This is a genomic window from Stenotrophomonas sp. Steno-Z2 (assembly GCF_056393235.1).
On sequence record NZ_JBWJOY010000012.1, the window covers coordinates 1 to 57,671 of the forward strand.

At 70.3% G+C, this 57,671-nt stretch carries 47 protein-coding genes (1 of these 47 running past the window's edge); 25 read left to right on the plus strand and 22 right to left on the minus strand.

Annotation, left to right across the window (positions count from 1 at the left end):
* Positions 1 to 66: 66 nt before the first annotated feature.
* On the minus strand, positions 67 to 1,308 hold the full coding sequence (gene serA / locus AC06FP_RS16200; protein WP_456116278.1) for a phosphoglycerate dehydrogenase: 1,242 nt from the start codon (positions 1,306 to 1,308) through the stop codon (positions 67 to 69).
* A gap of 196 nt (positions 1,309 to 1,504) precedes the next feature.
* Between serA and AC06FP_RS16205 the strand changes: the two genes are divergently transcribed.
* The 4 genes from AC06FP_RS16205 to AC06FP_RS16220 all read left to right on the plus strand — a co-directional run bounded on the left by AC06FP_RS16205 (position 1,505) and on the right by AC06FP_RS16220 (position 6,305).
* Positions 1,505 to 2,893 carry an FAD-binding oxidoreductase gene (locus AC06FP_RS16205; RefSeq protein WP_478076242.1) on the plus strand — a complete coding sequence of 463 codons (1,389 nt, stop codon included), beginning with the start codon at positions 1,505 to 1,507 and terminating at the stop codon, positions 2,891 to 2,893.
* A 72-nt stretch (positions 2,894 to 2,965) separates the two neighbouring features.
* Entirely contained in the window at positions 2,966 to 3,265 is a 300-nt protein-coding gene (locus AC06FP_RS16210; RefSeq protein WP_478076243.1) for a DUF2388 domain-containing protein, read from the plus strand.
* Positions 3,266 to 3,267: 2 nt separating this feature from the next.
* Positions 3,268 to 5,130 (plus strand): DUF7844 domain-containing protein, encoded by a 1,863-nt coding sequence (locus AC06FP_RS16215; protein WP_478076283.1) that lies wholly within the window; start codon positions 3,268 to 3,270, stop codon positions 5,128 to 5,130.
* A complete protein-coding gene (locus tag AC06FP_RS16220; protein WP_478076244.1) occupies positions 5,127 to 6,305 on the plus strand; it encodes a two-component system sensor histidine kinase NtrB in 1,179 nt (392 codons plus the stop codon). Before AC06FP_RS16215 ends, AC06FP_RS16220 begins: the two co-directional genes overlap by 4 nt.
* A 310-nt stretch (positions 6,306 to 6,615) precedes the next feature.
* Here the strand turns inward: AC06FP_RS16220 and yeiP are convergent, their stop codons facing one another.
* The 6 genes from yeiP to AC06FP_RS16250 form a co-directional block, all read right to left on the minus strand.
* Entirely contained in the window at positions 6,616 to 7,182 is a 567-nt protein-coding gene (gene yeiP / locus AC06FP_RS16225; RefSeq protein ID WP_456116274.1) for an elongation factor P-like protein YeiP, read from the minus strand.
* Between the two features lie 67 nt (positions 7,183 to 7,249).
* A complete protein-coding gene (locus AC06FP_RS16230; RefSeq protein ID WP_456116273.1) occupies positions 7,250 to 8,020 on the minus strand; it encodes an SDR family NAD(P)-dependent oxidoreductase in 771 nt (256 codons plus the stop codon).
* Positions 8,021 to 8,106: 86 nt separating this feature from the next.
* Positions 8,107 to 8,682, minus strand: coding sequence for a hypothetical protein (locus AC06FP_RS16235; RefSeq protein WP_478076245.1), 576 nt, complete (start codon positions 8,680 to 8,682; stop codon positions 8,107 to 8,109).
* A gap of 5 nt (positions 8,683 to 8,687) precedes the next feature.
* Positions 8,688 to 9,299 (minus strand): hypothetical protein, encoded by a 612-nt coding sequence (locus AC06FP_RS16240; RefSeq protein ID WP_478076246.1) that lies wholly within the window; start codon positions 9,297 to 9,299, stop codon positions 8,688 to 8,690.
* 157 nt (positions 9,300 to 9,456) lie between these two features.
* Complete coding sequence (locus tag AC06FP_RS16245) at positions 9,457 to 10,362, minus strand: hydroxymethylglutaryl-CoA lyase (RefSeq protein ID WP_478076247.1); 906 nt, start codon at positions 10,360 to 10,362, stop codon at positions 9,457 to 9,459.
* Positions 10,359 to 11,156: an enoyl-CoA hydratase-related protein gene (locus AC06FP_RS16250; RefSeq protein ID WP_478076248.1), complete on the minus strand. Its 798-nt coding sequence runs from the start codon at positions 11,154 to 11,156 to the stop codon at positions 10,359 to 10,361. Before AC06FP_RS16250 ends, AC06FP_RS16245 begins: the two co-directional genes overlap by 4 nt.
* A gap of 118 nt (positions 11,157 to 11,274) precedes the next feature.
* Here AC06FP_RS16250 and AC06FP_RS16255 point away from each other — a divergent pair, with 118 nt between their 5' ends.
* From AC06FP_RS16255 to recJ, 9 genes are all read left to right on the plus strand, one after another.
* Entirely contained in the window at positions 11,275 to 11,520 is a 246-nt protein-coding gene (locus AC06FP_RS16255) for a FeoA family protein (RefSeq protein WP_478076249.1), read from the plus strand.
* On the plus strand, positions 11,517 to 13,379 hold the full coding sequence (feoB, locus tag AC06FP_RS16260; RefSeq protein WP_478076250.1) for a ferrous iron transport protein B: 1,863 nt from the start codon (positions 11,517 to 11,519) through the stop codon (positions 13,377 to 13,379). The genes AC06FP_RS16255 and feoB overlap by 4 nt, the downstream gene beginning before the upstream one ends.
* On the plus strand, positions 13,379 to 13,633 hold the full coding sequence (locus AC06FP_RS16265) for a DUF6587 family protein (protein ID WP_478076251.1): 255 nt from the start codon (positions 13,379 to 13,381) through the stop codon (positions 13,631 to 13,633). Before feoB ends, AC06FP_RS16265 begins: the two co-directional genes overlap by 1 nt.
* Positions 13,634 to 13,762: 129 nt before the next feature.
* Positions 13,763 to 14,488, plus strand: a complete 726-nt coding sequence (dapB, locus tag AC06FP_RS16270; RefSeq protein ID WP_478076252.1) for a 4-hydroxy-tetrahydrodipicolinate reductase — start codon at positions 13,763 to 13,765, stop codon at positions 14,486 to 14,488.
* 205 nt (positions 14,489 to 14,693) lie between these two features.
* Positions 14,694 to 15,821 carry a glutamine-hydrolyzing carbamoyl-phosphate synthase small subunit gene (carA, locus tag AC06FP_RS16275; protein ID WP_478076253.1) on the plus strand — a complete coding sequence of 376 codons (1,128 nt, stop codon included), beginning with the start codon at positions 14,694 to 14,696 and terminating at the stop codon, positions 15,819 to 15,821.
* 108 nt (positions 15,822 to 15,929) lie between these two features.
* A complete protein-coding gene (gene carB / locus AC06FP_RS16280; protein WP_478076254.1) occupies positions 15,930 to 19,172 on the plus strand; it encodes a carbamoyl-phosphate synthase large subunit in 3,243 nt (1,080 codons plus the stop codon).
* Positions 19,173 to 19,180: 8 nt separating this feature from the next.
* Positions 19,181 to 19,645 (plus strand): transcription elongation factor GreA, encoded by a 465-nt coding sequence (gene greA, locus AC06FP_RS16285; RefSeq protein ID WP_478076284.1) that lies wholly within the window; start codon positions 19,181 to 19,183, stop codon positions 19,643 to 19,645.
* Positions 19,646 to 19,919: 274 nt separating this feature from the next.
* On the plus strand, positions 19,920 to 20,849 hold the full coding sequence (locus tag AC06FP_RS16290; RefSeq protein WP_478076255.1) for a phosphoglycerate mutase: 930 nt from the start codon (positions 19,920 to 19,922) through the stop codon (positions 20,847 to 20,849).
* Positions 20,842 to 22,569 (plus strand): single-stranded-DNA-specific exonuclease RecJ, encoded by a 1,728-nt coding sequence (gene recJ / locus AC06FP_RS16295; RefSeq protein WP_478076256.1) that lies wholly within the window; start codon positions 20,842 to 20,844, stop codon positions 22,567 to 22,569. Before AC06FP_RS16290 ends, recJ begins: the two co-directional genes overlap by 8 nt.
* A gap of 3 nt (positions 22,570 to 22,572) precedes the next feature.
* Here the strand turns inward: recJ and AC06FP_RS16300 are convergent, their stop codons facing one another.
* From AC06FP_RS16300 to AC06FP_RS16310, 3 genes are all read right to left on the minus strand, one after another.
* Positions 22,573 to 24,156: an EAL domain-containing protein gene (locus AC06FP_RS16300; protein ID WP_478076257.1), complete on the minus strand. Its 1,584-nt coding sequence runs from the start codon at positions 24,154 to 24,156 to the stop codon at positions 22,573 to 22,575.
* A 410-nt stretch (positions 24,157 to 24,566) separates the two neighbouring features.
* Positions 24,567 to 25,922 (minus strand): ABC transporter substrate-binding protein, encoded by a 1,356-nt coding sequence (locus AC06FP_RS16305; protein ID WP_456116258.1) that lies wholly within the window; start codon positions 25,920 to 25,922, stop codon positions 24,567 to 24,569.
* A gap of 116 nt (positions 25,923 to 26,038) precedes the next feature.
* Entirely contained in the window at positions 26,039 to 27,184 is a 1,146-nt protein-coding gene (locus AC06FP_RS16310; protein ID WP_478076258.1) for a PPC domain-containing protein, read from the minus strand.
* A 166-nt stretch (positions 27,185 to 27,350) separates the two neighbouring features.
* Between AC06FP_RS16310 and prfB the strand changes: the two genes are divergently transcribed.
* The 4 genes from prfB to AC06FP_RS16330 all read left to right on the plus strand — a co-directional run bounded on the left by prfB (position 27,351) and on the right by AC06FP_RS16330 (position 33,530).
* A protein-coding gene (prfB, locus tag AC06FP_RS16315; RefSeq protein ID WP_456116256.1) for a peptide chain release factor 2 occupies positions 27,351 to 28,476 on the plus strand; the annotation gives its coding sequence in 2 pieces (ribosomal slippage) (positions 27,351 to 27,425 and positions 27,427 to 28,476; 1,125 coding nt in all).
* A gap of 107 nt (positions 28,477 to 28,583) precedes the next feature.
* Positions 28,584 to 30,101 (plus strand): lysine--tRNA ligase, encoded by a 1,518-nt coding sequence (gene lysS / locus AC06FP_RS16320; RefSeq protein WP_478076259.1) that lies wholly within the window; start codon positions 28,584 to 28,586, stop codon positions 30,099 to 30,101.
* 194 nt (positions 30,102 to 30,295) lie between these two features.
* A complete protein-coding gene (rpfG, locus tag AC06FP_RS16325; protein WP_478076260.1) occupies positions 30,296 to 31,357 on the plus strand; it encodes a cyclic di-GMP phosphodiesterase response regulator RpfG in 1,062 nt (353 codons plus the stop codon).
* Between the two features lies 1 nt (position 31,358).
* Positions 31,359 to 33,530 (plus strand): response regulator, encoded by a 2,172-nt coding sequence (locus AC06FP_RS16330; protein WP_478076261.1) that lies wholly within the window; start codon positions 31,359 to 31,361, stop codon positions 33,528 to 33,530.
* Positions 33,531 to 33,554: 24 nt separating this feature from the next.
* On the opposite strand, the gene AC06FP_RS16335 is transcribed toward AC06FP_RS16330, so the two are convergent.
* Both AC06FP_RS16335 and AC06FP_RS16340 read right to left on the minus strand, forming a co-directional pair.
* Entirely contained in the window at positions 33,555 to 34,430 is an 876-nt protein-coding gene (locus AC06FP_RS16335; RefSeq protein WP_478076262.1) for a crotonase/enoyl-CoA hydratase family protein, read from the minus strand.
* 158 nt (positions 34,431 to 34,588) lie between these two features.
* The gene (locus AC06FP_RS16340; protein WP_478076263.1) at positions 34,589 to 36,271 is read right to left on the minus strand and encodes a long-chain fatty acid--CoA ligase; all 1,683 of its coding nucleotides are present in this window, start codon (positions 36,269 to 36,271) and stop codon (positions 34,589 to 34,591) included.
* Between the two features lie 106 nt (positions 36,272 to 36,377).
* Between AC06FP_RS16340 and AC06FP_RS16345 the strand changes: the two genes are divergently transcribed.
* On the plus strand, positions 36,378 to 36,821 hold the full coding sequence (locus tag AC06FP_RS16345; protein WP_478076264.1) for a Cif family virulence factor: 444 nt from the start codon (positions 36,378 to 36,380) through the stop codon (positions 36,819 to 36,821).
* Between the two features lie 391 nt (positions 36,822 to 37,212).
* Positions 37,213 to 37,911 carry a YiaD family glycine zipper/OmpA-like lipoprotein gene (locus tag AC06FP_RS16350; protein ID WP_456116249.1) on the plus strand — a complete coding sequence of 233 codons (699 nt, stop codon included), beginning with the start codon at positions 37,213 to 37,215 and terminating at the stop codon, positions 37,909 to 37,911.
* Positions 37,912 to 38,282: 371 nt separating this feature from the next.
* Here the strand turns inward: AC06FP_RS16350 and AC06FP_RS16355 are convergent, their stop codons facing one another.
* A complete protein-coding gene (locus AC06FP_RS16355) occupies positions 38,283 to 39,293 on the minus strand; it encodes a GGDEF domain-containing protein (RefSeq protein WP_478076265.1) in 1,011 nt (336 codons plus the stop codon).
* Between the two features lie 224 nt (positions 39,294 to 39,517).
* Here AC06FP_RS16355 and AC06FP_RS16360 point away from each other — a divergent pair, with 224 nt between their 5' ends.
* The 3 genes from AC06FP_RS16360 (at position 39,518) to AC06FP_RS16370 (ending at position 43,580) form a co-directional block, all read left to right on the plus strand.
* Complete coding sequence (locus AC06FP_RS16360; RefSeq protein WP_478076266.1) at positions 39,518 to 42,001, plus strand: S9 family peptidase; 2,484 nt, start codon at positions 39,518 to 39,520, stop codon at positions 41,999 to 42,001.
* 473 nt (positions 42,002 to 42,474) lie between these two features.
* Positions 42,475 to 42,744, plus strand: a complete 270-nt coding sequence (locus tag AC06FP_RS16365) for a hypothetical protein (RefSeq protein ID WP_456116246.1) — start codon at positions 42,475 to 42,477, stop codon at positions 42,742 to 42,744.
* A 149-nt stretch (positions 42,745 to 42,893) separates the two neighbouring features.
* On the plus strand, positions 42,894 to 43,580 hold the full coding sequence (locus tag AC06FP_RS16370) for a hypothetical protein (protein ID WP_478076285.1): 687 nt from the start codon (positions 42,894 to 42,896) through the stop codon (positions 43,578 to 43,580).
* An 83-nt stretch (positions 43,581 to 43,663) separates the two neighbouring features.
* On the opposite strand, the gene AC06FP_RS16375 is transcribed toward AC06FP_RS16370, so the two are convergent.
* Positions 43,664 to 44,170 carry a GNAT family N-acetyltransferase gene (locus AC06FP_RS16375; RefSeq protein WP_478076267.1) on the minus strand — a complete coding sequence of 169 codons (507 nt, stop codon included), beginning with the start codon at positions 44,168 to 44,170 and terminating at the stop codon, positions 43,664 to 43,666.
* A 176-nt stretch (positions 44,171 to 44,346) separates the two neighbouring features.
* On the opposite strand from AC06FP_RS16375, the gene AC06FP_RS16380 reads away from it, so the two are divergent.
* Entirely contained in the window at positions 44,347 to 44,766 is a 420-nt protein-coding gene (locus AC06FP_RS16380; RefSeq protein WP_478076268.1) for a DoxX family protein, read from the plus strand.
* 96 nt (positions 44,767 to 44,862) lie between these two features.
* On the opposite strand, the gene hutU is transcribed toward AC06FP_RS16380, so the two are convergent.
* From hutU to hutI, 4 genes are all read right to left on the minus strand, one after another.
* Complete coding sequence (hutU, locus tag AC06FP_RS16385; RefSeq protein WP_478076269.1) at positions 44,863 to 46,533, minus strand: urocanate hydratase; 1,671 nt, start codon at positions 46,531 to 46,533, stop codon at positions 44,863 to 44,865.
* Positions 46,530 to 47,432, minus strand: a complete 903-nt coding sequence (hutG, locus tag AC06FP_RS16390) for an N-formylglutamate deformylase (protein WP_456116242.1) — start codon at positions 47,430 to 47,432, stop codon at positions 46,530 to 46,532. The genes hutU and hutG overlap by 4 nt, the downstream gene beginning before the upstream one ends.
* Positions 47,433 to 47,599: 167 nt before the next feature.
* A complete protein-coding gene (hutH, locus tag AC06FP_RS16395; protein WP_478076270.1) occupies positions 47,600 to 49,141 on the minus strand; it encodes a histidine ammonia-lyase in 1,542 nt (513 codons plus the stop codon).
* Positions 49,142 to 49,259: 118 nt separating this feature from the next.
* A complete protein-coding gene (gene hutI / locus AC06FP_RS16400) occupies positions 49,260 to 50,465 on the minus strand; it encodes an imidazolonepropionase (RefSeq protein ID WP_478076271.1) in 1,206 nt (401 codons plus the stop codon).
* A 61-nt stretch (positions 50,466 to 50,526) separates the two neighbouring features.
* Between hutI and AC06FP_RS16405 the strand changes: the two genes are divergently transcribed.
* Entirely contained in the window at positions 50,527 to 51,897 is a 1,371-nt protein-coding gene (locus AC06FP_RS16405) for a formimidoylglutamate deiminase (RefSeq protein ID WP_478076272.1), read from the plus strand.
* Positions 51,898 to 51,916: 19 nt separating this feature from the next.
* Complete coding sequence (hutC, locus tag AC06FP_RS16410) at positions 51,917 to 52,645, plus strand: histidine utilization repressor (protein ID WP_456116238.1); 729 nt, start codon at positions 51,917 to 51,919, stop codon at positions 52,643 to 52,645.
* 84 nt (positions 52,646 to 52,729) lie between these two features.
* Here the strand turns inward: hutC and AC06FP_RS16415 are convergent, their stop codons facing one another.
* The 4 genes from AC06FP_RS16415 to AC06FP_RS16430 all read right to left on the minus strand — a co-directional run.
* Complete coding sequence (locus AC06FP_RS16415; RefSeq protein ID WP_478076273.1) at positions 52,730 to 53,803, minus strand: restriction endonuclease; 1,074 nt, start codon at positions 53,801 to 53,803, stop codon at positions 52,730 to 52,732.
* An 84-nt stretch (positions 53,804 to 53,887) separates the two neighbouring features.
* On the minus strand, positions 53,888 to 54,676 hold the full coding sequence (locus tag AC06FP_RS16420) for a YggS family pyridoxal phosphate-dependent enzyme (protein ID WP_478076274.1): 789 nt from the start codon (positions 54,674 to 54,676) through the stop codon (positions 53,888 to 53,890).
* 73 nt (positions 54,677 to 54,749) lie between these two features.
* The gene (locus AC06FP_RS16425) at positions 54,750 to 57,206 is read right to left on the minus strand and encodes a sensor domain-containing protein (RefSeq protein WP_478076275.1); all 2,457 of its coding nucleotides are present in this window, start codon (positions 57,204 to 57,206) and stop codon (positions 54,750 to 54,752) included.
* Positions 57,207 to 57,263: 57 nt separating this feature from the next.
* On the minus strand, positions 57,264 to 57,671 hold the 3' end of the coding sequence (locus tag AC06FP_RS16430; RefSeq protein WP_478076276.1) for a protein-glutamate methylesterase/protein-glutamine glutaminase. Its footprint extends 675 nt past the window's final position; 408 of the gene's 1,083 nt are visible here — the last part of the coding sequence; its start codon lies off the right edge, out of view — the gene reads right to left on this strand; its stop codon occupies positions 57,264 to 57,266.

The following is a 57,671-nucleotide window of genomic DNA, read 5'->3' on the forward strand; positions in this document are numbered from 1 at the left end:
TCCTACAAGGGCTGCCCCGCGGGCGTGGTTCGCCGCTCCTGCGAAAGCGACTTGGCCGCGAGCGCCTCAGTACAGGATGCGGGTGCGCAGCGTGCCTTCGATCGCGGCCAGTTCGCCGCGGATCGCATTGGCCTGTTCCTCGGTGGCGGTGATGTCCACCACCACGTAGCCCAGCTTGGGATTGGTGCGCAGGAACTGGCCGTCGATGTTGAGGTTGTGGCGCGAGAACACTTCGTTGAGCCGCGACAGCACGCCCGGCACGTTGCGGTGGATGTGCAGCAGGCGCAGGCTCTGTTCGTGTTCGGGCAGGGTCACTTCCGGGAAGTTGACCGCCGACAGGGTGCTGCCGTTGTCGCTGTAGCGCACCAGCTTGGCGGCCACCTCCACGCCGATGTTGTCCTGCGCTTCCAGCGTGCTGCCGCCGACGTGCGGGGTCAGGATCACGTTGTCGTGCGCGGTCAGCGGCGACTCGAAGCGGTCGCCGTTGCCCTTGGGCTCGACCGGGAACACGTCCACCGCGGCGCCGCCGATGTGCCCGGAGCGCAGCGCCGCGTCCAGCGCCTCGATCACCACCACGGTGCCGCGCGCGGCGTTGATCAGGTGCGCGCCGCGCTTCATCCTCGCCAGCTGCGGCGCGCCGATCATCCATTGCGTGGCCGCGGTTTCCGGCACGTGCAGGGTGACGATGTCGGCGCGGGCGAGCAGGTCGTCCAGGCTGGCGGCCGGCTGCGCGTTGCCCAGCGACAGCTTGGTCTCGATGTCGTGGAAGATCACCTGCATGCCCAGCGCTTCGGCCAGCACGCCCACCTGGGTGCCGATGTGGCCGTAGCCAACGATGCCCAGCGTCTTGCCGCGCACCTCGTGGCTGCCGTCAGCCGACTTGGACCAGCCGCCGCGGTGGCATTGCGCGTTCTTCTGCGGCACGCCGCGGGTGAGCATGATCGCCTCGGCGATGACCAGTTCGGCCACCGAGCGGGTATTGGAATAGGGCGCGTTGAACACCGGGATGCCGGCCAGCTCGGCCGCTTCCAGGTCCACCTGGTTGGTGCCGATGCAGAAGCAGCCGGCGGCGATCAGGCGCTTGCCGTGCGCCAGCACCTCGGCGGTGAGCTGGGTGCGCGAGCGCAGGCCGACGATGTGCGCCTCGGCGATGCGCGCCTTCAGTTCGTCTTCCGGCAGGGCCTTGGTGTGGTATTCGATCTGGGTGTAGCCAGCCGCCTTGAAGGTCTCCACCGCGGTCTGGCTGACCCCCTCCAGCAACAAAACACGGATGTCCTGCTTCGGGAACGAGGTTTTCTTGGGCGACATGGCGGTGGCGGCTGTGCGGGCGGAGGGAGTTGCCGACTATGCCAGAAGCGGCCGCCTTTTGTGCACTGCGACAGCCGGTAATGTGTTGATAAGCCGACGGTTTCAGTTGAATCCATCGCCATTGCATGCGGCCGCTGGACGTGCCGCGCCGTGGCTGGCAGGCTTGCCGGTTTCCCCTGCCGAGCACGCCGCCGCCATGACCGATCCGCGCCTGGACTCCCTGCTGCACTCCTGCCCGGGGCTGCGCCTGAAGACCGATCCGGCCGATCTGGAGCACTACGGGCGCGACTGGACCCGGCGCTGGACGCCGGCGCCGCTGGCCATCGCGCTGCCGGGCAGCGTCGAGGAGGTGCAGGCGGTGGTGCGCTGGGCCAACGAACACACCGTCGCGGTGGTGCCGTCCGGCGGCCGCACCGGCCTGTCCGGCGGCGCGGTGGCGGCCGACGGCGAACTGGTGCTGAGCCTGGAGCGGCTGAACAAGGCGCTGGACTTCAACGCCGTGGACCGCACCCTGACCGTGCAGGCCGGCATGCCGCTGGAGGCCGTGCACAACGCCGCGCGCGAGCACGGCCTGCTTTACCCGGTGGACTTCGCCGCGCGCGGCTCCTGTTCGATCGGCGGCAACATCGCCACCAACGCCGGCGGCATCCGCGTGATCCGCTATGGCAACACCCGCGAATGGGTCGCCGGGCTCAAGGTCGTGGCCGGCAACGGCGAACTGCTCGAGTTCAACAAGGGCCTGATCAAGAATTCCAGCGGCTACGACTTCCGCCAGCTGCTGATCGGCTCGGAAGGCACGCTCGGCATCGTGGTCGAGGCGACGCTGAAGCTGACCGACCCGCCGCCGGCGAGCAACGTGATGCTGCTGGCGCTGCCCTCGTTCGAGGTGCTGATGCGGGTGTTCGCCGCGTTCCGCGAGCGCCTGCAGCTGGAGGCGTTCGAATTCTTCACCGACCGCGCGGTGCACCATGTCACCGCGCACGGCGCGCCGTACCCGTTCGCGGAGACCTACCCGTACTACGTGGTGACCGAATACGCCGCCGCCGACGAGGCGGGCGAGGCCGCGGCGCTGGCCGCGTTCGAGCACTGCATGGAGCAGGGCTGGGTGCTGGACGGGGTGATCAGCGCCAGCGAGGCGCAGGCGCAGCAGCTGTGGCGCCTGCGCGAGGGCATCACCGAGTCGCTGGCGCGCTACCGGCCGTACAAGAACGACGTGTCGGTGCGCATCTCGGCGATGCCGGCGTTCCTGGACGAGGCGCAGGCGTTGATCGGCGGCGCCTACCCGCATTTCGACGTGGTCTGGTTCGGCCATATCGGCGACGGCAACCTGCACATCAACGTGCTCAAGCCCGACGACAGCTCCGACGCCGAATTCCTCGGCCAGTGCGAGCAGGTGACCAAGCTGCTGGCGCAGGTGCTGCAGCGCTTCCACGGCAGCATCTCGGCCGAGCACGGCATCGGCCTGGTCAAGAAACCCTACCTGTCCAGCACCCGCGACGCGGCGGAGATCGCGCTGATGCGCGGGGTCAAGCGGGCGTTCGACCCGTTGGGCTTGATGAACCCCGGCAAGCTGTTCGATCCCTGAGCGCGTCCCGGTGGGCCATCGGCGGCGACGGCCCGTTATGCTTGCCTCCCGTTCCATGATTCCCGCACGCCGATGATCCGTCCGATCCTGTTCCTTGCCCTGGCCGTCCTGCCGTTGTCGGCCCTGTCTTCCAGCTTTGCCGGCACCACGGCCGGATCGTCGGCCGGTGCGTCGTCGCACTCCAGCAGCAGCTCGTCCGGCGACGACAAGGTGGTGCTGGATGCGCGCGACGATGCAGCAGCCTTCGTCGCCAGCAACGGCACCATCCGCGGTGCCTGGCTGGAGGCGGCCCTGGTGCACCTGCGCGAGCGCGACGCCGTCGCGCGCGATGCCAGCGACATGGCGCTGGCGCGGAAGATCCTGGCGTTGTGATCCTGGCCTGCCGGCGACCGCGCCGGTGGTACCGGGCCTTGCTGCTGTGCGCGGCCATCGCCGCGCCGGCGCAGGCCGCACTGCGGATCGAGGTCGCCGCCGATGGCGTGTCCGCGCAGGAACTGCAGGCCAGCCGGCAGCTGATCGAACAGGTACTGGCGCGCCTGCCCGCGCCGCTGCGCGATGGCCACGAGCTGGCGCTGCGCCTGCGCTGGCGCGAGGACCTGCCGGCGCATGTCGCCGGCCGCGCGCGCGGCGAGGAGCTCGGACTGGACCGCCGGCTGCTCGCGGCCTTGTCCGGCGGCGGGGCCGACGCACCGGCGCCGGCCTGGCGGCAGGCGCAGGCCGCGCTGATCCACGAACTGGCGCACGCGCTGGACCGGTCCGCGGCGGGCGGCTGGTCGCGCGACGCGCGCTTCCTTGATCTGGCCGGATGGCAGGTGCGGCCGTTGCTGCCGGGCCGCGGCCGCAACCGCTTCGTGCTGCGCAGTCCGGACCGCTACGAGCTGCACAGCCCGGCCGAGTTCTTCGCGGTCAACCTGGAGCATTACCTGCTCGACGCCGACAATGCCTGCCGGCGGCCGGCGCTGCACCGCTGGTTCGCCGCCACGCTGGGGCCGCTGCCGGCGCCTGCGCCCGCGGCCTGCCCGACGGCGCTGCCGTTCGTGGAAGCCGGCGAGCAGGACGGCATGGGCGACCTGCTGGAACTGGACCCGGCGCGCGTCTACGAAGTCGATTACCTGCTGGCCGAGGGCAACGGCCAGCCGATGAGCCGCTGGGGCCACAGCATGCTGCGGCTGGTGGTCTGCGCGCCCGGGCGCGCGCCGGGGCCAGCCTGCCGGATGGACCTGCAGTACCACCAGGTGCTGTCCTTCCGCGCCTTCGTCGGCGACGTGCAGCTGTCCAACTGGCGCGGCCTGACCGGCTCGTATCCGTCGCGCCTGTTCGTGCTGCCGCTGGACCGGGTGGTGGAGGACTACACCCGGGTCGAGCTGCGCAGCCTGTCGTCCACGCCGCTGCGGCTGCGGCGCGAGGAGATCGCCGCGCTGCTGGAGCAGGCCGCGCGCGTGCACTGGTCCTACGACGGGCGCTATTACTTCGTCAGCAACAACTGCGCGGTGGAAACCTGGAAGCTGCTGCACGACGGCGTGCCGCGCCTGGCCGGGCAGCGGCTGTCCTCGATCACCCCGGTCGGCCTGCTGCGCCGGCTCGAGCGCGGCGGCGTCGCGGCACCGGTGCTGGCCGACGACCGCGCCGCGGCGATACGCGCCGGTTACTACTTCGAATCGGACGCGCCGCGTTACCGGCAGCTGTTCGATGTGGTGCGCGCGGGCCTGCAGCCGCCCGTGGCCGACGTGGAGCGCTGGCTGGACCTGCCGCCGGGCGAGCGTCGCCGCTGGCTGGACGCGGACGACGAACGCGTGCTCGCCGCGCTGCTGGTACTGGAACAGGCGGCCTGGCGGCGCGGCGAACTGCGCGTGCGCGACCTGCTCAAGCGCCGCCTGCTGGCGCGCGGCGGCGACGCGACGGCGCTGGAGCGCGTCCGCGGCCTGCTCGAACAGGCCGGCCTGCTGCTGGCGCCCGGTGCGCTGGCCGGCGGCGGCTACGGCCTGCCGTCGGAGCGCGAACGCGCCGGTCTCCGCCGCGACGTGGCCGGGCGCACGCAGGCCGCGGGCGAGCAATGGCGCTCGCTGCGCGGCGCGCTGCGCGACCTGCTGCCGCAGGCCGAGCGTGCGCGCCTGGATGGCGTGGAATCCAACCTGGAACACCTGCGCCAGCGGCTGCGCATGCGGTACGGTAGCGGCGCCGCCGCCATCGCCGATGCGCCGCTGCGGCCCGCGAACGCCACCGGAGACCGGGTTTGAACCAGCAGTCACGCCATCTGCCGCGCCATGACGACGACAGCCGCCTGATGCAAGGCATGATGCAGCTGCGCTCCTGCGCCATCCTGGAGCTGGACGATGACGGCCTGATCCGCAACGGCACCGCCGGCGTGGCCGCCATCTACGGCTATGCGCGCGAGGAACTGCGCGGGCGCAGTTTCGCCTGCCTGTTCAGTCGCGCCGACCAGGAGCGCGGCGTGCACCTGGCGCTGCTGGCGCGGGTGCGCGAACGGGGCATCGAGCAGTCCGCCTGCCCGCTGGTGCGCAGGGACGGCACCCGTTTCCGCGCGGCGCTGACCCTGGAGCGTGGCGTGTTCGAAGGCGGGGGGCCACGCATCCTGATGGTGGTGCGCGACATCACCGAGTTCTTCCAGGACCAGAAGCGCGTGCACGAGGCGCAGGAAAGCGCGATGCGCGCGCAGCGCCTGGATGCCCTGGGCAAGCTCACCCTGGAACTGGCGCACGACTTCAACAACCTGCTGTCGGTGATCGCCAGCAGCCTGGACATGCTGTCCGCGCGCCGTGCCGAGGACGAAGGCACGCGGCGGCTGCTGGACCTGGCGCACCTGGCGGTCGAGCGCGGCACGCGCCTGACCCGGCAGATGCTGGCGTTTGGCCGCGGGCAGGCGCTGGTGCCGCAGCTGAGCCAGGTCAACGACCTGCTGGCGGCCTCGCAGGCGCTCTACCGGCGGGTCTGCGGCGATGGCGTGCAGGTGACGCTGGACCTCGCCGATGACCTGCCGCCGGTCGCACTGGATGTCGGCCAGCTGGAAGCGGCGCTGCTGAACCTGCTGGGCAACAGCCGCGACGCGATGGGCGGCAGCGGCCGGGTGCTGCTGCAGACGCGGCTGGAGCAGCGCCCGCACGCCGCCGGCGCCGGCGACGCGGGCTACGTCCGCATCACCGTCGGCGACAGCGGGCCGGGCATCGGCCGGGACATCCGCGACACCGTGTTCGAGCCGTTCTTCACCACCAAGCCCGACGGCGAGGGCAGCGGACTGGGCCTGAGCCAGGTGCACGGCTTCGCCGCGCAGTCCGGCGGCAGGGCCGAGATCGGCACCTCGGTGCTGGGCGGTGCGGCGGTGTCGATGTACTTCCCGGTGGCGCAGGACCCGCCCGGCGCCCCGGCGCAGGCGGCGGGCGAGCGGAATCCGTAGCCCGGCCAGGCGGTTCGCCCGCAGCCGGCGTCGTGCCCTGCGCCGATGGTGCGCGCAGAGGCGGTCGCCCACGCCCAAGCCCTTGGGCGCGCCGTCGAAGCGGCGTGGGCGGAGGGGGCTGCGCTGGCCGTGGCACGCAGGCGCGCGTCCTGCGGTAGCCCCGGCACGATGCGGAGGGGCGGGAGGGGAAGGGCGGATCGACGGCGGCCGGGTTGCCGGCGCGCAGCGGCACTTCCGTCATGCCATCGCGCCGGTCCGCGCAGACGACGACGGCGCCGCGTGGGCGCCGTCGCCTGCCTTGTCCGCCGGATCAGTCGGCGCGGCCGCCGAACTCGCCGGTGCTGGTGTTGACCAGGATGCGCTCGCCGTTGGCGATGTATTCCGGAACCATGATCTCGATGCCGGTATTGAGCTTGGCCGGCTTCGGGCGCTTGGTGGCGGTGCCGCCCTTCAGTTCCGGCGGGGTTTCCACCACTTCCAGGGTCACGTGCTGCGGCAGCTGGATCGCCACCGGCTGCTCGTCGATCACCTGCACGTAGATGCCGGTCAGGCCCTCGGTGATGTAGCCGGCGTCGTCGCCGATCACGTCCGCGTCCAGCGTGTAGGGGGTGTAGTCCTCGTCGTCCATGAACACGAAGGCGTCGCCGTCCATGTACGAGAAGGTGGACTGGCGGCGCAGCAGCTCGACTTCCGGCAGGTTGTCGTCGGCGTCGAAGCTGGCGTCGAGCTTGTTGCCGCCCGGCACGCTGTACATGATGAAACGGAAGCGGACGTTGCCGCCGCGGCCCTGCGGCGAGCTGCGCTCGATGTCGCGGATCTGGTAGACGCCGTTGTTGTATTCGACGACGTTGCCTTTCTTGATATCGCTGGCTTTCATGCTTGGAAAGTCGGTTGGGGTAAGGGGGAAATCGAAGCGGGCGCCTTGTGGGCGCCCGCGGGGTGGATCACTTGGGCGCCAGGCGCACGGCGCCATCCAGGCGGATGGTTTCGCCGTTGAGGTAGGTGTTGCCGATGATGTGGCCGACCAGCGCGGCGAAGTCGTCCGGCTGGCCCAGGCGCGACGGGAACGGGATCGAGGCGGCCAGCGATTCCTGCACGTTGGCCGGCATGCCGTCCACCATCGGCGTCCAGAACACGCCCGGCGCGATGGTCATCACGCGGATGCCGAAGCGCGACAGCTCGCGCGCCATCGGCAGGGTCATGCCGACCACGCCGCCCTTGGAAGCGGAATAGGCGGCCTGGCCGATCTGGCCCTCGTAGGCGGCGACCGAAGCGGTGTTGATGATCACGCCGCGTTCGCCGTCGCTGCCGGCCTCGTTGTGCTGCATCAGGTCGGCGGCGGCCTTGGCCACGTTGAAGCTGCCGACCAGGTTGACCATCACCGTGGCCTGGAAATTGGACAGCGGCATCGGCGCCTCGCGGCCCAGTACGCGGCCGGCGCCGAGGATGCCGGCGCAGTTCATCACCACGTTCAGCCCACCCAGGAACTCGCGCGCGGCGGCCAGGTTGGCGGCCACGCCGGCCTCGTCGGTGACGTTGGTGGTGAAGTAACGGGCGTTGTCCGTACCCAGTTCGGCGACCGCGGCGGTGCCTTTTTCCTCGTTGAGGTCGAACAGGGCGACCTTGCCGCCATGGGCGACCAGGTACTTGGCCACGGCCAGGCCGAGGCCGGAGACGCCGCCGGTGACGACGGCGCGGACGGAGGACAGCTGCATCGGGACGATCCCTGCAATGGGTTGGCCGGTGATTCTAGCCGATGCAGATGCGACCGGCGGTGCCGGACGCATCACCCCGCCAAGGGTCATTCGGACGCAGTGGTTTTCGTTGCTGCGATGAATTCGGGGTCGGCCAGTAATTGCCCGATCAGTTTCTGGACGGTCGTTCCGTAGTTGTCGATGCCGGCCTGGATCGCTATCGCGCCGATGAACGACGACTTCCATTCGTGCCGGCTTTGCAGGGTCTTGTCATAGACAATTTGTCCCTGTCGCCTCAATACGAAACGTGCCCCAACTTCAGCTGAGCCGGTTTTGACTCCGGCAACATTGAGTGCATTGCGTACCAGTTGACCATCCATGCGCAGGTCATGCCCGGGTACATACCCGCCGGATATCTGCAGCTCGGCAATCAGCGCATCACGCAAATAGGTGGCGTATGTTCCATCCGAACCGCCCTGGAGGCTTGAACCGCGCATGCTCAACTTGCGGTTCTGGACACCTTCCGAGGCCGTGAATGCACCCACGTCCATGACGGGTCGGGCCTGCAGGATGAGCGAGCTGTTCTCCACGCTGGGTTGATATTTCGGAACCGGGGTGGAAACGCAGGCGGTGGCCATCAGGCCCATGGAAGATACGAGCAACGCTTTGAAGATCAATTTCATGGCCATCATTCCTTGGCGAAAGCGTTCTGTTTGTTCAGGTCCTTCAAAGCATTCCAGATCATCTGCTGGACGATCTGGTTCAGCGCATCACGTGCGGGCATCGCGGTGAGGCCCATTGGGGCGGAATGATTTCCGATCGTGGTATGCAGGGCGTGCTTGACGGTGGTCGACGTGGTCTTTCCCCCGTGCACGTATTCAACATTGCAGACATACCCATCCGTCACCTGCGAGCCGGCCAGGCCAAGCGTGAGACCGGTGCCGAAGCCCTTGGCGGCGGCGTTGTCGGTGATGACCACGTTGTCTATCGTGATTTTCAGCTGCCCTGCTGTCCGGTCGTCGGCGGCGGGAGCGATGCTTGAGAAAAGTCCCGACTCGGCGACAGCTGCAATTGCCTGCCCCCTCAGTTCGGCAGTGGCACTGGTGTTGGCATTGCCCTTGGTCCGGAACTCGAACAGTACATGCGCAGGCTGCGGAGAAGGCGGAGGCAGGAGCTCGCTTTTGCTGATCAGCGGCAAGGCCGGGTCGACATAGAATTTCATTGACAGGCAACCCGACAGAGTCAGGCACGCAGCGGCCATCAGGCCTGCGATGCGCAGGCCGCGAAAGAATGCAGTCATTATTTCCCCTGTTTCCGTCGGTTATCCGGCAGCCCCCGCTACCGTGCAGCGGAGCATACAGGCGGCTGCGCGCTGGTCGCAATGGAAATATTTTCGCCGGGAGCCGGGGCGTGATGTTCCGGCTCTGCATGGTTCTCGACGGTCGGGGGAATTCCGGTTATGCCGGATTCTCCGGGCGGTCCATCGCCTTGCCGGCCTTGCTGCCGTTGTCGCGGCCCAGCACGCCGGCCAGCCAGCGCCCGGTGTCGGCCAGGGCCGGCAGGTCGATGCCGGTGTCCATGCCCATGCCGTGCAGCATGTAGACCACGTCCTCGCTGGCGACGTTGCCGCTGGCGCCGCGCGCGTAGGGGCACCCGCCGGTGCCGGCCACGGCCGAATCGACCACGCGCACGCCGTCCTCCAGGCAGGCGGCGATATTGGCCAGCGCCTGGCCGTAGGTGTCGTGGAAGTGCACGGCGAGCGCGGCCATCGGCACTTCGGCGGCCACCGCGCGCAGCATCGCGCGCGCCTTGCGCGGCGTGCCGACGCCGATGGTGTCGCCCAGCGAAATCTCGTGGCAGCCCATGGCATGCAGCGCGCGCGCCACGCGCACCACGTCGGCCAGAGGCACCTCGCCCTGGTAGGGGCAGCCGAGCACGGTGGACACGTAGCCGCGCACCGGGATGCCGTCGGCCTTCGCCCGTGCCAGCACCGGCGCGAAGCGCTGCAGCGATTCGTCGATGCCGGCGTTGGTATTGGTGCGGTTGAACTGCTCGGAGGCGGCGGTGAACACGGCCACCTCCCGCGCCCCGGCCGCCAGCGCGCGTTCGTAGCCCTGTTCGTTGGGCACCAGCACCGGGTAGGCGATGCCGGGGCGGCGCTGGATGCCGGCCATGACCTCGGCGGCGTCGGCCAGCTGCGGCACCCACTTCGGGCTGACGAAGCTGGTGGCCTCGATGGTGCGCAGGCCGGTGGCCGACAGCCGGTCGATCAGCGCGATCTTGTCGGCGGTGGCGACCTGCCGTTTCTCGTTCTGCAGGCCGTCGCGCGGGCCGACCTCGACGATGCGGACGAAATCGCTCATCGCCGCTCCCCGGCGGCCCAGCGCGGCGGGCGCTTGTCGAGGAAGGCGGACAGCCCCTCGCGGCCTTCGTCGGAGGCGCGCAGCGCGGCGATCAGGCCGGCATTGGCGCGGTCCAGCGCGTCGCGGTCGCCGCCTGCTGCATGGACTTCGCGCACCAGCACCTTGGCCGAAGCCGCGGCGACCGGGCCGGCCCTGCCGATCAGGTCCAGCTGCGCCTGTACCGCGGCGTCGAGCGCGTCGGCGGCGACCACCTGGTGCACCAGGCCGATGCGCAGCGCGGTGGCGGCATCGAAGTGCTCGCCGGTGGCGAACCAGCGCCGCGCCTGGCGCGGGCCGATGGCGGCGATGACATAGGGCGAGATCACCGCCGGCAGCAGGCCCAGGCGGCTCTCGGTCAGGCCGAAGCGCGCGCCCTCGGCGGCGATGGCGATGTCGCAGCAGGCCACCAGGCCGACGCCGCCGCCGAAGCTGGCGCCGTGCACGCGGGCGATGGTCGGCTTGGGCAGTTCGTCCAGGGTGCGCATCAGCCGCGCCAGCGCCAGCGCATCCTGGCGGTTTTCCTCCTGCGAGGCGCCGGCCATGGCGCGCATCCACTGCAGGTCGGCGCCGGCCGAGAACGAGGGGCCGCTGCCGGCCAGCACCACGGCGCGCACCGCCGGGTCGGCGCCGACGGTTTCCAGCGCGGCGGTGAGGGTGGCGATCAGCCCGGCGTCGAAGGCGTTATGCAGCTCGGGACGGTTCAGGTGGAGTGTCGCCACGGCCTTGTCGTGGCGAACGAGCAGTGCATCGCTCATCGGATTCCATGCGTGCTTGGGTGCCCGAATCATAGCGGAGCGCCCGGGGCAGCAAGACCCGGCGCGGTGGTGCTAGAATGATAACCATTCTTATCAACTCATCCAGAGGCGCCGTTCAGTGACGTTGTCAGATTTGCCGCTGCATGCACCCGCGCAGGTGGAGGCGGTGCAGGACCTGCATGCCAATGATGCGATCGCCCGGCGCTTGCGGGAGCTGGGCTTCGTCAACGGCGAGGACGTAAGCGTGGTCGCGCGCGGCCCGCTGGGCGGCGAACCGCTGCTGGTGCAGGTCGGCTTCACCCGCTTCGCGCTCCGGCGCAGCGAGGCCGCCCGCATCCGCATCATCCGGGAGGTGGCGGCATGAGCGCGGCGGCGGGCGTGTCGCGGCTGGCCCTGGTGGGCAACCCGAACTGCGGCAAGACCGCGCTGTTCAACCAGCTCACCGGCAGCCGGCAGAAGGTGGCCAACTACGCCGGCGTCACCGTCGAGCGCAAGGAAGGGCGCATGCGCGGGCCGTCCGGGCGCGAGTACGCGGTGCTGGACCTGCCCGGCGCCTACAGCCTGCAGCCGGCCAGCCTGGACGAGGCCATCACCCGCGACCTGTGCCGCGGCTTCTACCCCGGCGAAGCCGCGCCCGACGCGCTGGTGTGCGTGATCGACGCCACCAACCTGCGCCTGCACCTGCGCTTCGCGCTGGAAGTGCGCGAGCTGGGAAAACCGATGATCGTGGCGCTGAACATGGTCGACGCCGCGCGCCGCCGCGGCATCGAGATCGACGTGGCGGCGCTGGAGCAGGCGCTGGGCGTGCCGGTGGTGGAAACCGTCGCGGTGCGCCGCAACGGCGCCAGCGACCTGGTCGCGCGCATCGACGCGATGATGCCGCAGCTGGCGTCGATGGCGCCGCCGCAGGTCGTGCCGGCCGCCGACCATCACGCCCAGGTCCGCGACATCCTGGCCACCGCGGTGCGCATGCCCACGCGTACGGCGAAGATTGATGACGCGCTGGACCGCTGGCTGCTGCACCCGGTGTTCGGGCTGCTGACCCTGGCGGTGGTGATGTTCCTGATCTTCCAGGCGGTCTATGCCTGGGCCACGCCGCTGATGGACGGCATCGAGGCCGGCTTCGGCTGGCTGGGCGAGGCGATCGGCGCGACCCTGCCGGAAGGGCCGCTGAGCAGCCTGCTGGTGGACGGCATCATCGCCGGCGTCGGCGGCGTGGTGGTGTTCCTGCCGCAGATCCTGATCCTGTTCTTCTTCATCCTCGCGCTGGAGGAGTCCGGCTACCTGCCGCGCGCGGCCTTCCTGCTGGACCGGTTGATGGCCGCGGCCGGCCTGTCCGGGCGCTCGTTCATCCCGCTGCTGTCCAGCTTCGCCTGCGCGGTGCCGGGCATCATGTCCACGCGCAGCATCCAGGACCCGCGCGACCGGCTGGCGACGATCCTGGTCGCGCCGCTGATGACCTGCTCGGCGCGGCTGCCGGTGTACGCGCTGCTGATCGGCGCGTTCATCCCGCAGAAGACGGTATGGGGCGTGTTCAACCAGCAGGGGCTGGTGCTGTTCGGCCTGTATGCCGCCGGCATCCTGAGCGCGCTGGCGATGTCGTGGACGATGAAGAAGTTCCGCCGCGACAAGGGCGAGCACCCGCTGCTGCTGGAGCTGCCGTCCTACCGCCTGCCGCACCCGCGCGACCTGGCGGTCGGCCTGTACGAGCGCGGCATGATCTTCCTCAAGCGCGTTGGCGGGATCATCCTGGCGCTGACCATCCTGCTGTGGTTCCTGCTGTCGTTCCCGGCCGCGCCGGCCGACGCTACCCTGCCGGCCATCGACTACAGCTTCGCCGGCCGCATCGGCCATGCGATGGCGGTGTTCTTCGCGCCGCTGGGCTTCAACTGGCAGATCTGCATCGCGCTGATCCCCGGCCTGGCCGCGCGCGAAGTGGCGGTGTCCTCGCTGGCCACGGTGTATGCGCTGTCGGCGGCCGACGACGATGCCGCGGCGCAGGCGCTGACCCCGCTGATCAGCGACGGCTGGTCGCTGGCCACCGCGCTGTCGCTGCTGGTCTGGTACATCTACGCGCCGATGTGCATTTCCACGCTGGCCACGATCAAGCGCGAGACCAACTCGTGGAAGCAGATGGCGTTCGCCACGGTCTACCTGTTCGCGGCGGCCTGGCTGGCCTCGCTGGTCACCTACCAGGTCGCCGTGGCGCTGGGGGCGGGCTGATGGACCGGGGCCTGCTGCTGCAGTACGCGATCATCGCCATGGCCGTGCTGGCCAGCGCGTGGGTGGTGCTGAAGAAGCAGTTCCCCGGCACCGTGCGGCGGCTGCGCGGGGCGCTGGCGCTGTGGCTGGCCAAGCCGCAGCGCTCGCCGCGCCTGCAGGCGCTGGGACGCCGGCTGGCGCCGCCCGCCGCCGGCGGCGCTGGCGCCTGCGGTGGCTGCGATGGCTGCGGGCCGACGCCGCCCAAACAGCATTGAACCTTTCCTGGCGGCGCGGGATGCGGCAGGGCGGTGACCGGCAATGCGCGGGCTCACTTGCGTCGTTCCGGCGCACGCCGGCACCCCGTCGCTTGTCTCCCTGCATCACAAGGCGGTAGTTTGCCTGCCATGACGACTCCCACACGTTTGCTGATCCACGGTGCTTCTGGTCGCATGGGCCAGGCCCTGCTGCGGCTGGCGGCGGAAGATGTTTCGCTGCAGGTGGTCGCCGCGGTGGTGCGCAGGGCGCCGGCGCAGCGCGTGATCGACGGCGTGCCGCACTTCGCCGCCAGCGAGCTGTCCGGCGCGCCGGACTTCGACGTCGCCATCGATTTCAGCCTGCCCGAGGGCTTCGACCCGGTGCTGGCGCTGTGCGTGGCGCGCGGCGCGGCGTTCGTCTCCGGCACCACCGGCATCGACGCGGCGCAGCAGGCGGCGCTGGCCGCCGCGGCGCAGCGGATTGCGCTGACCTGGGCGAGCAATTTCAGCCTCGGCGTGGCGGTGCTGGCCGACCTGGTGGAGCGGGCCGCGGCCAGCCTGCCGGGCTGGGACTGCGACATCGTCGAGTCGCACCACGTGCACAAGAAGGACGCGCCGTCCGGCACCGCGCTGACCCTGGGCGAGTCGGCCCGCCACGGCGGGGCCGAGCCGCATTACGCCAGCCTGCGCGCCGGCGACATCATCGGCGAGCACCTGGTCCAGTTCACCGGCCTGGGCGAGCGGGTGGAGCTGGTCCACCGCGCCACCAACCGCGACATCTTCGCCCGCGGCGCCCTGCACGTGGCGCGCCAGCTGCACGGCCGGGCGCCGGGGCGTTATTCCGTACGCGACCTGGTGGCTGCCGGCGCCGGCTGAACAGGCGCCGGCCGGAGGGCAGGGCGGCCGGGCGGCGGCCCACGCGGCGCTGGCGCCGATGGCGCCCATGCCATTACAATTCCCGCTCGCCGAATCACGTCAGCCGGACCGGTTTACACCGCCGTCCGCGCTTTTTTGCAACCGGTTTTTGCCGTGAGCGCAGGCGTGGCTTCGGAGCCCCCTCGGTAGCCAAAGTGAGATTCCCGTGACCCAAGCCGCAATCCTCGTGCTCGAAGACGGCACCGTATTCGAGGGCGAATCCGTAGGCGCGCCCGGCCTGTCCGTGGGTGAGGTGGTGTTCAACACCGCCATGACCGGTTACCAGGAAATGCTGACCGATCCGTCCTACGCCAGGCAGATGATCACCCTGACGTATCCGCACATCGGCAACACCGGCACCAACGAGCAGGACAACGAGGCAGCGCAGGTCTGGGCCGCCGGCCTGATCGTGCGCGACGTGCCGCGCCGCCCGAGCAGCTGGCGCAACCAGTTGCCGCTCCAGGACTGGCTGGTCCAGCGCGGCGTGGTCGCCATCGCCGGCATCGACACCCGCAAGCTGACCCGCATCCTGCGCGAGCGCGGCGCCCAGAACGGCGCGCTGATGGCCGGCCTGGACATCGACGTGGACAAGGCGCTGGAAGCGGCGCGCAAGTTCCCCGGCCTGAAGGGCATGGACCTGGCCAAGGTGGTCAGCACCGACAAGCCTTACGCCTGGCGCGAAGGCCAGCTGGACCTGGACAGGAACGAATTCGTCCAGGCCGAGCCGAAGTTCAAGGTCGTCGCCTACGACTTCGGGGTGAAGACCAACATCCTGCGCATGCTCGCCGAGCGCGGCTGCGACCTCACCGTGGTGCCGGCGCAGACCCCGGCCGCCGAGGTGCTGGCGATGAACCCCGACGGCGTGTTCCTGTCCAACGGCCCGGGCGACCCGGAGCCCTGCGACTACGCCATCGCCGCGATCAAGGAATTCGTGGACCGCAAGCTCCCGACCTTCGGCATCTGCCTGGGCCACCAGCTGCTGGGCCTGGCCTCGGGCGCGCGCACCATGAAGATGGGCCACGGCCACCACGGCGCCAACCACCCGGTGCAGGACATCGACAGCGGCCGGGTGATGATCACCTCGCAGAACCACGGCTTCGCCATCGACGAAAGCACGCTGCCGGCCAACCTGCGCGTGACCCAGCGCTCGCTGTTCGACCAGACCATCCAGGGCGTGGAGCGCACCGACGCGCCGGCATTCTCCTTCCAGGGCCACCCGGAAGCCTCGCCCGGCCCGCACGACGTGGCGCCGCTGTTCGACCGGTTCATCGCGATGATGGACCAGGCCAGGTAATCCACCGCCGGACCGGCCTCCCGTTCCGGCACGGCCGCGACGGATGCGGCCCTCCAGCGCACGTTTTCACTCACTGCGGCCCGCCGCAGCCCCCATGCGAGTACTGAAATGCCAAAGCGCACCGATCTAAAAACCATCCTGATCATCGGCGCCGGCCCGATCGTCATCGGCCAGGCCTGCGAGTTCGACTACTCCGGCGCGCAGGCGTGCAAGGCGCTGCGCGACGAGGGGTACCGCGTGGTGCTGGTCAACTCCAACCCGGCCACGATCATGACCGATCCGGAGATGGCCGACGCGGTCTACATCGAGCCGATCAACTGGCAGACGGTCGAGAAGATCATCGACAAGGAGCGCCCGGACGCGCTGCTGCCGACCATGGGCGGGCAGACCGCGCTGAACTGCGCGCTGGACCTGGCCGACCATGGCGTGCTGGAGAAGTACGGGGTCGAGCTGATCGGCGCCAAGCGCGAAGCCATCCGCATGGCCGAGGACCGCGAGCTGTTCCGCGTGGCGATGCAGGAAATCGGCCTGGAATGCCCGAAGGCCGCCGTCGCCCATACGCTGGAAGAGGCGCTGGAGATCCAGACCCGGGTCGGCTACCCGACCATCATCCGCCCGTCCTTCACCCTGGGCGGCAGCGGCGGCGGCATCGCCTACAACCGCGAGGAACTGGTCGAGATCGTCAACCGCGGCCTGGAGCTGTCGCCGACCACCGAAGTGCTGGTCGAGGAATCGGTGCTGGGCTGGAAGGAGTTCGAGATGGAAGTGGTCCGCGACACGGCGGACAACTGCATCATCGTCTGCTCGATCGAGAACCTGGACCCGATGGGCGTGCACACCGGTGACAGCATCACCGTGGCCCCGGCGCAGACCCTGACCGACAAGGAATACCAGCGCCTGCGCGATGCCTCCATCGCCGTGCTGCGCAAGATCGGCGTGGACACCGGCGGCTCCAACGTGCAGTTCGGCATCAGCCCGACCACCGGCCGCGTGGTGGTGATCGAAATGAACCCGCGCGTGTCGCGTTCCTCGGCGCTGGCCTCCAAGGCCACCGGCTTCCCGATCGCCAAGGTCGCGGCCAAGCTGGCCGTGGGCTACACCCTGGACGAACTGAAGAACGAGATCACCGGTGGCCTGACCCCGGCCTCGTTCGAGCCGTCGATCGACTACGTCGTCACCAAGATCCCGCGCTTCGCCTTCGAGAAGTTCCCGGCCGCCGACGCGCGCCTGACCACGCAGATGAAGTCGGTGGGCGAGGTGATGGCCATGGGCCGCACCTTCAAGGAATCGCTGCAGAAGGCGCTGCGCGGCCTGGAGACCGGCAAGATCGGCCTGGACCCGACCGGCCTGGACCTGGGCAGCGAGGACGACATCGCCACGCTCAAGCGCGAACTGAAGGCGCCGGGCCCGGAGCGCCTGTTCTACGTGGGCGATGCGTTCCGCGCCGGCATGAGCGTGGACGACGTCTACGGCCTGTCCTGGATCGACCCGTGGTTCCTGGACCAGATCGAGGACATCATCGCCGACGAGAAGCAGGTGCACGCCGAGGGCATCGACGCGCTGGACGGCAGGCGCCTGCGCGCGCTCAAGCGCGCGGGCTTCTCCGATGCGCGCCTGGCGCAGCTGACCGGCACCAACGAAGCGGCGATCCGCGCGCTGCGCCGCGCGCACAAGGTGCGCCCGGTGTACAAGCGCGTGGACTCCTGCGCCGCCGAGTTCGCCACCAGCACCGCCTACCTGTACTCGACCTACGAGGACGAGTGCGAGGCCAACCCGAGCAGCCGCGACAAGATCATGATCCTCGGCGGCGGCCCCAACCGCATCGGCCAGGGCATCGAGTTCGACTACTGCTGCGTGCATGCCGCGCTCGCCCTGCGCGAGGACGGCTATGAAACCATCATGGTCAACTGCAACCCGGAGACGGTCTCCACCGACTACGACACCTCCGACCGCCTGTATTTCGAGCCGCTGACCCTGGAAGACGTGCTGGAAATCGTCGAGCTGGAACAGCCCAAGGGCGTGATCGTGCAGTACGGCGGGCAGACCCCGCTGAAGCTGGCGCGCGCGCTGGAAGCCAACGGCGTGCCGGTGATCGGCACCTCGCCGGACTCCATCGACCTGGCCGAGGACCGCGAGCGCTTCCAGAAGCTGGTGCAGGAGCTGGGCCTGAAGCAGCCGCCGAACCGCACCGCGCGCACCGCCGACGAGGCGCTGGCGCTGGCCCGCGAGATCGGCTACCCGCTGGTGGTGCGCCCGAGCTACGTGCTCGGCGGCCGCGCCATGGAAATCGTCTACGGCGAATCCGACCTGGCGCGCTACGTGCGCGATGCGGTCAAGGTCTCCAACGATTCGCCGGTGCTGCTGGACCACTTCCTCGACGCGGCGGTGGAAGCGGACGTGGACATCATCTGCGACCGCGAGGGCAACGTGCTGATCGGCGGCGTGATGGAACACATCGAGGAGGCCGGCGTGCACTCGGGCGATTCCTCCTGCTCGCTGCCGCCGTACTCGCTGTCGCCGGCCACGCAGGACGAACTGCGCCGGCAGGTGCGCGAGCTGGCCAAGGCGCTGAACGTGGTGGGCCTGATGAACACCCAGTTCGCGATCCAGACCGATGCCGACGGCAACGACGTGATCTACCTGCTGGAAGTGAACCCGCGCGCCTCGCGCACCGTGCCGTTCGTGTCCAAGGCCACCGGCGTGCCGCTGGCCAAGATCGCCGCCCGCTGCATGGCCGGCATGAGCCTGGTCGAGCAGGGCGCCACCACCGAGGTCGTGCCGGACTACTACTCGGTGAAGGAGGCGATCTTCCCGTTCGCCAAGTTCCAGGGCGTGGACCCGATCCTCGGGCCGGAGATGCGCTCCACCGGCGAGGTGATGGGCGTGGGCCGCAGCTTCAGCGCCGCCTTCGCGCGCGCGCAGGAAGCCGGCGGCATCAAGACCCCGCCGCCGGGCAAGGCCTTTATCTCGGTGCGCGATGCCGACAAGCCGCGCGTGCTGCCGGCGGTGCAGGGCCTGGTCGAGCGCGGCTACTCGGTGGTCGCCACCCGCGGCACCGCCGCATGGCTGCAGCAGCAGGGCATCGCCTGCGAGGTGGTCAACAAGGTGGTCGAAGGCCGCCCGCACATCGTGGACAGCATCAAGAACGGCGAGATCGTCTACATCGTCAACACGACCGAAGGCCGTGCCGCGATCAACGACTCGTTCTCCATCCGCCGTGAGGCGCTGCAGCAGCGCGTCACCTATTCGACCACGGTGGCCGGCGCCAAGGCGCTGGTGCAATCGCTGGAATTCCGCGGCACCGGGCCGGTCTGGTCGCTGCAGGAACTGCACAAGGAGTTGAACGCATGAGAGCCCCCATCACCCTGAAGGGCGCGCAGCGCCTGCGCGAGGAGCTGGAACACCTGAAGTCGGACAAGCGCCCGAAGGTGATCGCCGCGATCGCCGAGGCGCGCGAGCACGGCGACCTGAAGGAAAACGCCGAGTACCACGCCGCGCGCGAGGAGCAGGGCTTCATCGAAGGCCGCATCAAGCAGCTGGAAGGCGAGCTGTCGCATGCCGAGATCATCGACATCAGCAAGCTCAACGCCGGCAGCAAGGTGGTGTTCGGCGCGACGGTGACGCTGGCCGACGTGGAGAGCGACGAGGAAAAGCGCTACCAGATCGTCGGCGACCTGGAAGCGGACATCAAGCTGGGCCTGATCGCCATTTCCTCGCCGGTGGCGCGGGCGCTGATCGGCAAGAACGAGGGCGACACCGTCGCCATCGCCGCCCCGGCCGGCCAGCGCGAGTACGAGATCGTCAACGTCGAGTACCTGGATTGATCCGGGCCGTGCGGGGCTTGTCCCGCACGGAGCGTTGCCGGTGGTCCGCCGCCCCTTTCCCTTCGGGTGAGGGGCGGGGCGAACCGCTCGCCGCATGCCTGACCTTGCGGCCAACGGCGGCCTCCCGGTTGTTTTCCAGCCGGCGCGCGGCGATGCGTTCCTCGTTGCAGCGACCGGGAGTTCTTTGCGGCGCGGCTTCTCCCGTACCCTCACCCGCCCCCTTCGGGGCACCCTCTCCAACAGGAGAAGGGTTGGCAGAACCCCGAGGACGTTCATGACCCACGCCAAAGCCACCCTGCTGCTTCCCGCCCGCAGCCGCTTCCCGGGCGGCACGCTGCCGGCGCAGGTGGCCACCGCGCTCGGCCGCGCCGAGCGCGGCGAGGGCGAGCCCGGCGAGTCGGCGCAGCTGCGCCGGCACTTCGACGTGCAGCCGGATGCCTGGTCGGCCGCCGCGCTGACCCGGCAGGTCGACGCCGGCGATGCCGCCGGCAGCCTGTGGCTGCGCGCCGACCCGGCCAACGTGGCGCCGGACATGCAGGGCGCGCGGCTGATGGCGTCGGCCGAGACGCTGCGCCTGGAGCCGGCCGACACGGCCGCGCTGCTGCCGGCGCTGCAGCCGCTGTTCGCCGGGTTCGGCTTCCAGCTCGACGCGCCATCGCCGGCGCGCTGGTACCTGCGCCTGCCCGACGACACGCCGCTGCCGGCCTTCACCGCGCCGGACCGGGCGCTGGGCGACGACCTGTTCGAGCACCTGCCCGAGGGCGACGACAGCCGCCGCTGGCGGGCGCTGTTGACCGAGGCGCAGGTGGTGCTGCACCAGCATCCGTGGAACGAGCAACGCATGGCGCAGGGCCGGCGGGCGGTCAACTCGCTGTGGTTCTGGGGCGCCGGCCGGCTGCCGCAGTCGGTGCGCACCGGGCATGCGCAGGTACGCAGCCGCGACGCGCTGCTGCAGGGGCTGGCGGCGATGGCCGGCGTGCGTGTCGACGGCGACCAGGCCGTCGATGCGCTGGTGGACCTGCGCCAGCTGCGTTCGCTGGACCAGCTCACCCGCGATGCCATCGCGCCGCTGCTCGATGCCATCGGCCGCGGCGAGCTGCGCGAGCTGCTGCTCGATTTCGAGGACGGTGCGCGCTACCGCATCCATCGCGGCCAGCGCTGGCACTTCTGGAAGAAACCGCTGGCGACGCTGCACGATGACTGAGGTGCTGAAGATCGTCCGCCGCGAGGCCGTCGAAGGCGGGCAGTGGGACGAGGACATGCTGCCGCTGCTGCGCCGCATCTACGCCGCGCGCGGCGTGCGTTCGGCGCAGCAGGCGCAGCCGAAGCTAGCGCAGCTGCACCCGCCGGAGCTGCTCGGCGGCATGCAGGCGGCGGTGCAGCTGCTGGCCGCGGCCATCGCCGCGGGCCGCCGCATCCTGATCGTCGGCGACTTCGACTGCGATGGCGCCACCGCCTGCGCGGTCGGCGTGCGCGGCCTGCGCCTGCTCGGCGCGCGCGACGTGGTGCACGCCGTGCCCAACCGCATGCTGCACGGTTACGGCCTGTCGCCGTCGCTGGTGGCCGAGCTGGCCGCGCTGCAGCCGGACCTGCTGGTGACCGTGGACCACGGCATCGCCTGCCATGCCGGCGTGGCCACGGCCAAGGCGCTGGGCTGGCAGGTGCTGGTGACCGACCACCACCTGCCCGGGGAACAACTGCCGGCGGCCGATGCCATCGTCGATCCCAACCTCGACGGCGATGCGTTCCCGAGCAAGGCGCTGGCCGGCGTCGGCGTCATCTTCTACGTGCTGATGGCGCTGCGCCGGCACCTGCGCGAGGCCGGCGCGTTCGCCGACGGCAAGGGGCCGGACCTGACCCCGCTGCTGGACCTGGTGGCGGTGGGCACCGTCGCCGACCTGGTCGTGCTGGACGACAACAACCGGGCGCTGGTGGCGGCGGGCCTGCGCCGGCTGCGCGCCGGCCAGGGCTGCGTGGGCCTGCAGGCGCTGATCGAGGCCAGCGGCCGCGACGCGCGCCGGCTGACCGCCAGCGACATCGGCTTCGCCCTGGGGCCGCGCCTGAACGCCGCCGGCCGGCTGGAGGACATGGCCCTGGGCATCGAACTGCTGCTGACCGAGGACGCCGCGCAGGCGCGCGAGATCGCCGCGCTGCTGGAAGAAATCAACGCCGAGCGCCGCGCCGTGCAGCAGTCGATGACCGACGATGCGGAACGGGCGGTGGCGCGCGTGCTGCTGGACGGCAGCGGCGGGCGCCCGGTCGCGGCCTGCCTGTTCGACGCGCAGTGGCATCCCGGCGTGGTCGGGCTGGTAGCCTCGAAGATGAAGGACCGCCTGCACCGTCCGGTGATCGCTTTCGCCCCGGCCGAACCGGGCGCGGCGGCGCTGCGCGGTTCGGCGCGCTCGATTCCCGGCTTCCACATCCGCGACGCGCTGGCCGCGGTGGATGCGCGGCACCCCGGCCTGATCGAGCGTTTCGGCGGCCATGCCATGGCCGCCGGCCTGAGCCTGCCGCAGGAGCGGCTGGACGCCTTCCGCGAAGCGTTCGAGCGGCAGGTGCGGGCGATGCTGGACCCGGCCCTGCTGCAGCAGCACCTGCTCAGCGACGGCGAACTGTCCGCCGCCGAACTGGATTTCCGCCATGCCGAGGCGCTGCGCCTGGCCGGGCCCTGGGGCCAGGGTTTCCCCGAGCCGCTGTTCGACGGCCATTTCGAAGTGGCGCAGTGGCACGTGCTCAAGGAGCGCCACCTGAAACTGGCGCTGCGCCTGCCCGGCATGGCCGGCACGCTCAATGCCATCCATTTCGGCGGCTGGACCGGCAATGCGCCGGGCCGCCACGTGCACCTGGCCTACCGCCTGGTCGGCGACGACTACCGTGGCGGCGGTGCGATCCAGCTGATCGTCGAGCACTGCCAGGCGGCGTGAGGTTCAGTCGCCGCGCTGCGCCAGCCGCGCCAGCAGTTCCTCCATCGGCATCGAGCGGGCGTAGAGCCAGCCCTGGGCGTACTGCACGCCGCGCCCGCGCAGGTGGTCGGCCTGCGCCTGGGTCTCGACGCCTTCGGCGACGGTCCCGGTGCCGAGCGATCCGGCCATCTCGATGATGTGGTCGATGATGTTGCGGGTGACCGAGCCGGTGCCGATCGAATCGACGAAGGACTTGTCGATCTTCAGGTAGTCGAAGCGGAGCTGGGCAAGGTGCGACAGGCTGGAATAGCCGGTGCCGAAATCGTCGATGGCGATGCTGATGCCGGCCTGGTGCAGGGCATTGATGGCGGCGCTGGCGTTGTCCGCGTCCATGCACACCATCTCGGTGATCTCGATGATGAGGTTGCCGGGCGTGGCGCCGACGCGCGCCAGGGCCTGCCGCAGGCGCGCCAGGATATCGGCGGGGTCGCCCAGGTCATTGGCGCTGAAGTTCAGCGCCAGGTGGAACGCAGGATGCCGCGCGAACAGCGGCGCGGCATCGCGTTCGAGCAGCTGGATCAGCCGGTTGCGCAGTTCCGGCGCCATCCCGTTCTTTTCCGCGATCGGGACGAAGATGCCCGGGCCGATGAGCTCGCCGGTGGGGCGCCGCCAGCGCATCAGCGCCTCGGCGCCCACCCAGCGGCCGGAGGCGAGCTCCACCACCGGCTGGTATTCCAGGAACAGCTCGTTGCCCTTGAGCGCGCGGCGCAGCTGCGCGCGCAGCGAACTGCTGCGCTTGATGCTGCGCGCCATCAGGCTGGCCAGGAACACGCCCAGCGCCAGGCCGATGCCGCCCAGGAGCAGGGACGCCTTGATCCAGCTCTTCTCCCAGGTGCCGTAGGGCAGGGCGGCGAACACGGTGTAGGCGCCGATCCGCGAGTGTTCCCAGGCCACCAGGTGGCCGGCCTGGACGAAGAAGCCCGAATCGCCGGAATCGACCCGGCCCAGCCAGCGCGGATCGAAATCGCCGCGCTGCGCCAGCACGGTGTCGGTGACGCCATGCCCGATCACCGCCACCTGCCAGGGCTGGTCGGTGGGAATGATGTTGAGCACGGCGTTCTCGTGGGTGAACAGGGTCAGGCCGCTGGCCGGGTCGGTGGCCGCGACCAGGGTGGTGTCCATGGCGTCGTGCAGGCGGACACCGCGCCGCAGCCAATAGCCGTTGCGGCTCATGAACCCGGGTTGTCCCAGCGGCCGGTCCTGCGGCCCGAAGCTGGAGCAGCGCAGCCGGCCGTCGCGCACGTAGCCGACGTCGGCCAGCATGTCCGAGCGCAGCAGCGTTTCGCGCATCAACGCGATGCCGGCCGGGGTGCACGGGTCGCCCTGCTTCAGCGGGGCCAGCGTGGCCAGGCCCCTGCGCATCTGGATGCCCACGGCGTCGGTGCGCAGCACCACCTGGCGGGTCATCAGCGCGGCGATTTCCTGGAAGCCGCCCAGGCTCTCCCGGTAGGCGAACAGCAGCGCGGCGGCCGTCGGCAGCGCGATGACCAGCGCCATCGTCAGCGACAACAGCGGCGGTCGGCGTTTCCTGTGTTCCAGCAGGGTCATGCGGCGAGGTATCCGGCGCTGTCCGTGGTGCCATTCGGGGACGGCTTGGAAAACGCGGCACGCGGACGCCGGGCACTCCTCCCCTGCGATACCGGGCGCTTCCCTGCGCGTGGCCTGGCCCCTGGTGCCCGGGTGGTGCGGCAGCAGTCGAACAGGCCGGGCCGGGCATCCCCATGCCAGCCGCGGCCCATCGGGGCCGCGACGGGAGCTTCGGGTGAAGAGTCCGTGAAGGCGACCTGCCGCCGAATGTAGACCAGGAACCTGCCGGGTACCAGCGCGGCGGCGTCGGGCCAAGGGGCAAGTGAGAACGCAAGCGGCGGGGCCGGTTCCGGCCCCGCCGCGCATGTTGCCGGGAATGCCGGCCAGCAAAGCCGGCTGTCGCCAGCCGGCTTTGCCGCCTGCCGCGGCGCTTAGCGGCGGCGGACCAGCAGCCGGTAGCCGCCGGCGGCGGACGAGTCGAAGCTGTGCGCCATCAGCACGTAGCGGCCGGCTTCCAGCTCGACTTCCAGGTGCGGATCCAGGCTGTTGTCGCTGTCGTCCTGCGAGGCGACCTCCTGGCCGTCGCGCATCAGGGTGACCATGCCGTCCAGGCCGTTGATGCCGGTCATGCTGATGACGTAGCGGCCCTTGCGCGGGATCTCCAGCGTGTACAGGCTGCGCGAGCCGGCGACCAGCTGGCCGCTGGTTTCGCGGCCCAGGGCCAGGACCGGCCGGGTCGGGCCGTCCGGCGCCGGCGCGGTGCTGGTGGCGAGCTGGAAGATGCCGCCGCGGCCGTTCACCGAACGCACCGAGACGTTGTATTCGCCCGGGTCCAGGACCTGCGACAGGCGCGCGTTGACCCCGCCGCCGCCATCGTCGTCGCTGAGCACGATGTCGCCGCCCTGCACGGTCAGCAGGGGGTCGATGTCGCGGCTGCTGGCGTCGAACTGCACGCGGCGGCGTTCCGGCAGGGTGAACACGAAGCTGCGGGTGCCGTCGGCATTGATGAAGCCGCTGGCCGTGGCGTCGATGGGCAGCGCCTGGCCGTCCTCGAACACCAGCCCCTCCGGGAAGTCGGCCTGTTCCACGCCCAGGTAGAACGCGCCGCCACCGGCGCTCTGGTCGATGCCGCGGGCGCTCACCGTATAGCGGCCCGGCTGCAGCGGGGTCACCAGGCGCGAATTGGTGTTGTTGCCGCCATCGTCGTCTTCCAGCTCCACGCCTTCGCCGCTCAGTGCCAGCACGGTGTCGAACGCGTCCGATTCCAGGTTGAGGGTGTACAGGCCCGGCTTGTCCACCTGCAGCACGTACTCCTGGCGCGCATTGGCCAGCCAGTCGGTGATGCGCTTGCCGGCGGCCAGCGGCTTGCCGTCATAGGCGACGATCGGGGTGGCGGTCAGGTGGAACGGGCCGAACGCGCTGGCATCGGCGCCGCTGACCGCGACCAGGTACTGGCCGGCCTTGTCGGCGCGCACGCTGAGCTGGCCGTTGTCGCTGCAGTTGCAGTTGGAGCCGGTACGGCCGACCAGCTGATCGCGGTGGAACACGGCGAGCGTGCCGTTGAGCGGGCCTTCCAGCTTCAGCGAGACCGCCTGGCCGGCGGCCAGCTGCAGACTGAACAACTGGCTGCGGCTGCCGTCGCTGTAGTTCAGCGCGGTGGCGGAGGTGATTTCGCCCGAGGTCTCGCCGTTGCTGGCGAGCGGACGGGCGGCGGGGGCGGCGTGAACGGGGGAATTCAGGCCGGCGGCGATGGCAAGGGTCAGCAATCCTGCTGCAAATCGTTTCACTGTGGTTCTTCCTGGGTTGGAACAGGGGCGGCCGCCACCGCACGCGGGGCATGCGAACGGACAGGGGGCGGGCCAGGGGACTCCGGCCGACGGGGCGTGCCGCCGGCCGGAAGCGCTCAGTTTGCCGCTTCCGCCGCGGCGGCTGCGGCGTCGGCCGCCGCGTCGGCGGCATCCTTGCGGTTGCTGTTGGCGGGGGCGGCCATGTCGCCCCCGAGGTCGGTGGTTTCCAGTTCGAACACGCCCTGCTGGCTGCCAAAGCTGGACACGGTCACGGTGTAGCGGCCCGGCCCCATCTGCAGGGTCAGGCGGGCATTGGTGCCGTTGCCGCCGTCATCGTCCTCGGCATCGATGCCGGGGCCGTTGATGCGCAGCACCGAGTCGAAGTTGTCGGCGAGGGCGTCGAACTGCAGGTGGCGCGCGCTGTCCAAGTTGAGCACGAAGCTGCGGCGGCCGCGCGAATCGACCATGCCCTGCACGGTCTGGCCGATGGTCAGGGCGCTGCCGTCGCGGATGACCAGGTCCTTGTCGACCGGGGCCAGGCCGACCTTGAGCTTGAACGAGCCGGTGCCGCCGTTCAGCGACGAGGCGGCGATGGTGTAGTCGCCCGGCTCCAGGTAGGCGCGGATGCGCGCGTTGAGGTTGCCGCCGCTGTCGTCGTCCTCGATGTCGACGCCGCGGCCGGTCAGGTGCAGGTAGGCGTCCAGCGCGCCCGAATCCATGCCGATGGTGTAGATGCCGGCCTTGTCCACCTTAAGCTTGTAGTCCTGCTTTTCGCCCATCAGCCAGTCGATGGCCTCGCTGTCGGCGCCCAGCGGCTTGCCGTCGTACGGGGTGACCGCGCTGCTCTTGAGCTTGAACGGCCCGAACGAATCCGAGCCGGCGCTGTTCACCGCCACCAGGTAGGTGCCGTCCTTCGGCGCCTTGAACGCCAGGCTGACGCTGCCCGGGCCTTCGCCCTCCTGGCCGCGCGCAGAGGCGGTGGCCAGCAGGCTCTGGCCGTCGAACACCGACAGCTGGCCGTTGAGCGATCCGCCCAGTTCCAGGGCCACGGCCTGGCCGTTCTTGAGGGTGACCCGGTAACCCTGGTGGCGGCTGCCGTCGTTGTAGTTCAGGCGGCTGGACGAGGTGATTTCACCGGAGACGCTGTCGCCCACGGCAAGGCTGGGGGTGTTGTCGCCACCACCGCTACCCAGCTTCTGGCAGGCGGCCAGGGCCAGGGTGAGGGAGAGGGCGGCGAACAGGCGGGTGGGGCGTGTGTTCAAGCGAGAAGTCCTTGTCGGTTGAAAGGGCCGCGCGGGGCGCGGCTGGCCGGGATTCTAACGGCAAGCGCCGGCCGTACCGTGAACCATGCCGGCTTCCGCGCGCCGCCGACGGCGGCGGTGCGCGATGCTAGAATTGCCGGCTTGTCTGCACCTGCATGGACCGACCATGATCGAACTGAATCCCGTCCGCCAGCGAATCGCCGATCTTACCGATCGTGTGGTCTCGCTCAGGGGGTATCTTTGACTACGACGCCAAGAAAGAGCGTCTTGAGGAAGTAACCCGGGAGCTGGAAAGCCCCGACGTCTGGAACAACGCCGAGTACGCGCAGAACCTGGGCCGCGAACGCGCCAGCCTGGAGAAGACCGTGCTCGGCATCGCCACCGTGCTCGACGGCATGGCCGAGTGCGGCGAGCTGCTGGACCTGGCCGAGAGCGAGCAGGACGAGGACACCGCGCTGGCCGTGGTCGCCGACCTGGACAAGTACCAGGCCCAGATCGAGAAGCTGGAATTCCAGCGCATGTTCTCCGGGCAGATGGATTCGGCCAACGCCTTCGTCGACATCCAGGCCGGCGCCGGCGGCACCGAGGCCCAGGACTGGGCCGAGATCCTGCTGCGCATGTACCTGCGCTGGGCCGAGAGCCGCGGCTGGAAGACCGAGCTGCTGGAAGTCTCCGGCGGCGAAGTGGCCGGCATCAAGTCGGCGACCTTCCGCGTGGAAGGCGACTTCGCCTACGGCTGGCTGAAGACCGAGATCGGCGTGCACCGCCTGGTGCGCAAGAGCCCGTTCGACTCGGACAACCGCCGCCACACCAGCTTCACCTCGGTGTTCGTGTCGCCGGAAGTGGATGACAACATCGACATCCAGATCAACCCGGCCGACCTGAAGACCGACGTGTACCGCTCCTCGGGCGCCGGCGGCCAGCACGTGAACAAGACCGAGTCGGCCGTGCGCATCACCCACGTCCCCAGCGGCGTGGTGGTGGCCTGCCAGACCGAGCGCAGCCAGCACGCCAACCGCGACCGCGCGATGAAGATGCTGGCCGCCAAGCTGTACGAGCTGGAAATCCAGAAGCGCAACGCCGAGAAGGACGCGGTGGAAGCCACCAAGTCCGACATCGGCTGGGGCAGCCAGATCCGCAACTACGTGCTGGACCAGAGCCGCATCAAGGACCTGCGCACCGGCATCGAGCGCAGCGACACGCAGAAGGTGCTCGACGGCGACCTGGACGAGTTCGTCGAGGCCAGCCTCAAGTCCGGCCTGGAAGCCGGCTCCAAACGCATCGACGCGTAAGGACCGCGCGTGGCCGCCCCCGGCGGCCGCGCCCGTTCGCCCTCCCGCCCGCCCATCGGCATGATGGCCGGGCCTGTTTCCTCCCCCGCAACCACCAAGCCAACGCCATGAACGACCAGACCTCCGCGCCGCAGCCCCCCGTCGACGAGAACAGCCTCATCGCCGAGCGCCGCGCGAAACTCACGGCGCTGCGCGGGCAGGGGATCGCCTACCCGAACGACTTCCGCCGCGAACACTTCGCCGGCGCGCTGCAGGCCGAGTTCGCCGACGCCGATACCTGGACCGCCGAGGCGCTGGAAGCTTCCGGCCGCAGCGTGAAGATGGCAGGCCGGCTGATGGCCAAGCGCATCATGGGCAAGGCCAGCTTCGCCCAGATCCAGGACGAATCCGGCCGCATCCAGCTGTTCCTGCAGGCCACCGCGCTGGACGAGGCCTATGCCGCGTTCAAGGGCTGGGACGTGGGCGACATCATCGCCGTCGAAGGCGGCCTGACCCGCACCAGGACCGGCGAGCTGTCGGTCAAGGTCACCGGCCTGCGCCTGCTGACCAAGTCGCTGCGCCCGCTGCCGGACAAGTGGCATGGCCTGGCCGACGTCGAGCAGCGCTACCGCCAGCGCTACGTGGACCTGATCGTGACCCCGGAGTCGCGCGAGGTGTTCGTCAAGCGCTCGCGAATCATCCGCGCCATGCGCGCCTGGCTGGACGCGCGCGACTTCCTCGAGGTCGAGACGCCGATGATGCATTACATCCCCGGCGGCGCCACCGCCAAGCCGTTCACCACCCACCACAACGCGCTGGACCTGGACCTGTACCTGCGCGTGGCGCCGGAGCTGTACCTCAAGCGCCTGGTGGTCGGCGGCCTGGAGCGCGTGTACGAGATCAACCGCAATTTCCGCAACGAGGGCGTGAGCACCCGCCACAACCCGGAATTCACCATGATGGAGCTGTACGAGGCCTACGCCACGTACAACGAGGTCATGGACCTGACCGAAGGCGTGATCCGCGACGTGGCGCAGCAGGTGCTGGGCACCACCACCGTGGAGTGGGACGGCGCGGTCATCGACCTGGGCCCGGCCTTCCGCCGCTGGCGCATGGACGAGGCGGTGCGCCACCACAACCCGGAGATCAGCGCCGCCGACTGCACCGACCGCGATGCGCTGCTGCGCCACTGCGAGCGGCTGAAGATCAAGGTCAAGCCGTCCTGGGGCTGGGGCAAGCTGCTGCTGGAGATCTTCGAGGCCACGGTCGAACACACCCTGGTGCAGCCGACCTTCATCACCGACCACCCGGTGGAGGTATCGCCGCTGGCGCGCGCCAGCGACACCGAGCCGGGCTACACCGACCGCTTCGAGCTGTTCATCAACGGCAAGGAAATCGCCAACGGCTTCTCCGAGCTGAACGATCCGGAGGACCAGGCCGCGCGTTTCCAGGCGCAGGTGGAGGCCAAGCAGGGCGGCGACGACGAGGCCATGCACTACGACTCGGACTACATCCGCGCGCTGGAATACGGCATGGCGCCGACCGGCGGCCTGGGCATCGGCATCGACCGCCTGGTGATGATGCTGACCGGCCGCGCCTCGATCCGCGACGTGCTGCTGTTCCCGTACATGCGCCCGGAAAACTGACCGCCGGCCACGCCTGTCCGGCGCGCCGTGCGCCGGTTTCGGGGTACGCCCGGGCGCCGGCGTATTGCAGGGCCGGCGCATGCAGTTGATGATGCGATGTCCGCCGGACCGCGCCCGCAGGGGCCGGTGAGGAGGCGCGGCGTGCCGGGAGCCTCCCTTCCCGGCAACAGCGGTTTCATCGGACAGACAGTCACATGCGCTTGGAAATCGTCATCGTCGACGACCAGACATCGGCCCGCAGCATGGTGCGGCATGTGCTGGAAGACATCTCGCCGGAGCTCGGCGTGCACGACTTCGCCGATCCGCTGGAGGCGCTGGCCTGGTGCCAGTCGCACGAGACCGACCTGCTGCTGCTGGATTACCGCATGCCGAACATGGACGGCCTGGAGTTCGCGCAGCGCTTCCGGCGCCTGCCGGGCAACCGCGACGTGCCCATCGTGCTGATCACCGTGGTCGGCGATGAGCCGCTGCGGCAGAGCGCGCTGGAGGCCGGGGTCATCGACTTCCTGGTCAAGCCGATCCGCCCGCGCGAACTGCGCGCGCGCTGCAACAACCTGCTGCAGCTGCGCCGCCACAGCCAGAGCGTGCGCCAGCGCGCGCTGTCGCTGGAACAGCGGCTGCTGGCCAGCATGCACGAGGTCGAGGAGCGCGAGCGCGAGACCCTGTCGCGGCTGGCGCGGGCCATCGAGTACCGCGACGCGGGCACCAGCGCCTTCCTCGAGCGCATGGCCCACGTCGCCGGGCTGATCGCCGACGAACTCGGCCTGCCCGCCGAGGAGGTGCGCACCATCGAGATGGCCGCGCCGCTGCACGACATGGGCAAGATCGCCATCCCCGACGCCATCCTGCTCAAGTCCGGCAGGCTGGACGAGGAGGAGATGGCGGTCATGCGCCGCCACCCGCGCATCGGCCACGAACTGCTCAGCGGCAGCAACAACCGCTTCATCCAGATGGGCGCGACCATCGCCCTGCGCCACCACGAGCGTTTCGACGGCAGCGGCTACCCCGACGGCCTGGTGGGCGAGGCGATCCCGCTGGAGGCGCGCATCGTCGCGGTGGCCGACGTGTTCGACGCGCTGCTCTCGCCACGCCCCTACAAGGAGGCCTGGTCGATGGACGCCGCGCTGGCCTATCTCTACGCCCAGCGCGGGCGCCTGTTCTGCCCGCGCTGCGTCGACGCGCTGCTGCAGGCGCGCGAACGGCTGGAAGAGGTCTGCGCGCGCTACTCGGCCGCCTTCCCGAGACCGGAAGCCTGAGATGACGAGCGCCTTCGCCTGGCTCCGGCAGCGCCTGCGGCAACGCGGGGACAGCGAGCACGCGCAGGCGCTGGTGCGCATCGTGATGATCGCGCTGATCCTGTGCTACGTGCTGCTGTCGGCCGGGCGCTGGGACCTGCCGCCGGCGCAGCTGCGGCTGGTGATCACCCTGATCCTGATCGCGCAGGGGCTGTCGCTGGCGCTGATGGGCTGGCTGCTGTGGAAGCCCGGGCGCTCGGACCTGCGCCGCATCCTCGGCATGGTCGACGACTACGCGCTGATGTCCGCGGCGATGAGCACCATCGGCGAGCCGATGGCCTGCATCTACGTGGTGGTGATGTGGGTGACCGTCGGCAACGGCATGCGCTTCGGCAACCGCTACCTGATGCTCGCCGTGGCCATGGCCACCGCCAGTTTCGGCATCACCCTGGCGCTGAGCGAATACTGGCAGCGCAACCTGGGCTTGGGCATCGGCCTGCTGGTCGGGCTGGCGGCGATCCCGCTGTATTTCTCCAGCCTGCTGCGGCAGCTGACCGAGGCCATGGCCGAGGCGCGCCGCGCCAGCGACGCCAAGAGCCGCTTCCTGGCCAACATGAGCCATGAGTTCCGCACGCCGCTCAACGGCCTGTCGGGCATGACCGAACTGCTGGCCACCACCCGCCTGGACGAGGAACAGCGCGAGTGCCTGGGCACGATCCAGGCGTCGGCGCGCACCCTGCTGGCGCTGGTGGAGGAGGTGCTGGACATCTCCGCCATCGAGGCCGGCAAGCTGCGCATCAACGCCCAGGATTTCTCGCTGGCCGAACTGATCCAGTCGATCGGCCTGATCCTGGCGCCGCAGGCGCGCGCCAAGCGGCTGGACTACCGCGTGTTCGTCGAAGCCGGCGTGCCCGATGGCCTGCACGGCGACCTGGGCCACCTGCGCCAGATCCTGCTCAACCTGGCCGGCAACGCGGTCAAGTTCACCGACCATGGACGGGTCGAGATCCGCGTGTCGGCGAGCCCGTCCGAGGGCGGGCCGCTGCGGCTGCGCTTCGAGATCCTGGACACCGGCATCGGCGTGGCGCCGTCGCTGCGGCCGCGGCTGTTCGACGCCTTCGAGCAGGCCGATGTTTCCATGGCCCGGCGCCACGAGGGCACCGGCCTGGGCACGGCGATCGCCAAGGGCCTGGCCCAGGCGATGGGCGGTGAGATCGGCTACCGCGAGAACCTGCCGGCCGGCAGCTGCTTCTGGGTGGAACTGCCGCTGGGCCGTGCCGCGGCGCCCGCTGCCGCCGAGGGCGAGCCGGCGGGTACGGAAGCGGCGCCCGGCGAGGACCCGGGCAACGTCATCGCCTTCAGCGATCCGTTCCGCCGCCACCGCGCGCGCGTGCGCAGCCTGGACATCCTGGTCGCCGACGACCACGAGGCCAACCGCATGGTGCTGCAGCGGCTGCTGCAGAAGGCCGGGCACCGGGTCACCTGCGTGCACGGCGCCGAGGAAGCGCTGGACGCCATGGCCGCGCGCGAGTTCGACGTGGCCATCACCGACCTGCACATGCCCGGCATGAGCGGCCTGGACCTGCTGCGGCAGCTACGGGTGATGCAGGCCGGCGGCGGCCCGCGCACGCCGGTGGTGATCCTCAGCGCCGACGTCACGCCCGATGCCATCCAGCGCTGCAACCAGGCCGGCGCGCACGCCTTCATGGCCAAGCCGGTGGTCGCGGCCAGGCTGCTGGAAACCATGGCCGACATCGCCAGCGGCGCGGCCGCCGGCAGCCGCGACATGGCCGCGGTGATTCCCACCGTGGCCGATGCCGACGCCGTGCTCGACACCGGGGTGCTGGACGAATTGACCGCGCTGGGCATGGGCAGGGGCTTCGAGCGCGAGTTCGTGCGCCAGTGCCTGGAAGACCTGGAAAGCGGCATCGATGCCTTGCCCGGCGATGCGCAGGGCGAGGACTGGGCGCGGTTGCGCGAGCACGCCCACGCGATCAAGGGCGTGGCCGCCAACCTGGGGTTGCTGAAAGTCGCCCGGCAGGGGGGAGAGTTGATGCGCATGGCCGACTGGCAACTCAAGGGCGAATGGAAACCGCTGCACGCGCGCATCGGTGCCGCGCTGCAGGAGGGCCGCCAGGCGCTGGACGCGCGCGCCCGTGGGCGCGCGCAATCGCACGACGACGTGACCGGCTGAGTTCCATCGCCGCCCCGGTCCGGCTCAAGCCCGCACCTGGCCGCTGCGGCGGGTCTGCGCCTTGACCAGCCGGTCCATGGTGCGCAGCGACTTTTCGTCCAGCGCCAGCGCCGCATCGACCCAGACCCGGGTGATGTCCAGCAGTTCCTGGTAATCGACCCGGTTGGAGATGCCGCGCACCGCGTTCATCGCCAGGTACGACTGCGGGATGCGCTGCTGCTGGCGGATCAGCTCGTTCACCGCCTGCTCGCCCTGGCCGCGCGGCACCAGGATGTCGACCACGCCCATGGCGTGCATTTCCTCGGCCGAATGCACGCGGCCTTCCAGGATGATGCGCTCGGCCAGCTGCGGCGACACGCGGCGGCTGAGGAAGTTGTAGGCGCCCATGCCCGGAAACAGGCCGAACAGCACTTCAGGCAGGCCCATGCCCACGCCTTCCTCGGCGACGATGGTGTGGCAGGACAGGGCCATTTCCAGGCCGCCGCCGAGCGCGTCGCCCTGCAGCAGGGCGATGGTGCGGAAGCTGCCGTCCAGGCCGGCATGGAAACGGTACACGCCGTCGATGCAGCTGCGCGCGTAGCGCAGCAGGCCGTCGCCGTCGCGGGCGCGGATCAGGGCGGAGAACACGTCCAGGTCGCCGCCAAGGTTGAATGCATCGGCGGCCGACGCCAGCACCAGGTGGCGCAGGCGGTCGGGCCGGGCCTGCGGGTTGCCGGTGATGCCGTCCAGGTAGGCATGCATCTCGGTCATCAGCGGCTTGCGGAAGCAGGGACGCACGCCGGGGCCGGCGTCGGCATGCATGTGCAGCCAGTGCACGTCGCCGGCCGCATCGTCGTGCACGCGGATGGTGGAGTAGGGGGTGGCGGGGGTGCCGATTGGCAGCAGTTCGATCGCACTCATGGGCTGGGTCCTTGCAGGAGGCCCGCGGAATCGGAAGCGTGGGCGGCGGGCCGGACGCTGGCACTCCGCGATCCTACACGCGGTACCGGCCCTGCGAATGCGCGAAGGCCCCGCCGGGGCCGGCGGGGCCTTCGTCGGGACCGCTGGACAGGCCGGCTTCAGCCTGCCGGCGGCGCGTCGCGCAGCTCGCGGCGCAGGATCTTGCCGACGTTGGTCTTGGGCAGCTCCTTGCGGAATTCGACGATGCGCGGGTGCTTGTATCCGGTCAGGTTGGCGCGGGCGAACTCCTTGACCTGTTCCTCGGTGAGGTTCGGGTCCTTCTTTACGATGACCACCTTGACCACCTCGCCGGACTTCTCGTTCGGCACGCCGACCGCGGCCACTTCCAGCACGCCCGGCATCATCGCGATCACGTCCTCGACCTCGTTCGGGTACACGTTGAAGCCGGACACCAGGATCATGTCCTTCTTGCGGTCGACGATGTAGAAGAAGCCCTTCTCGTCCATGCGCGCCATGTCGCCGGTGTGCAGCCAGCCTTCGGCGTCCATCGCCTTGGCGGTTTCGTCCGGGCGGTGCCAGTAGCCCTTCATCACCTGCGGGCCGCGGATGCACAGCTCGCCGACCTCACCGGTGGCGACCCTGTTGCCGTCGTCGTCCTTCACGCAGGCGTCGGTGGAGGGGATGGGCAGGCCGATGGCGCCGTTGTACTCGGCCAGGTCCAGCGGGTTGATGCAGGCCGCCGGCGAGGTCTCGGTCAGGCCGTAGGCCTCCACCAGGGTGGTGCCGGTGATCTTCTTCCAGCGCTCGGCCACGGCGCGCTGCACCGCCATGCCGCCGCCCAGGGTGACCTTGAGCGCGGAGAAATCCACGTCCTCGAAGCCGGGCGTGTTGAGCAGGCCGTTGAACAGCGTGTTGACGCCGGTGATGGCGGTGAAACGGTTGTTGCGCAGTTCCTTGACGAAGCCCTTCATGTCGCGCGGGTTGGTGATCAGGTGGTTCAGGCCGCCGAGCTTCATGAAGACCAGGCCGTTGGCCGTCAGCGCGAAGATGTGGTACAGCGGCAGCGCGGTGATGATCACTTCCTCGCCCGGCTTGACGCCCGAGGCCGAGATCCACGCCGAGGCCTGCTGCATGTTCGCCACCAGGTTGCGGTGGGTCAGCATGGCGCCCTTGGCTACGCCGGTGGTGCCGCCGGTGTACTGCAGGAAGGCGATGTCGTCGTGGCTGATCTCCACCGGCGGCAGCGCATGGCGCGCGCCCAGCCGCAGCGCCTCGCGGAAGCGGACGGCGCCCTTGATGCGGTAGTCGGGCACCATCTTCTTCACGTACTTGAGCACGAAGTTGACGATCGCGCCCTTGGGGAAGCCGAGCATGTCGCCCAGGCCGGTGGTGACCACCTGTTTGACCGGCGTGTCGGCGATGACCTGCTGCACGGTGTCGCCGAAGTTGTCCACCACCACCAGCACCGAGGCGCCGGCGTCGACCAGCTGGTGCTTGAGTTCGCGGGCGGTGTAGAGCGGGTTGACGTTCACCACGGTCAGGCCGGCGCGCAGGATGCCGAAGGTGGCGATCGGGTACTGCAGGCAGTTGGGCATCATCACTGCCACGCGGTCGCCCTTCTTCAGCTGCAGCTCGCCCAGCAGGTAGGAGGCGAACCGGGTCACCAGCGCGTCGGCTTCGCCGTAGGTCAGCACCTTGCCGAAATTGGAGTAGGCCGGACGATCACGGAACTTGGCCACGGAGGCATCGAACACCGCGGCCACGGAGCGGAATTCATCGACGTCGATCTCGGCCGGCACGCCGGCGGGATAACTCTGCAGCCAGGGACGTTCCTGATTCATCTTCCCCTCCAGGAAATGGTTGTGGTCTAGTTGGTATGAGCGGCCGTCCGGCGATGGCGGCCGTGACCGCAGCATACCGTCCAGAATGGAAAAGGCGAAGGGAGCGATGATCCGAACAGCCCTCAACTGCGCGCGTACTGCGTTGATCGTGTTGGCCCTGGCCGCCTGCGCGCGGCAGGCGCCCGAACAGCGCCTGCGCCAGGCCGTGGCGCAGATGCAGGAAGCGGTGGAGCAGGGCAGGCCCAAGGCCTTCATGGCGCACGTGGCCGAGGATTTCATCGGCAACGACGCCCTGGACCGCGACGGGCTGGACCGGCTGCTGCGCGGCCAGCTGCTGCTCAACGCCAGGGTCGGCGTTCGCACCGGCCCGCTGCAGGTAGAGATGGGGCAGGGAGATACCGCCACGGTCCGCTTCACCGTGCTGCTGACCGGCGGCGACGGCCGCTTCCTGCCCGAGCGCGGCCAGCTGCAGCAGGTGGCCAGCCAGTGGCGGATGGTCGACGACCAGTGGCGGCTCTACAGCGCCAGTTGGTCGCCCGCCGTGGAGTAAGCGCCGTCCTGATGAGCCTTTCTCTCCAGTCGGGGCAAGAGGAGAGCGTGCGATCGTCGGTCCGCCCCACTTCGACGCCACGGTGCAAGGTCCGGGGCCGAGGCGGTGAGGGCAATCCAGTCGACGGGAGTCGCGTTCCCGATCGCCTTCGCGGACCCGTGCGCCATCCCATGTCTTCCCCGTGCGCCTCCAGGGATCGGCATGCCTTTTCCGCCGTACCCGGACACGGTCGGTTCCCCGGCACGCCCTGTCGCCGCCGGTTCTGTCCTTGGACAGCTACCTGAATGGAGCCCCGGCCGCGGGCGGTTTCGTCATGCGCCACTCGCGCCGGGCTGTTTATCCTGCCGGCGCAATCCACGCCGGCCTGCCCGGCCCCTACAGGAGATTCCCGATGAGCACCCGCACCGTTATCCGCAACCTTTCCATTGGCGTGGTGGCCGCCGCCGTGCTGTCGGCGTGTGCCACCGGTGGTTCCTATGTGCAGAGCGACCCGTACGGCAACCCGACCCAGCAGCAGAACCGCACCGGCAAGGGCGCGCTGATCGGCACCGCCATCGGCGTGGCCGCCGGCCTGCTCAGCGGCGACAACGCCACCGAGCGCCGCCAGCGCGCGATGGTCGGCGCCGGCATCGGCGCGCTGTCCGGCGCGGCCATCGGCAACTACCAGGACCGCCAGGAGCGCGCCCTGCGCGAGCGTACCGCCAACACCGGCATCGACGTGCAGCGCCAGGGCGACAACATCACCCTGAACCTGCCCGACGGCATCACCTTCGATTTCAACAAGACCACGCTCAAGCCGCAGTTCTACGGCGCCCTCAACGGTGTGGCCTCGACCCTGGCCGAATACAACCAGACCATGATCGAAGTGGTCGGCCATACCGACAGCATCGGCACCGACGCGGTCAACAACCGCATCTCCAAGGAACGCGCCGACGCCGTGGCCGCCTACCTCACCGCGCAGGGCGTGCAGCGCGAGCGCATCGAGACCCTGGGCGCCGGCAAGAACTACCCGGTCGCCAGCAACGACACCGAAGCCGGCCGCGCGCAGAACCGCCGCGTCGAGATCCGCGTGATCCCGCTGCGTTCGTGATCCATCGGTAGTTCCGACCTGGAAAGAGCCGCGCAAGCGGCTCTTTTCTTGTCTGCAACAGGCGTTCTCCATAGGAGCGGCTTCAGCCGCGAAGGGGCCTTCGCCGGGAAAGCCCCATCGCGGCTGAAGCCGCTCCTGCAACGGCGACGAGGCGGCCGCGCGCAGAACCGCCGCGTCGAGAGATCCGTGTGATCCCGCTGCGTTCGTGATCCATCCGTAGTTCCGGTCTTGAAAGAGCAGCGCAGGCGGCTCTTTCTTTGTGTGCTGGAGCCCGTAGAAGCGCACTGTAGGAGCGCACTTCAGTGCGCGATGGGGCTTTCCCGGTAGAGCCCTCGTGCACTGAGGTGCGCTCCTACACTGCGGGCATTGCCTCAGGCCAGATCGTCAGCGATCACCACGCTGTTGCGGCCGTTGCCCTTGGCCAGGTACAGCGCCGCGTCGGCGCGCGAGAACCAGTCCTGCCAGTACTGCTCGCCGGCGTACATCGCCGCGCCCAGCGAGATGGTGATGCCGCCGCCGGGGCCGTGCAGCGACTGCTGCACCGCTTCGCGCACCCGTTCGGTGAAACTGGCCAGCGCGTCGCGGTTGCCGGCCTCGGCCAGGATCACGAACTCCTCGCCGCCGAAGCGGAATACCTTGTCCTGTTCGCGCAGCTCCATCCGCAGGATCGCCGCCAGTTCGACCAGCGCGTTGTCGCCGGCGGTATGGCCATAGCGGTCGTTGACGTCCTTGAAGTGGTCGATATCCAGGATCACCAGCGCATGCCGGAAGCGGCCATGGCGGGCGCTGCCGATCTGCTGCACCAGGGTTTTTTCCAGCGCGCGGCGGTTGGGCAGGCCGGTGAGCTCGTCCAGCGAGGCCAGCAGCTCCAGCCGTGTACGGTCGCCCTGCAGGCGCCGCGAGAAACGGAAGCCGAAGCCCAGGATCAGCGCGATCACCACCAGCGCCTGCGTATCCAGCGCGGGCGTGCGCAGCACGCCGGGCATCGCCAGCAGGCCGGCCACCATCAGCAGGTTCGCCGGCGTGGCGATGCGGTTGTGCACCAGGAAGAAGTTGATCATCAGCACCAGCAGCGACCAGGGCAGGGCGCGGTGGCCCAGCTCGCCGGCGGCCAGCAGGCAGCCGGCCACGTTCGCCAGGCACAGCAGCAGCCCGGCGCTGGAAAGCCGGGGCGCCTGGCGGTGGCTCAGCCAGGTCGCCAGCGCCGCCGGCGCCGCGCAGGCCAGCGCGGCCAGCATCTGCAGCGGCAGCCGCTGCCAGGCCAGCCAGCCGGCGAGCGCCAGCAGCGCCAATGTGGCGACCGGCGCGATGGTGCGCAGCGGCACGCTGCGCAGTTCGCGCGGCAGCGAGGGAATCGTCGGAGGTCCGGCGGTGGGTTTCATGGCGTTGGCAACATAGCAAGCAAGACGGCAATCATTCCTTCACCCAGTGCCCATCTTGGGCATGCATGTGGCGGGCCGCCGGCAACGCTCCCCGCGCCGGTGGCGGCATGGACCGGCGTGCGGCCACCCCTTGCTTATGGCCCATCCGCCGGCCGCGGCCGCGGTGCTAGATTCGGCCGCTACCGGCTTCCGTGCCGGCGTCCTTCCAGCGCATGAGGGAAACCATGAGCGTCCGTTGCACTGCCTGGTCCGCGGTACTCGCCGCGACCGCCACCACCTTGCTGGTCAGCATGCCCGCGCATGCCGAATACGCCAAGCCGCCGGCCGAACTGCTGAAGGTGCTGACCGCGCCGCCGCCGCCGATGCCCAGCGTCGACCCCACCGGCAGGCGCCTGCTGCTGACCACCAGCCAGACCTATCCGTCCATCGCCCGCGTCGCCCAGCCCTACCTCAAGCTGGCCGGCCTGCGCCTGGAGCCGAAGAACCGCAGCCGCCACGACACACCGGGTGGCTACGGTATCCCCGCCTGCGTGGCCGATTTCACCCTGGTGGACATCGCCAGCGGCAGGGAAACCCGCGTGCCGCTGCCCAAGGATGCCTGCGCCGGTACCGCGCTATGGTCGCCGGACGGCCAGCGCTTCGCCTTCCAGAACGTGGTCGCCGATTCGGTGCAGCTGTGGGTGGGCGACGCCGCCAGCGGCCAGGTCCGGCAGGTCCCGGGCGCGCGCCTGAACCCCATGTTCGGCAGCACCGTGCAGTGGCTGGACGGCGGCGAGCGCCTGCTGGTCAAGCTGGTGCCGGCCAACCAGGGGCCGGCGCCGGCGGGTGACGACGTGTACGGCCCGGACGTGCAGGAATCGCTCGGCGCCAAGGGCGAGAGCAGCACCTATGAAACCCGCGACACCCTGGCCAGCGAGCACGACGAACGCCTGTTCGCCTATTACGGCCAGTCGCAGCTGGCGGTGGTCGAGGCCGCCTCCGGCAAGGTAAGCCCGGTCGGCGCGCCACAGCTGTACAACGGCGTCAACGGCGCGCCCGATGGCGTGCACGTGCTTACCCAGACGCTCAAGCCGCCGTTCTCGCACGCGGTCACCTACCAGCGTTTCGCCTACGACGTGGACGTGCTGGATGTGGCCACCGGCAGGAGCGTGCGCATCGCCTCGCTGCCGCTGGCCGAGCGCGTGCCGGTGCACGGCGTGCCGGAAGGCCCGCGCGATTTCGACTGGCGCGCCACCGACCCGGCCACCCTGGTCTGGGCCGAGGCGCTGGACAAGGGCGACTGGAACGTCAGCGTGCCGCAGCGCGACCGGCTGATGCTGCTGTCCGCGCCGTTCACCGCCGCGCCGCGCGAGATCGCCCGCACCACCCAGCGCTACGCCGGCTTCGACTGGACCACGCAGCCGCAGCGCAGCTTCCTCAACGAGTACGACGAGAACCGCCATTGGCGCCAGACCCGCATCGTCGACATCGACGACCCGAAGCAGGAAGCGCGCCTGTTGTGGGACCTGTCCAGCGACGAGCTGTACGGCGATCCGGGCAGCTTCGTCTACCAGCGCCTGCCCAGCGGCGCGGTGGTGGTGCGCGAGGAGGACGGCAAGGTGTTCCTGCGCGGGCAGGGCAGCTCGCCGCAGGGCGACCGCCCGTTCCTCGACCGCCTGGACCTGGCCACGCTCAGGAGCGAGCGCCTGTTCCGCAGCGCCGCCGATGCCTACGACCAGTTCCTCGGTTTCACCGCCGAATCGGGCCGCTACCTCACCTGGCATCAGTCGGTGATCGACCCGCCGAATGCGTGGCTGCGAGAGCTGGGCGCGCGCGACGCCGCGGCCAGGGAAGGCGAAGCGCAGTACGCCGCCGAAGGCCGCCAGCTGACCCGCGTCGCCGACCCCACCCCGGAAGTGCGGCAGATCCAGAAGCGCCTGGTCACCTACAAGCGCGCCGATGGCATCGACCTGTCCTTCACCCTGTACACCCCGCCGGGCTACAAGGAAGGCCAGCGCCTGCCGGCGATCCTGTACGCCTATCCGGCCGACTTCGCCAACAGCGCGCAGGCCGGGCAGGTGTCCGGCTCGCAGCAGACCTTCACCCGCCTGGCGCCATACCGGCTGATGCTGCTGGCCGGCTACGCCATCATCGACAACGCCTCGTTCCCGATCGTCGGCGATCCGAAGAGCGCCTACGACACCTATCTGGATCAGCTCACCGCCGATGCCAGGGCCGCGGTGGACAAGGCGGTGGAACTGGGCGTGGTGGACCGCAACCGCATCGGCGTCACCGGCCACAGCCACGGCGGCCTGATGACCGCCAACCTGATCGCCCACACCGACCTGTTCAAGGCCGGCGTGGCTACCAGCGGCTCGTACAACAAGACCTTCACTCCGTTCGGCTTCCAGAACGAGCGCCGCTCGGTGTGGCAGGCGCAGGACGTGTACCTGAAGGCTTCGCCGTATTTCTACGCCGACAGGATCAAGCTGCCGCTGCTGCTGGTGCACGGCGAGGATGACGCCAACCCCGGCACCGAACCGTTCCAGTCGCGCAAGCTGTACCAGGCCATCCGCGGCAACGGCGGCACCACCCGCCTGGTGATGCTGCCGCACGAACCGCACTGGTACACCGCGCTGGAATCCAACGAACAACTGGTGGCCGAAATGCTGGCCTGGTTCGACCGCTACGTGAAGAACGCACCGGCGCAGGCGCCGTCTGCGAAGTGAGCAGCGGGTGAGTCGATCGCGTATCGAGGGAGCCCGCGCAAGCGGGCTTCTTCTTTTTCCAAGAGGGTGATCTCGATCCGCGCAGCACCGCGTGTTGCAATCATGTACGGGAACCAGTCCGACCCTGTACGCGTCGAAGAGGCCGGCATGGCGTTCCTCGTGGCGAGCTGAAAGGGCGGATGAACTGGACGGAGTGGAAGAAGTCCCGGGCGTCCAATCGATGTATGAAAATCTCACTCTGGGTGCTCGACTGCTCGCTTTGCGCTGCAAGCAGAAAACCCTCAGACAGGTTCGTGACAGCCGATCAGGATGCTGCGAGTTCTTCGAATGAAGGCGGGATCAACGCAGGAATTGCCAACGCGTTGCCGCATCTTCACGGTGCATCGACGTGCGCCAACATCAGCTGAAGGCGCAGTCGTTGCTTCTGCAAAAAGGCCGCTATATTCCAAGCTCCCCGACGAAGGAGGAGTGGAATGATTCTGAGCAAACAACATCTGAAGACCTTGGGCATGCTGGGTGTCGCGACCGTCGCCACCTTGAGCCTGGGTGCCTGTGCGACCTACAAGGACGAGTTCGCGAACATCAACACCCGCCTGGATCAACTGGACGCGAGGGTGCAGGGCGCGGCCCAGAGCGCCGAGTCCGCCAACCAGTCCGCGCAGCGGGCCAACCAGCGCCTGGACCAGATCGAAGGCCGCGTCCAGCAGCTTGAAACCGCGCCGCGCCGCGCCGCGCGTGGCTGACCGCCCGCGCGGTGGGCGATGAGCACCTGAACCAGGAATCCGGTGGCCCTTGCGGGCCACTGGTTTCTTCCATCGCACAGCGTTCGTTGCAGAGGAGTTTTCCCATCCGTACCTACCGATACCTTGCAGTCCGTGCCGTCCACGGTGCGCTGGCCGTGGCGCTGGCCTGCGCGGGCATTGGCACGGCCAGCGCCGAGGATGCCGCCACGCCGCCGCCGGCCGCTGTCGATGAACTCCCTCCGGGCCAGGCCGTGTCCGACACGGTGATCGAGCTGGCGGGCTGGGTTGTCGCAAGCAGGGACAGCGAAGGCTATCCGTTCGCGATCATGGACAAGGCCGCCGCGCAGATCCTGGTGTTCGGCGGCGACGGCCGGCTGCGCGGCGCGGCGCCGGCGCTGTTCGGTTCGGCGGTCGGCGACCACATCGCGCCCGGCATCGCCGGGCTCGCGCTGCGCGAGATTCCGGGGCGCGACCGCACGACGCCGGCCGGTCGTTTCGTGGGCGGTTTCGGTCCGTCGCTCGATGCCGGGCGCGTGCTGTGGGTGGACTACGATTCGGCGGTCTCCATCCATCCGACCGCCACCGGCGTTCCCGCCGAGAGGCGCCCCGAACGCCTTGCTTCGCCGTCGCCCGATGACAACCGCGTCACTCATGGCTGCATCAACGTATCGCCCGGGTTCTACAAGCAGGTCGTCAGCCAGACGTTCGAGCGCGGCGGGGTCTTCTACGTCCTGCCGGACAACGCCTCGCTGGCCGAGACCTTCCCGGAGTTCGCGCAGAGCCGCACGGCGGCGAAGGGCGGCGGTGGAAAAGGCGCCGGACGCGCCCGGCACTGAGTGTTCTGGTGCATCCCGGCCCGCGAGGCCGTGCCGGGGAAGGCCGTTCCCGCCTGCGCAGGGCCGGCGATGAGCCGGACGCTTCAGGCCGTGGCGTCGAACGCAGCGTGATAGCTGACGTCGGCCGCAGGTACGCCCCCGGCCAGCGGCAGCGCCTGGAAATACTCCGGCGGCACCCCGGGCAGCACCAGTTGCCGGCATGCCCGGAACCCGAAGCGCGCGTAGTAGCCCGGGTCGCCCAGCAGCACGCAGCCGGCGCTGCCCATCGTTTCCAGCCGCCCGATGGCTGCAGCCATCAGCGCCGAGCCGATGCCGTGGCCCTGTCGGTCCGGACGCACCGAGATCGGGCCCAGCCCGTACCAGCCGCGATCGCCGGAAGACAGCGTCACCGGCGATACCGCGACATGGCCGACGAGTTCGTCGCCTTCCAGCGCCACCAGCGAAATGCTCAGCTGCCCGGCTTCGCGCAGCGCGGCGACGATGAACTGTTCGGTGTGGCTGGTGTGCGGTGCGCTGGCGAATGCCGCCTCGGTGAGGCGGGCGATGGCGTCGATGTCCGTGGGGCGCTCATCGCGGATGCTTGGATTCATGGCTGTTCCCGTGGTCGATGGTATTGCGAAGCAGTGGCCCGGTGGCGGATCAGCGGCATGCGCAGGCCGGGCAGGGCGTCTGCATAGCACATCGCCGCCGCGCCGTGGCGGGCCCGGCGCTCACGCCACGCTTACGGGGGCGGTCGTCAGATACGGAAAAACACGGGGATACGGCGATGCTGGACGGATGGGTGGAACGCAACCGCGATGGGCTGATCCTGCTGGGGCGGATCCTGTTGATGGTGCTGTTCGTGGTATCGGGCTGGGGCAAGCTGAGCGATTTCCAGGGCACGGTCGGCTACATGGCCTCGCTGCACGCGCCGCTGCCGCAGGTGGCGGCCGGCGTGGCGGTGTGCATGGAGTTCCTGGTCGGCATCGCCCTGCTGCTGGGCATCCAGGTGCGGCTGCTGGCGCTGCTGTTCGTCCTGTTCGTGCTTGGCACCGGGGTGCTCGGCCATGCGTTCTGGGGCATGGAGGGCGCCGAGCGCGCCATGAACATGACCCAGTTCCTCAAGAACCTGTCCATCGCCGGCGGGCTGTTGCTGCTGGCGGTGACCGGCGGCGGGCGTTACGCGGTGGCCGCACGCAGGCAGTGACGTGGAAACGACATGGCCTTCCACGAGGGAAGGCCATGCCGATGTGACGCGATGGCGCTCTCCACGCCTGGAGGAAGCCAGGGGTTGTGTCGCGGATCAGCCCAGAATCCCCGGCAGGTCCAGTCCCTTTTCCTTCGCGCAGGCGATGGCGATGTCGTAGCCGGCGTCGGCGTGGCGCATGACGCCGGTGCCGGGGTCGTTCCACAGCACGCGGGCGATGCGCTGGTCGGCCGCTTCGCTGCCGTCGCAGACGATGACCACGCCGGAGTGCTGGCTGTAGCCCATGCCCACGCCGCCGCCGTGGTGCAGGCTCACCCAGGTGGCGCCACCGGCGACGTTGAGCATGGCGTTGAGCAGCGGCCAGTCGGACACGGCGTCGCTGCCGTCCTTCATCGCTTCGGTTTCGCGGTTGGGCGAGGCGACGCTGCCGGAGTCGAGGTGGTCGCGGCCGATCACCACCGGCGCCTTCAGCTCGCCGTTGCGCACCATCTCGTTGAAGGCCAGGCCGAGCTTGTGGCGCAGGCCCAGGCCGACCCAGCAGATGCGCGCCGGCAGGCCCTGGAAGCTGATGCGCTCGCGCGCCATGTCCAGCCAGCGGTGCAGGTGCGGGTCGTCGGCGATGATTTCCTTGACCTTGGCATCGGTGCGGTAGATGTCTTCCGGATCGCCGGACAGCGCCACCCAGCGGAACGGGCCGACGCCGCGGCAGAACAGCGGGCGCACGTAGGCGGGCACGAAGCCCGGGAAGTCGAAGGCGTTCTCCAGGCCTTCGTCGAAGGCCATCTGGCGGATGTTGTTGCCGTAGTCCACGGTGGGGATGCCCTGCGCGTGGAAGGCGAGCATGGCTTCCACGTGCACGCGCATGGCGGCCTTGGCGGCGTCGCGCACCTTCGACGGGTTGGCCTTCTGCTCGGCCAGCCACTGCTCCACCGTCCAGCCGATCGGCAGGTAGCCGTGCACCGGGTCGTGGGCGCTGGTCTGGTCGGTGACGCAGTCCGGACGCACGCCGCGGCGCACCAGCTCGGGCAGGATCTCGGCGGCGTTGCCGAGCAGGGCGATGGACCTGGCTTCGCCGGCGGCGGTGTACCTGGCGATGCGCGCCAGCGCGTCGTCGATGTCGGTGGCCTGTTCGTCCACGTAGCGGGTGCGCAGGCGGAAGTCGATGCTGCTCTGGCGGCATTCGATGGTCAGGCTGCTGGCGCCGGCCAGCGAGGCGGCCAGCGGCTGCGCGCCGCCCATGCCGCCGAGGCCGGCGGTGAGGATCCACCTGCCGGCCAGGCTGCCACCGTAGTGCTGGCGGCCCATCTCGACGAAGGTCTCGTAGGTGCCCTGCACGATGCCCTGCGAGCCGATGTAGATCCACGAGCCGGCCGTCATCTGGCCGTACATCATCAGGCCCTTTTTATCGAGCTCGTTGAAGTGCTCCCAGTTGGCCCAGTGGGGCACCAGGTTGGAGTTGGCGATCAGCACGCGCGGCGCGTCGGGGTGGGTGGGGAATACGCCGACCGGCTTGCCGGACTGCACCAGCAGGGTCTGGTTGTCGTCCAGGCGCCTGAGCGTTTCCAGGATTTTGTCGTAGCTCTCCCAGTCGCGCGCGGCGCGGCCGATGCCGCCGTAGACCACCAGCGAGGCGGGGTCTTCGGCCACTTCGGCGTCGAGGTTGTTCTGCAGCATGCGGAACGGCGCCTCGGTCTGCCAGGACTTGCAGTTGAGGGTGTCGCCGCGCGGTGCGCGCGGGCTGCGGGATGGATCGTGGCGGGTGTTCATGTGTCTGCTCCTGGTGAAGAGTCCGCACATGGATGTGCGGGCTTTTGCGAGGGAATCGCACGCATGGCAAAGTCCAGGCAGGCGCGCAGTACCTGTTGCAGGGTGTCGCGCACCGGGGCGGCGTGGATGGGGTCGTAGGGCGTGGGCCAGCTGTGCTCGTCCACGTCGGCGGGAGCGGGCTCGTGCATGTAGCCGCGGCAGCCCAGTTCCATCTGCAGGGTGTGCACGCCGCCGGGGATGTCGCTGTAGTGGCGGGTGATCCAGCCGCCCTTGAAGCGGCCGTTGCGCACATGGCCAAGACCGCTCAGCGCGCACAGGTTCTCGACCACGTCGGTCAGCGCGTTGTCGCAGGAGGTATCCGGCTCGCCGGTCGGGCCGGCGCTGCCGATGTTGAACTGTGGCAGTTCGCCGTCGAACAGGTGCGGGATGCGCGAACGGATCGAGTGCGCGTCGTAGACCACCACGGTCGGGTGGCGCTGGCGCAGGCGCGCGATCTGCGCGGCGAGCGCGGCGTGGTAGGGCGCGAAGTAGGTGTCGCGGCGGCGCGCGATCTCCGCGTCGTCCGGTTCGTGGCCGGCGCGGTACAGCGGCTGGTTGTCGAAGGTGGTGGTCGGACACAGGCCGGTGGTGTTCTGGCCCGGGTACAGCGAGGCCCCGGACGGGTCGCGGTTGACGTCGATCACCGAGCGCGAGACCGCGGTGCGCACGGTGGTGGCGCCCAGCTCGCGGGCGAAGGCATACAGCTCGTGCACCCACCAGTCGGCATCGCGCCGCGCCAGCCACGGCGAGACGAAATGGCCGGCAAGCTCGTCGGGCAGCTCGGTGCCGGTATGCGGGAAGCTGACGATCAGCGGGGCGTCGCCTTGGTGGATCTGCAGCCAGTCGGGATGTGAGTTCATCGCGTGCCTTGGTTGTTGGCAGGAGGAAGCTGTTGCCTTCTCCCCGCGGGAGAAGGTGGCGCGAAGCGCCGGATGAGGGGCGGGCGGAGCCGGCGGTGTCTGAACCATCGGGACTTCGTTCGCCCCTCACCCCAACCCCTCTCCCGATGGGAGAGGGGCTCAGGCACTTACTGCATCGTCTCTACCTGCGGCAGCACGCCCTCCAGCCCCGCGGCCAGCGCACCGGCGCGCACCAGGTCGGTGGCGGCCACCATGTCCGGGTGGAAGTAGCGGTCGTCCTGCAGGGTGGGCACCTGCGCGCGCACGGTGGCGCGCACCCGCTCCAGCGCGGCGCTGGAGCGCAGCGGGGCGTGGAAATCGCAGCCCTGCGCGGCGGCCAGCAGTTCGATGCCGACCACGTTGGCGGCGTTCTCCGCCATCGCCAGCAGGCGGCGCGCGCCATGCGCGGCCATCGACACGTGGTCTTCCTGGTTGGCCGAGGTCGGGATGGAATCGACGCTGGCCGGGTAGGCGCGCTGCTTGTTCTCCGACACCAGCGCCGCGGCGGTGACCTGCGGGATCATGAAGCCGGAGTTCAGGCCGGGCTTCGGGGTCAGGAAGGCGGGCAGGCCCGACAGCGCCGGGTCGACCAGCATGGCGATGCGGCGCTCGCTGATCGAGCCGATCTCGCATACCGCCATCGCCAGCATGTCGGCGGCGAAGGCCACCGGCTCGGCGTGGAAGTTGCCGCCGCTCAGCGCCTCGCCGGTGTCGGTGAACACCAGCGGGTTGTCGGACACGCCGTTGGCCTCGATTTCCAGGGTGGTCGCCGCCTGGCGGATGACGTCGAAGGCCGCGCCCATCACCTGCGGCTGGCAGCGCAGGCAGTACGGGTCCTGCACGCGCACGTCGTTGTCGCGGTGCGATTCGCGGATCGCCGAGCCGGCCATCAGCGTGCGCAGCGCGGCGGCGGTGGCGATCTGCCCGCGCTGGCCGCGGATGTGGTGGATGCGCGGGTCGAACGGCGTGTCCGAGCCCTTGGCCGCTTCCACCGACAGCGCGCCGGTGACCAGCGCGGCCTGGAACACGGTCTCGATCTCGAACAGCCCGGCCAGCGCATAGGCGGTGGAGTACTGGGTGCCGTTGAGCAGGGCCAGGCCTTCCTTGGCGCCGAGCGTCAGCGCGGTCTGGCCGATGCGTGCCAGCGCATCGGCGGCCGGCATGCGCACGCCGTCGACGAAGGCTTCGCCGACCCCGATCATCACCGAGGCCAGGTGCGACAGCGGCGCCAGGTCGCCGGAAGCGCCGACCGAGCCCTGGCACGGCACCACCGGCACGAAATCGTGCTGCAGGAACGCCTCCAGCAGCGCCAGCGTCTGCGGGCGGATGCCGGAAGCGCCCTGCGCCAGGCTGGTGAGCTTGAGCGCCATCATCAGCCGCACCACGCTGGCCGGCATCGGCTCGCCGACGCCGGCGGCGTGCGAGAGCACGATATTGCGCTGCAGGGTTTCCAGGTCCTCGCGCTCGATGCGCACGCTGGCCAGCTTGCCGAAGCCGGTGTTGATGCCGTACACCGGCTCGCCTTTGGCGACGATGGCTTCCACCACCTGCGCGCTGCGCTGCACGGCGGCCTGCGCCGAGGCGTCCAGGCGCACGCGGGCGCCGCGGTAGACCTGGCGCCACTGGGCCAGCGGTACGTGGCCGGGACGAAGCACGAGCGGGGAATTCATCGGGTTACTCCAGGTTCTCAAGGATGGGGGCGGGGCGTGCCCCGCACGGGTGTGGGATTGCGCGGACGCGGGGCCGCGCCGCGTGGGGTCCGCCGGAAGGCATGGTCCGGGCGGGCCGCTACGGTGTCTGTCCGCGGAACACGCGCGCGTGCAGCGGGTTGAAGCCCATGCGGTAGACCAGGTCGGCCGGGGCCTCGATGTCCCAGACCGCCAGGTCGCAGTCCAGGCCCGCGGCGAGCCGGCCGATGCGCTCGAAGCGGCCGAGCGCGCGCGCCGCTTCGCGGGTGAAGCCGGCGATGCATTCGTCCACGGTCATGCGGAACAGGGTCGCGCCCATGTTCATCGCCAGCAGCGGGCTGGTCAGCGGCGAGGTGCCGGGGTTGCTGTCGGTGGCCAGCGCCAGCGGCACGCCGGCCTCGCGCAGTTGCTGGATCGGCGGCACGGTGGTGTCGCGGGTGAAGTAGAACGCCGCCGGCAGCAGCACGGCGACGGTGCCGGCCGCGCGCATCGCGGCGATGCCGGCCTCGTCCAGGTGTTCGATGTGGTCGGCCGACAGCGCGCCATGCCGCGCCGCCAGTTCGGCGCCGTGCTGGTTGCTGAGCTGTTCGGCGTGAATCTTCACCGCCAGCCCGTGGCGGTGCGCGGCCTCGAATACCTGCGCGGCCTGCGCGCGCGAGAAGGCGATGTTCTCGCAGAACACGTCCACCGCCTCGGCCAGGCCTTCGGCGGCGATGGCCGGGATCATGACCTGGCAGACTTCGTCGATGTACTCCTGCGCCTGGCGGCCCGGCGGCACCGCATGCGCGCCGAGGAAGGTGGGGACCACGTCGACACGGCGCAGCTGTTGCAGCTGCCGGGCGACGCGCAGCTGCTTGCGCTCGTCGTCCAGCGCCAGCCCGTAGCCGGACTTGATCTCGATGGTGGTGACGCCTTCGGCCAGCATCGCGTCCAGGCGGGGCAGGGTGGCGGCGACCAGCGCGGCGTCGTCGGCATCGCGGGTGGCGCGCACCGTGGCGACGATGCCGCCGCCGGCGCGGGCGATGTCGGCGTAGCTCACGCCCTGCAGGCGCTGCTCGAATTCGTTGGCGCGGTTGCCGGCGTAGACCAGGTGGGTGTGGCAGTCGACCAAGCCGGGGCCGATCCAGCGGCCGCCGCAGTCGATGCGCCGGGCGGCGTCGAAGGCCGGCGCGGTGGCGGCGGGGCCGACGTGCACGATGCGCCCGTCGTGGGCGGCGAGCACGCCGTCGCGCACGATGCCAAGACCGCCGGATGCATCATCGAGCGTCATCAGATGGGCGTTGTGCCAGACCGTATCGCAGTGCATGAGCACCCTTCCGCGTTTATTTGTATATACAATAATCACCACCCACGGAGAGTGTCCAGTGATGGCGAACGAGGTTTCCAGTCCGGTCCGTTTCCACGCCGCGCACGCCCTGCTGCCGCAGGGCTGGGCGCAGGCGGTGAGCATCGAGTGCGCGCAGGGCCGCATCGTGTCGGTGACCGCCGATGCGCCGGCCGCCCCCGGCGCGCAGCCGCTGGGCGTGGTGGTGCCGGGGCTGGGCAACCTGCACAGCCACGCCTTCCAGCGCGCCATGGCCGGCCTGACCGAGGTGGGCGGGCGCTCGGGCGACAGCTTCTGGAGCTGGCGCGAGCTGATGTACCGCTTCCTGGACCGGCTGACCCCGGACGATTTCCAGGCGGTGGCCGAACAGGCCTACATGGAGATGCTGGAATCGGGCTTCACCCGCGTAGGCGAGTTCCACTACCTGCACCATGCGCCGGACGGCGGGCGCTACGCCGACCACGCCGAGATGGCCGGCCGCGTCGCCGCGGCGGCCGCCGGCACCGGGCTGGGCCTGACCCTGCTGCCGGTGTTCTACGCGCACAGCGATTTCGGCGGCGCCGCGCCGCTGCCGGCGCAGCGCCGCTTCCTGCACGACGTCGACGGCTTCGCCGCGCTGCTGGAGGGCTGCCGGCAGGCGCTGCGCGACACCCCGGATGCGGTGCTGGGGCTGGCGCCGCACAGCCTGCGTGCGTGCACGCCGCAGGAACTGCAGGCATTGCCGGCGCTGGTGGACGGGCCGGTCCACATCCATATCGCCGAACAGGTGCGCGAGGTCGAGGCCTGCCTGGCCTGGAGCGGGCAGCGCCCGGTGCAGTGGCTGCTGGGCAACATGCCGGTGGACGAACGCTGGTGCCTGGTGCATGCCACCCATCTGCAGGATGAGGAAGTCCGCGGCATCGCCGGCCGCCGTGCCGTGGCCGGGCTGTGCCCGGTCACCGAGGCCAACCTGGGCGACGGCCTGTTCCCGATGCGCGAATTCGTGGGCCACGGCGGGCGTTTCGGCGTCGGCTCCGATTCCAACGTGCTGATCGACGCCGCCGAGGAGCTGCGCCTGCTCGAATACGGCCAGCGGCTTGCGCTGCGCGGGCGCAACGTGATTTCGCCGGGTGAATTGTCCAGCGGCCGCTGGCTGTACCAGCAGGCGCAGGACGGCGCCGCGCAGGCGCTGGGCGTGGCGGCCGGGCTGGCCGCCGGCGCGCCGGCCGACCTGGTCGAGCTGGACACCGCGCATCCGGCGCTGCTGGGCCGCGCGGGCGACGCGCTGCTGGACAGCTGGGTGTTCGCCGCGCGCGGCGGCGCGGTGCGCTCGGTATGGCGCAATGGCCGCCAGTGGGTCCGCGACGGCCGCCACGTGCGCCGCGACGCGGTGGCCGCGCGCTATCGGGCCGCGTTGCAGCGGATACTGGGCTGAGCCAAGACAGGACGAGCGAGTGAAGAACAGGAAGGCGCCCAGCCTCAACCAGCGCATCCGCGGCGACATCGAAAGCCGCATCCTCAGCGGCGAGTGGGCACCGGGCTTCCGCATTCCCTACGAGCACGAGCTGATGGCGCAGTACGGCTGCTCGCGCATGACGGTGAACAAGGTGCTCACCGCGCTGGCCGAGAGCGGCATGATCGAGCGCCGCCGCCGCGCCGGTTCGTTCGTCGCGCGGCAGCCGCCGCACCTGGAGCAGGTGGCGCTGGAGATTCCCGACATCGCGCTGGCGGTGAACGAGCGTGGCCACCGCTACGGGTTCCAGCTGCTGGAACGGCAGCAGCGCCGCGCCGACGCCGCGGTGCCCGAGGAAGTGCGGCTGGTGGGCGAGGGCGAACTGCTGGCGATGCGCTGCCTGCACCTGGCCGACGGCCGGCCGCTGGCGCTGGAGCGGCGCCTGATCAACCCCGGGGCCGTGCCGGAAACGCTGACGGTGGATTTCTCCACCCATGCGCCCGGCAGCTGGCTGCTGCAGAACGTGTCGTGGACGCGCGGCCAGCACCGCATCAGCGCGGTGGCCGCCAGCGCCGCCGAGGCCGCGCTGCTGGACGTGCCGGTGGGCACCGCCTGCCTGGTCATCGACCGCCAGACCTGGCGTGGCGAAACGCCGATCACCTGGGTGCGGCAGAAATTCCTGGGCGATGCCTACGACCTGATCGCGCGCTTCGCGCCGGGCGGGCGCTGACCGGCCGCCGTTGCAGGGGCGGGGCTGGCCCCGCATGCGGATTTCCCGGTACCGCCGGTGCGGGGCGGGCCCGGCGCCGGCGGGTCAGAACGTGCGGCACTGCCGCCAGCGCACCGGTTCGCCGGTGCCGGGGCGCGGGTTGAGCTGGATGCGCACGGTGCGCAGCGCCGGGTAGTGCTCGACCTCGCGGCAGATCAGCGGCCACACCGCGTCGTCGTCGCCGCTGCGTTCCACCGACAGGGTGGAGCGGGTCAGCCAGATGCCGCTGATGACGCCGGGCGTGGCGGCCAGTTTCCTGGAAACCGCCTGCTGGTAACGCAGCAGGGTTTCCGGATCGGGGTCTGCCTGCAGGTCGTCCGTGTCGGTCCTGGCGGAGGCAGGCGTGGACTGCGGCGCGGTGGCGGCCACGACAGGAGCGGCCGCCTCGTTCTTCGCCGACGCCGACGCCGATGCCGACGCCGGGGGCGCGGTGGGCGCGGCGGTCGCCGGTGCGCGCCGTGCGGCGGCCGCTGGCGCCGGTGCCGCCACGGGCGCGCTCGCCGGCGCGGAAAGGTTCCCGTCCACCTGCGTGGTCATGTAGCCCAGCCCGGCCAGCAGGCCCACCGCCACCGCGCCGAGCGCGGCGATGCCGGTCTGCCGCACCGCTTCGCGGCGGGCGATGCCTTCCACCATGGTGCGCATGTCCCCGGGCACGCAGGGCGCCAGCACCTGCCACAGCACGCGGCCGTCCAGCACTTCGATGGATTCCTTTTCCGCGGCGGCCAGGCCGTCGCGTTCGACCCGCCCCTCGGTGATGAGGATGCCGCCGGTCGCGCCGGTCAGGCGCAGGGCGGCGCCCAGTTCGGTGATCGCCGGGGCGCCGATCCGGTAGGCGCGGCCGTGCTTGCACGACAGCAGCCAGCGCTGGCCGTCGCGCTCCATCAGGAAGTCGCTGCTGGTGCCGCGGTCGCTGTTGTCCTCGCCGGACAGGTCGCGCAGGCCGCGCTGTTCGCCCATCGCGCGCCGCACGATCTGCGAGAACTCGCGCCAGCGCATGCCCGCCAGCGCGGCCAGGCCATGCTGCGTCTCGGTCTTCCGGCGCCTGACCATCCACAGCCAGGCGGAGGCCAGGCCCCAGACGAACAGTGCGAGCAGCAGGGCCAGGATCCAGGAAAACATCGTTGCGTCCGGTGAGGGGGCGGGAAGGCAGGCGCGCAGTTTATAGCGCTTCCGGCGTGGCCGAAGCGTGCCGGTGGCATGCGTTCAGCCGGTGCCGTCCGGCCAGTAGTGGCTGTCCGGAACCGCGCGCGCGCCGAAGATGGCCTGGCCGACGCGCACCACGGTGGCGCCTTCCTCGATGGCGATCTCGAAATCGCCGGACATGCCCATCGACAGCTCGTCCAGGCCGATGCCGTCCGGTGCCTCCTGGCGCAGCCGGTCGCGCAGCCCGCGCAGGCGCACGAAGCAGGCGCGCACGCGCTCGGCGTCGTCGGAGAACAGCGCCAGGGTCATCAGCCCGCGTACGCGCAGGGCCGGGAACCGCGGCAGCTCGCGGACGAAGGCCGGCACCTCGGCCGGCGCCAGGCCGTACTTGCTGTCCTCTCCGGAGGTGTTGACCTGCACGAACACGTCGAGCGTGCGGCCTTCCAGCTGCAGGCGGCGGTCCAGGGTTTCGGCCAGGCGCAGGCTGTCCAGCGCCTGGAACTCGCTGGCGAAACGCGCCACCAGCTTGGCCTTGTTGGTCTGCAGGTGGCCGATCACCGACCAGCGCAGGTCGGCCAGGTCCTGCATCGCCTCCCACTTGTGGTGCGCTTCCTGCACCTTGTTCTCGCCGAGGAAGCGGCAGCCGGCGGCGTAGGCCTGGCGGATGCGCGCCTCGTCGATGGTCTTGCTGACCGGCAGCAGGCGCACGCTGGCCGCATCGCGCCCGGCGCGGCGGCAGGCGGCGGCGATGCGCGCCCGGACCACCTCGAGGTTGTGCCGGAAGTCGTCGACGGTCTCGGCGCGGGGGTAGCGGCCGTGCTGGTCGTGGCGGGTGGGGGTGTCCGTCATGGGGGCGTTCCTTGGGCAGCGGTGGTGCGGCTGCATTATCGGCCGTCCGGCCACGTCGGTGGGGCAGGGCGGCCTATGACGCGCCGGCCTGTCCGCCCAGCCATCGTTCGAAGGCTTCGGCCGACAGGGCGGGCGCGAACAGGTAGCCCTGCAGCACCGGCGAACCGTTGTCGGTCAGGAACCGGCGCTGGGCCTCGGTTTCCACGCCCTCGGCGACCACGTGCTTGCCCAGGCTCTCGCCGATGCGCAGCACCGACAGGATCAGCGCGCCGGCGGTCGGGTCGTGGCCGATCCCGCTGATGAAGCTGCGGTCCAGTTTCATCTCGCTGATCGGCAGGCGGTGCAGGTGGCTGAGGCTGGAATAGCCGGTGCCGAAATCGTCCAGCGACAGCTGCACGCCCAGCGCGTGCAGGGCGCGCAGGTTGGCCGGCACCTGCGGCTGTTCGGAGAGCATCACGCCCTCGGTGATCTCCAGCACCAGCGCGCCGGGCGCCAACTGGTGGCGTTCCAGCAGGCCGCGTACCTCGTCGACCAGGCTGGGCAGTTCGAAGGCGCTGGCCGACAGGTTCACCGCGATGCGCGGTATGTCCAGGCCGCGGTCGCGCCAGTGCGCGTGCTGGCGGCAGGCTTCCTCCAGCACCCAGCGGCTCAGTTCGGCCATCAGCCCGCATTCCTCGGCCAGCGGCACGAAGCGCGCCGGCGCAATGTCGCCCAGGTGCGGGTGGCGCCAGCGCAGCAGCGCTTCCACGCCGTACAGGCCGCTGCCGTCGCCGTGCACCTGCGGCTGGTAGTGCAGGCGCAGGCCGCCGTGGCGCAGCGATTCGCGCAGCGTGGCCTCCAGCAGCAGGCGCTCCTGCGCCAGCCGGTTCATGTCGGCGCTGAAGAAGCGGAAGCGCCCGCCGCCCTCGTCCTTGGCCCGGCGCATGGCCAGGTCGGCGTGGCGCAGCAGGGTGTCCAGCGCGCGGCCATCGTCCGGGTACATCGCCACGCCGATGCTGGCGCTGGCGTGCAGGGTCATGCTGCCGACCACGGTGGGGGCGGCGATCATCGCCAGCAGCGCCTCGCACAGCGTGGCGACCTGGTGCTGCGCGCAGTGCGGGACCAGCACGGTGAACTCGTCGGCGACCTGGCGGGCGATCACCGCCTCGGCGCCGGCGATGTCGTGCAGGCGCCGCGCCAGGTCGCGCAGCAGGCCGTCGCCGGCCGCGTGGCCCTGGCTTTCGTTGATGCGCTTGAAGCGGTCCAGGGTGAGGTACAGCAGCGCCATCGGCGTGCCGTGCTGCTCGGCCTGCAGCAGGGGCTGTTCGCTCAGCGCGTTGAACATCAGCCGGTTGGGCAGGCCGGTGAGCACGTCGTAGAACGCCAGGCGGTGCATGCGCGAGCGCGCCTGCTCGCGCTCCAGCGCCAGCGCGCACAGGTGCAGGCACAGCTCGGCCAGGCGCCGGTGCCAGGCGGTGGGCGGACCCGGGCGGTGGCAGTGGAAGGACAGCGTGCCCAGCACCTGGCCGGCGGTGGAGCGGATCGGGTTGGACCAGCATGCGCGCAGGCCCTGCGCCAGCAGCCCCGCGCGGTGGCTGTCCAGCATCGGATCGCGGGCGATGTCTTCCACTTCCACCGCGCGCCCGCGGCGCAGCGCCTGCAGGCAGGCCGGGTGGTCCCAGGCGGTGGTCCCGCCGGCCGGCATCAGCGCGGCGGGCGCGGCGAGCACGGACAGGCGCCCGTCGGCCTCGCCACGGGTCACCGCCACGCGCAGGTCGGGGGCGACGCGCTCGATTTCCTCGCGTACCAGGGCCATGGTCGTGGCCAGCGGCTGCTCGCGCGCCAGCGCGTCCAGCACCTTGCCGTTGAGCACCTCGTGGGTCTTGGATTCGGTGATGTCGGTGAACACGTTGACCAGGGTGTGCGGCGCACCGGCCAGCGGCGTGGCGACCACCGACAGCCACAGCGGGCTGCCGTCCCTGCGGTAGCCGAGCACGTGGTCGCGGTGGGCGCGGCCGGCGCGGTGCTGGTCGCCCAGCCGGTCCAGCGTCGCCACGTCGGTATGCGGGCCACGGATCAGCTCGCGCGGCTGCCGGCCCAGCGCTTGGTCCGGCGCATGGCCGAGCATGCGCACGAAACCGGTGTTGACGTAGCGGATGCGCGCCTGGCTGTCGCACAGGAAGATGGCGTTGTCGCTGCTGTCCAGCGCCTGCGACAGCAGGCCGATGTATTCCGGTTCGCGGGCGTGCCCGGCGGCCGGGCGCAGCGTGGCCAGGCGCGGGAAAGCGCCATGGCCGGTGCTCAGCCAGAGGTCGCCGCGGCGGCCGGGCCGCGCATCGGCGGCCAGCAGCAGCGGGGCCGGTTGCGCTTCAAGCCAGCGTGCGTGCTCGTCGGTGGTCAGCAGCTCCGGCAGGGCGGTCGCGGCATCGTCCAGGCCGAGCAGTTCGCAGGCCCTGCGGTTGCAGAACGGGAGGCGTCCGTCCTGGTCGATGAGCAGCAGGCCATCGGCCGCCTCCTGCAGGCTCTGGCGCAGCGCCGTGTCATCGGCCATGGCGGCCGCCGCCGGTGTCGATGCCGGTGTTCCGGCCGGCGCGGCGCCCGACATCGGCTAGCCCTGCTGCGCCCAGGCCAGCAGGCGCGCGGCGACCTGGTCCAGCGGCACCACCTCGTCGGCGGCGCCGAGCTTGAACGCCGCGCCGGGCATGCCCCAGACCACGCTGCTGGCCTCGTCCTGCACCAGGGTGCGGGCACCGGCCTGTTTCATCTCCAGCAGGCCGCGCGCGCCGTCGTCGCCCATGCCGGTGAGGATGGCGCCGATGGCGTTGGCGCCGGCGTTCTGCGCGACCGAGCGGAACAGCACGTCCACCGCCGGCTTGTGCAGGTTCACCGGCGGGGTGTCGTCGATGCGGCAGCGCCAGCGCGCGCCGTCGCGGATGATGCGCAGGTGGCGGCCGCCGACCGGCAGGTAGGCATGGCCCGGCAGGATCGCCTCGCCATCGCTGGCCTCGCGCACCGA

Coding starts and splice junctions, on each gene's coding strand:
- rpfG (WP_478076260.1), top strand. CDS start 30,296: ATGCGCTTGGAAATCGTCATCGTCGACGACCAGACATCGGCCCGCAGC.
- AC06FP_RS16365 (WP_456116246.1), top strand. CDS start 42,475: ATGATTCTGAGCAAACAACATCTGAAGACCTTGGGCATGCTGGGTGTC.
- serA (WP_456116278.1), bottom strand. CDS start 1,308: ATGTCGCCCAAGAAAACCTCGTTCCCGAAGCAGGACATCCGTGTTTTG.
- AC06FP_RS16300 (WP_478076257.1), bottom strand. CDS start 24,156: ATGACCCTGCTGGAACACAGGAAACGCCGACCGCCGCTGTTGTCGCTG.
- AC06FP_RS16250 (WP_478076248.1), bottom strand. CDS start 11,156: ATGAGCGATGCACTGCTCGTTCGCCACGACAAGGCCGTGGCGACACTC.
- recJ (WP_478076256.1), top strand. CDS start 20,842: ATGACTGAGGTGCTGAAGATCGTCCGCCGCGAGGCCGTCGAAGGCGGG.
- AC06FP_RS16230 (WP_456116273.1), bottom strand. CDS start 8,020: ATGCAGCTGTCCTCCGTCCGCGCCGTCGTCACCGGCGGCGTCTCCGGC.
- dapB (WP_478076252.1), top strand. CDS start 13,763: ATGACGACTCCCACACGTTTGCTGATCCACGGTGCTTCTGGTCGCATG.
- AC06FP_RS16290 (WP_478076255.1), top strand. CDS start 19,920: ATGACCCACGCCAAAGCCACCCTGCTGCTTCCCGCCCGCAGCCGCTTC.
- hutG (WP_456116242.1), bottom strand. CDS start 47,432: ATGAACTCACATCCCGACTGGCTGCAGATCCACCAAGGCGACGCCCCG.
- hutI (WP_478076271.1), bottom strand. CDS start 50,465: ATGCACTGCGATACGGTCTGGCACAACGCCCATCTGATGACGCTCGAT.
- AC06FP_RS16415 (WP_478076273.1), bottom strand. CDS start 53,803: ATGTTTTCCTGGATCCTGGCCCTGCTGCTCGCACTGTTCGTCTGGGGC.
- AC06FP_RS16420 (WP_478076274.1), bottom strand. CDS start 54,676: ATGACGGACACCCCCACCCGCCACGACCAGCACGGCCGCTACCCCCGC.
- AC06FP_RS16330 (WP_478076261.1), top strand. CDS start 31,359: ATGACGAGCGCCTTCGCCTGGCTCCGGCAGCGCCTGCGGCAACGCGGG.
- yeiP (WP_456116274.1), bottom strand. CDS start 7,182: ATGAAAGCCAGCGATATCAAGAAAGGCAACGTCGTCGAATACAACAAC.
- AC06FP_RS16405 (WP_478076272.1), top strand. CDS start 50,527: ATGGCGAACGAGGTTTCCAGTCCGGTCCGTTTCCACGCCGCGCACGCC.
- AC06FP_RS16245 (WP_478076247.1), bottom strand. CDS start 10,362: ATGAGCGATTTCGTCCGCATCGTCGAGGTCGGCCCGCGCGACGGCCTG.
- AC06FP_RS16335 (WP_478076262.1), bottom strand. CDS start 34,430: ATGAGTGCGATCGAACTGCTGCCAATCGGCACCCCCGCCACCCCCTAC.
- AC06FP_RS16345 (WP_478076264.1), top strand. CDS start 36,378: ATGATCCGAACAGCCCTCAACTGCGCGCGTACTGCGTTGATCGTGTTG.
- AC06FP_RS16240 (WP_478076246.1), bottom strand. CDS start 9,299: ATGACTGCATTCTTTCGCGGCCTGCGCATCGCAGGCCTGATGGCCGCT.
- AC06FP_RS16340 (WP_478076263.1), bottom strand. CDS start 36,271: ATGAATCAGGAACGTCCCTGGCTGCAGAGTTATCCCGCCGGCGTGCCG.
- AC06FP_RS16235 (WP_478076245.1), bottom strand. CDS start 8,682: ATGAAATTGATCTTCAAAGCGTTGCTCGTATCTTCCATGGGCCTGATG.
- AC06FP_RS16210 (WP_478076243.1), top strand. CDS start 2,966: ATGATCCGTCCGATCCTGTTCCTTGCCCTGGCCGTCCTGCCGTTGTCG.
- feoB (WP_478076250.1), top strand. CDS start 11,517: ATGAGCGCGGCGGCGGGCGTGTCGCGGCTGGCCCTGGTGGGCAACCCG.
- AC06FP_RS16375 (WP_478076267.1), bottom strand. CDS start 44,170: ATGAATCCAAGCATCCGCGATGAGCGCCCCACGGACATCGACGCCATC.
- carB (WP_478076254.1), top strand. CDS start 15,930: ATGCCAAAGCGCACCGATCTAAAAACCATCCTGATCATCGGCGCCGGC.
- hutU (WP_478076269.1), bottom strand. CDS start 46,533: ATGAACACCCGCCACGATCCATCCCGCAGCCCGCGCGCACCGCGCGGC.
- AC06FP_RS16265 (WP_478076251.1), top strand. CDS start 13,379: ATGGACCGGGGCCTGCTGCTGCAGTACGCGATCATCGCCATGGCCGTG.
- AC06FP_RS16355 (WP_478076265.1), bottom strand. CDS start 39,293: ATGAAACCCACCGCCGGACCTCCGACGATTCCCTCGCTGCCGCGCGAA.
- AC06FP_RS16380 (WP_478076268.1), top strand. CDS start 44,347: ATGCTGGACGGATGGGTGGAACGCAACCGCGATGGGCTGATCCTGCTG.
- AC06FP_RS16205 (WP_478076242.1), top strand. CDS start 1,505: ATGACCGATCCGCGCCTGGACTCCCTGCTGCACTCCTGCCCGGGGCTG.
- AC06FP_RS16425 (WP_478076275.1), bottom strand. CDS start 57,206: ATGGCCGATGACACGGCGCTGCGCCAGAGCCTGCAGGAGGCGGCCGAT.
- AC06FP_RS16360 (WP_478076266.1), top strand. CDS start 39,518: ATGAGCGTCCGTTGCACTGCCTGGTCCGCGGTACTCGCCGCGACCGCC.
- hutH (WP_478076270.1), bottom strand. CDS start 49,141: ATGAATTCCCCGCTCGTGCTTCGTCCCGGCCACGTACCGCTGGCCCAG.
- lysS (WP_478076259.1), top strand. CDS start 28,584: ATGAACGACCAGACCTCCGCGCCGCAGCCCCCCGTCGACGAGAACAGC.
- AC06FP_RS16350 (WP_456116249.1), top strand. CDS start 37,213: ATGAGCACCCGCACCGTTATCCGCAACCTTTCCATTGGCGTGGTGGCC.